This is a genomic window from Bradyrhizobium sp. WSM3983, assembly GCF_000473045.1.
Lineage (GTDB): Bacteria > Pseudomonadota > Alphaproteobacteria > Rhizobiales > Xanthobacteraceae > Bradyrhizobium.
In genome coordinates this window covers 57,672-114,528 of sequence record NZ_AXAY01000008.1, presented here as the reverse complement: position 1 = coordinate 114,528, position 56,857 = coordinate 57,672, and the positions used below count along the sequence as shown (strand labels likewise).

52 protein-coding genes (2 of these 52 only partly in view) are annotated in these 56,857 nt (G+C 63.9%); 31 read left to right on the top strand and 21 right to left on the bottom strand.

The genetic code is table 11. The annotated features are described in order from the left end of the window. Nucleotides 1–2,599: the 5' portion of a [protein-PII] uridylyltransferase gene (locus tag YUA_RS0114985; protein WP_027531442.1), read on the bottom strand. It extends 191 nt beyond the left edge of the window; 2,599 of the gene's 2,790 nt are visible here — the first part of the coding sequence; the start codon lies at nt 2,597–2,599; the stop codon falls past the left edge of the window. Between the two features lie 242 nt (nt 2,600–2,841). Here YUA_RS0114985 and YUA_RS0114980 point away from each other — a divergent pair, with 242 nt between their 5' ends. Both YUA_RS0114980 and YUA_RS0114975 read left to right on the top strand, forming a co-directional pair. Next, a complete protein-coding gene (locus tag YUA_RS0114980) occupies nt 2,842–3,351 on the top strand; it encodes an OsmC family protein (RefSeq protein ID WP_027531441.1) in 510 nt (169 codons plus the stop codon). Nucleotides 3,352–3,484: 133 nt separating this feature from the next. Then, nucleotides 3,485–4,288, top strand: coding sequence for a hypothetical protein (locus YUA_RS0114975; RefSeq protein ID WP_027531440.1), 804 nt, complete (start codon nt 3,485–3,487; stop codon nt 4,286–4,288). A 92-nt stretch (nt 4,289–4,380) separates the two neighbouring features. Here the strand turns inward: YUA_RS0114975 and mutS are convergent, their stop codons facing one another. After that, nucleotides 4,381–7,119: a DNA mismatch repair protein MutS gene (gene mutS / locus YUA_RS0114970; RefSeq protein WP_027531439.1), complete on the bottom strand. Its 2,739-nt coding sequence runs from the start codon at nt 7,117–7,119 to the stop codon at nt 4,381–4,383. Nucleotides 7,120–7,334: 215 nt separating this feature from the next. On the opposite strand from mutS, the gene pcaF reads away from it, so the two are divergent. The 4 genes from pcaF (at nt 7,335) to YUA_RS0114950 (ending at nt 11,225) form a co-directional block, all read left to right on the top strand. Beyond that, complete coding sequence (gene pcaF, locus YUA_RS0114965; protein WP_027531438.1) at nt 7,335–8,543, top strand: 3-oxoadipyl-CoA thiolase; 1,209 nt, start codon at nt 7,335–7,337, stop codon at nt 8,541–8,543. Nucleotides 8,544–8,769: 226 nt separating this feature from the next. After that, nucleotides 8,770–9,471, top strand: a complete 702-nt coding sequence (gene pcaH, locus YUA_RS0114960) for a protocatechuate 3,4-dioxygenase subunit beta (RefSeq protein WP_027531437.1) — start codon at nt 8,770–8,772, stop codon at nt 9,469–9,471. Between the two features lies 1 nt (nt 9,472). Continuing rightward, on the top strand, nt 9,473–10,075 hold the full coding sequence (gene pcaG / locus YUA_RS0114955) for a protocatechuate 3,4-dioxygenase subunit alpha (RefSeq protein WP_027531436.1): 603 nt from the start codon (nt 9,473–9,475) through the stop codon (nt 10,073–10,075). 88 nt (nt 10,076–10,163) lie between these two features. Continuing rightward, complete coding sequence (locus tag YUA_RS0114950) at nt 10,164–11,225, top strand: phosphotransferase (RefSeq protein WP_027531435.1); 1,062 nt, start codon at nt 10,164–10,166, stop codon at nt 11,223–11,225. Nucleotides 11,226–11,433: 208 nt separating this feature from the next. Here YUA_RS0114950 and YUA_RS0114945 read toward each other — a convergent pair whose 3' ends face one another. Genes YUA_RS0114945 through YUA_RS0114935 form a run of 3 tightly spaced genes read right to left on the bottom strand, consistent with a single transcriptional unit; the run spans nt 11,434 to nt 14,645 of the window. Next, nucleotides 11,434–12,990 (bottom strand): MDR family MFS transporter, encoded by a 1,557-nt coding sequence (locus tag YUA_RS0114945; RefSeq protein ID WP_027531434.1) that lies wholly within the window; start codon nt 12,988–12,990, stop codon nt 11,434–11,436. Nucleotides 12,991–12,994: 4 nt separating this feature from the next. Then, nucleotides 12,995–14,170, bottom strand: a complete 1,176-nt coding sequence (locus tag YUA_RS0114940) for an HlyD family secretion protein (protein ID WP_027531433.1) — start codon at nt 14,168–14,170, stop codon at nt 12,995–12,997. Then, nucleotides 14,163–14,645, bottom strand: coding sequence for a MarR family winged helix-turn-helix transcriptional regulator (locus tag YUA_RS0114935; protein WP_027531432.1), 483 nt, complete (start codon nt 14,643–14,645; stop codon nt 14,163–14,165). The genes YUA_RS0114940 and YUA_RS0114935 overlap by 8 nt, the downstream gene beginning before the upstream one ends. 156 nt (nt 14,646–14,801) lie before the next feature. Here YUA_RS0114935 and YUA_RS0114930 point away from each other — a divergent pair, with 156 nt between their 5' ends. From YUA_RS0114930 to YUA_RS0114910, 5 genes are all read left to right on the top strand, one after another. Continuing rightward, nucleotides 14,802–15,296, top strand: coding sequence for a Fur family transcriptional regulator (locus tag YUA_RS0114930; RefSeq protein WP_027531431.1), 495 nt, complete (start codon nt 14,802–14,804; stop codon nt 15,294–15,296). A gap of 35 nt (nt 15,297–15,331) precedes the next feature. Further along, nucleotides 15,332–16,285 (top strand): DMT family transporter, encoded by a 954-nt coding sequence (locus tag YUA_RS0114925; RefSeq protein WP_027531430.1) that lies wholly within the window; start codon nt 15,332–15,334, stop codon nt 16,283–16,285. A gap of 12 nt (nt 16,286–16,297) precedes the next feature. Further along, nucleotides 16,298–17,581, top strand: a complete 1,284-nt coding sequence (gene ispG, locus YUA_RS0114920; RefSeq protein ID WP_027531429.1) for a flavodoxin-dependent (E)-4-hydroxy-3-methylbut-2-enyl-diphosphate synthase — start codon at nt 16,298–16,300, stop codon at nt 17,579–17,581. Nucleotides 17,582–17,822: 241 nt separating this feature from the next. Further along, on the top strand, nt 17,823–18,719 hold the full coding sequence (locus YUA_RS0114915; RefSeq protein WP_027531428.1) for a TauD/TfdA family dioxygenase: 897 nt from the start codon (nt 17,823–17,825) through the stop codon (nt 18,717–18,719). A 17-nt stretch (nt 18,720–18,736) separates the two neighbouring features. Beyond that, the gene (locus YUA_RS0114910; RefSeq protein WP_371259885.1) at nt 18,737–19,528 is read left to right on the top strand and encodes an N-acetylmuramoyl-L-alanine amidase; all 792 of its coding nucleotides are present in this window, start codon (nt 18,737–18,739) and stop codon (nt 19,526–19,528) included. A 10-nt stretch (nt 19,529–19,538) separates the two neighbouring features. On the opposite strand, the gene YUA_RS44010 is transcribed toward YUA_RS0114910, so the two are convergent. The 5 genes from YUA_RS44010 to YUA_RS0114885 are packed head-to-tail and all read right to left on the bottom strand — an operon-like array spanning nt 19,539 to nt 22,985. Then, on the bottom strand, nt 19,539–19,823 hold the full coding sequence (locus YUA_RS44010) for a type II toxin-antitoxin system RelE/ParE family toxin (protein ID WP_035971044.1): 285 nt from the start codon (nt 19,821–19,823) through the stop codon (nt 19,539–19,541). Beyond that, on the bottom strand, nt 19,820–20,050 hold the full coding sequence (locus YUA_RS0114900; protein WP_027531425.1) for an enkurin domain-containing protein: 231 nt from the start codon (nt 20,048–20,050) through the stop codon (nt 19,820–19,822). Before YUA_RS0114900 ends, YUA_RS44010 begins: the two co-directional genes overlap by 4 nt. 38 nt (nt 20,051–20,088) lie before the next feature. Then, entirely contained in the window at nt 20,089–21,699 is a 1,611-nt protein-coding gene (locus YUA_RS0114895; RefSeq protein ID WP_084292570.1) for a Na+/H+ antiporter, read from the bottom strand. 46 nt (nt 21,700–21,745) lie between these two features. Next, nucleotides 21,746–22,603 (bottom strand): class A beta-lactamase, encoded by an 858-nt coding sequence (bla, locus tag YUA_RS0114890; protein ID WP_027531423.1) that lies wholly within the window; start codon nt 22,601–22,603, stop codon nt 21,746–21,748. A 7-nt stretch (nt 22,604–22,610) separates the two neighbouring features. Beyond that, nucleotides 22,611–22,985 carry a nuclear transport factor 2 family protein gene (locus YUA_RS0114885; RefSeq protein WP_027531422.1) on the bottom strand — a complete coding sequence of 125 codons (375 nt, stop codon included), beginning with the start codon at nt 22,983–22,985 and terminating at the stop codon, nt 22,611–22,613. Nucleotides 22,986–23,080: 95 nt separating this feature from the next. Between YUA_RS0114885 and YUA_RS0114880 the strand changes: the two genes are divergently transcribed. Then, nucleotides 23,081–23,509, top strand: coding sequence for a GFA family protein (locus YUA_RS0114880; protein ID WP_027531421.1), 429 nt, complete (start codon nt 23,081–23,083; stop codon nt 23,507–23,509). 179 nt (nt 23,510–23,688) lie between these two features. Continuing rightward, nucleotides 23,689–25,503, top strand: coding sequence for a caspase family protein (locus YUA_RS0114875; RefSeq protein WP_027531420.1), 1,815 nt, complete (start codon nt 23,689–23,691; stop codon nt 25,501–25,503). Nucleotides 25,504–25,524: 21 nt separating this feature from the next. On the opposite strand, the gene YUA_RS0114870 is transcribed toward YUA_RS0114875, so the two are convergent. Further along, nucleotides 25,525–26,208, bottom strand: a complete 684-nt coding sequence (locus YUA_RS0114870) for a DUF1345 domain-containing protein (RefSeq protein ID WP_027531419.1) — start codon at nt 26,206–26,208, stop codon at nt 25,525–25,527. 121 nt (nt 26,209–26,329) lie between these two features. After that, nucleotides 26,330–27,253: a polyprenyl synthetase family protein gene (locus tag YUA_RS0114865; protein WP_027531418.1), complete on the bottom strand. Its 924-nt coding sequence runs from the start codon at nt 27,251–27,253 to the stop codon at nt 26,330–26,332. Nucleotides 27,254–27,414: 161 nt separating this feature from the next. Here YUA_RS0114865 and mtgA point away from each other — a divergent pair, with 161 nt between their 5' ends. From mtgA to YUA_RS0114850, 3 genes are all read left to right on the top strand, one after another. Next, entirely contained in the window at nt 27,415–28,089 is a 675-nt protein-coding gene (gene mtgA, locus YUA_RS0114860; RefSeq protein ID WP_027531417.1) for a monofunctional biosynthetic peptidoglycan transglycosylase, read from the top strand. Between the two features lie 161 nt (nt 28,090–28,250). After that, nucleotides 28,251–28,433, top strand: coding sequence for a 50S ribosomal protein L32 (gene rpmF, locus YUA_RS0114855; RefSeq protein ID WP_007598106.1), 183 nt, complete (start codon nt 28,251–28,253; stop codon nt 28,431–28,433). A 142-nt stretch (nt 28,434–28,575) separates the two neighbouring features. Further along, nucleotides 28,576–29,217 (top strand): hypothetical protein, encoded by a 642-nt coding sequence (locus YUA_RS0114850; protein WP_027531416.1) that lies wholly within the window; start codon nt 28,576–28,578, stop codon nt 29,215–29,217. A gap of 6 nt (nt 29,218–29,223) precedes the next feature. Here YUA_RS0114850 and YUA_RS0114845 read toward each other — a convergent pair whose 3' ends face one another. Beyond that, the gene (locus YUA_RS0114845) at nt 29,224–29,484 is read right to left on the bottom strand and encodes a hypothetical protein (RefSeq protein WP_027531415.1); all 261 of its coding nucleotides are present in this window, start codon (nt 29,482–29,484) and stop codon (nt 29,224–29,226) included. 222 nt (nt 29,485–29,706) lie between these two features. On the opposite strand from YUA_RS0114845, the gene YUA_RS0114840 reads away from it, so the two are divergent. Continuing rightward, nucleotides 29,707–31,401, top strand: coding sequence for a bifunctional diguanylate cyclase/phosphodiesterase (locus YUA_RS0114840; RefSeq protein WP_027531414.1), 1,695 nt, complete (start codon nt 29,707–29,709; stop codon nt 31,399–31,401). Between the two features lie 102 nt (nt 31,402–31,503). Here YUA_RS0114840 and YUA_RS0114835 read toward each other — a convergent pair whose 3' ends face one another. Continuing rightward, a complete protein-coding gene (locus YUA_RS0114835) occupies nt 31,504–31,872 on the bottom strand; it encodes an antibiotic biosynthesis monooxygenase (RefSeq protein WP_027531413.1) in 369 nt (122 codons plus the stop codon). Between the two features lie 97 nt (nt 31,873–31,969). Between YUA_RS0114835 and YUA_RS0114830 the strand changes: the two genes are divergently transcribed. Beyond that, a complete protein-coding gene (locus YUA_RS0114830; protein WP_027531412.1) occupies nt 31,970–32,434 on the top strand; it encodes a MarR family winged helix-turn-helix transcriptional regulator in 465 nt (154 codons plus the stop codon). Nucleotides 32,435–32,446: 12 nt separating this feature from the next. Here the strand turns inward: YUA_RS0114830 and YUA_RS0114825 are convergent, their stop codons facing one another. The 4 genes from YUA_RS0114825 to YUA_RS0114810 form a co-directional block, all read right to left on the bottom strand. After that, the gene (locus YUA_RS0114825; RefSeq protein ID WP_027531411.1) at nt 32,447–35,314 is read right to left on the bottom strand and encodes a PAS-domain containing protein; all 2,868 of its coding nucleotides are present in this window, start codon (nt 35,312–35,314) and stop codon (nt 32,447–32,449) included. Between the two features lie 175 nt (nt 35,315–35,489). Continuing rightward, a complete protein-coding gene (locus YUA_RS0114820) occupies nt 35,490–36,362 on the bottom strand; it encodes a hypothetical protein (RefSeq protein WP_027531410.1) in 873 nt (290 codons plus the stop codon). A 36-nt stretch (nt 36,363–36,398) separates the two neighbouring features. Then, the gene (locus YUA_RS0114815) at nt 36,399–37,379 is read right to left on the bottom strand and encodes an amino acid--[acyl-carrier-protein] ligase (protein ID WP_027531409.1); all 981 of its coding nucleotides are present in this window, start codon (nt 37,377–37,379) and stop codon (nt 36,399–36,401) included. Between the two features lie 40 nt (nt 37,380–37,419). Next, on the bottom strand, nt 37,420–38,637 hold the full coding sequence (locus YUA_RS0114810; RefSeq protein ID WP_027531408.1) for an acyl-CoA dehydrogenase family protein: 1,218 nt from the start codon (nt 38,635–38,637) through the stop codon (nt 37,420–37,422). Between the two features lie 356 nt (nt 38,638–38,993). On the opposite strand from YUA_RS0114810, the gene YUA_RS0114805 reads away from it, so the two are divergent. From YUA_RS0114805 to mtnA, 3 genes are all read left to right on the top strand, one after another. Next, nucleotides 38,994–39,266, top strand: coding sequence for a phosphopantetheine-binding protein (locus YUA_RS0114805; RefSeq protein ID WP_027531407.1), 273 nt, complete (start codon nt 38,994–38,996; stop codon nt 39,264–39,266). A gap of 258 nt (nt 39,267–39,524) precedes the next feature. Continuing rightward, nucleotides 39,525–40,400 carry an S-methyl-5'-thioadenosine phosphorylase gene (locus YUA_RS0114800; RefSeq protein ID WP_027531406.1) on the top strand — a complete coding sequence of 292 codons (876 nt, stop codon included), beginning with the start codon at nt 39,525–39,527 and terminating at the stop codon, nt 40,398–40,400. An 18-nt stretch (nt 40,401–40,418) separates the two neighbouring features. After that, entirely contained in the window at nt 40,419–41,528 is a 1,110-nt protein-coding gene (mtnA, locus tag YUA_RS0114795; RefSeq protein WP_027531405.1) for an S-methyl-5-thioribose-1-phosphate isomerase, read from the top strand. A 119-nt stretch (nt 41,529–41,647) separates the two neighbouring features. Here the strand turns inward: mtnA and YUA_RS0114790 are convergent, their stop codons facing one another. Next, nucleotides 41,648–42,283, bottom strand: a complete 636-nt coding sequence (locus YUA_RS0114790; RefSeq protein ID WP_027531404.1) for an HAD-IA family hydrolase — start codon at nt 42,281–42,283, stop codon at nt 41,648–41,650. Nucleotides 42,284–42,393: 110 nt separating this feature from the next. Here YUA_RS0114790 and YUA_RS0114785 point away from each other — a divergent pair, with 110 nt between their 5' ends. Further along, the gene (locus tag YUA_RS0114785; protein WP_027531403.1) at nt 42,394–43,152 is read left to right on the top strand and encodes a trypsin-like serine protease; all 759 of its coding nucleotides are present in this window, start codon (nt 42,394–42,396) and stop codon (nt 43,150–43,152) included. A 119-nt stretch (nt 43,153–43,271) separates the two neighbouring features. Continuing rightward, the gene (locus tag YUA_RS0114780; protein ID WP_027531402.1) at nt 43,272–44,774 is read left to right on the top strand and encodes an NAD(P)/FAD-dependent oxidoreductase; all 1,503 of its coding nucleotides are present in this window, start codon (nt 43,272–43,274) and stop codon (nt 44,772–44,774) included. 225 nt (nt 44,775–44,999) lie between these two features. On the opposite strand, the gene YUA_RS0114775 is transcribed toward YUA_RS0114780, so the two are convergent. Together YUA_RS0114775 and YUA_RS0114770 are read right to left on the bottom strand one after the other, a co-directional pair. Further along, nucleotides 45,000–45,926, bottom strand: a complete 927-nt coding sequence (locus YUA_RS0114775) for a response regulator (protein WP_035971058.1) — start codon at nt 45,924–45,926, stop codon at nt 45,000–45,002. Further along, complete coding sequence (locus tag YUA_RS0114770; RefSeq protein WP_027531400.1) at nt 45,910–49,278, bottom strand: ATP-binding protein; 3,369 nt, start codon at nt 49,276–49,278, stop codon at nt 45,910–45,912. Before YUA_RS0114770 ends, YUA_RS0114775 begins: the two co-directional genes overlap by 17 nt. A gap of 168 nt (nt 49,279–49,446) precedes the next feature. Here YUA_RS0114770 and urtA point away from each other — a divergent pair, with 168 nt between their 5' ends. The 8 genes from urtA to YUA_RS0114730 all read left to right on the top strand — a co-directional run. Next, a complete protein-coding gene (urtA, locus tag YUA_RS0114765; protein WP_027531399.1) occupies nt 49,447–50,706 on the top strand; it encodes an urea ABC transporter substrate-binding protein in 1,260 nt (419 codons plus the stop codon). A 133-nt stretch (nt 50,707–50,839) separates the two neighbouring features. Next, nucleotides 50,840–51,766 carry an urea ABC transporter permease subunit UrtB gene (gene urtB / locus YUA_RS0114760; RefSeq protein ID WP_027531398.1) on the top strand — a complete coding sequence of 309 codons (927 nt, stop codon included), beginning with the start codon at nt 50,840–50,842 and terminating at the stop codon, nt 51,764–51,766. An 18-nt stretch (nt 51,767–51,784) separates the two neighbouring features. Further along, a complete protein-coding gene (gene urtC / locus YUA_RS0114755) occupies nt 51,785–52,927 on the top strand; it encodes an urea ABC transporter permease subunit UrtC (protein ID WP_027531397.1) in 1,143 nt (380 codons plus the stop codon). A gap of 10 nt (nt 52,928–52,937) precedes the next feature. Further along, a complete protein-coding gene (gene urtD / locus YUA_RS0114750) occupies nt 52,938–53,693 on the top strand; it encodes an urea ABC transporter ATP-binding protein UrtD (RefSeq protein ID WP_027531396.1) in 756 nt (251 codons plus the stop codon). Nucleotides 53,694–53,885: 192 nt separating this feature from the next. Then, nucleotides 53,886–54,575, top strand: a complete 690-nt coding sequence (urtE, locus tag YUA_RS0114745; protein ID WP_027531395.1) for an urea ABC transporter ATP-binding subunit UrtE — start codon at nt 53,886–53,888, stop codon at nt 54,573–54,575. Nucleotides 54,576–54,602: 27 nt separating this feature from the next. Next, complete coding sequence (gene fmdA, locus YUA_RS0114740) at nt 54,603–55,832, top strand: formamidase (RefSeq protein WP_018316778.1); 1,230 nt, start codon at nt 54,603–54,605, stop codon at nt 55,830–55,832. Nucleotides 55,833–55,924: 92 nt separating this feature from the next. Beyond that, complete coding sequence (locus YUA_RS0114735) at nt 55,925–56,299, top strand: zinc ribbon domain-containing protein (RefSeq protein WP_027531394.1); 375 nt, start codon at nt 55,925–55,927, stop codon at nt 56,297–56,299. 44 nt (nt 56,300–56,343) lie between these two features. Beyond that, on the top strand, nt 56,344–56,857 hold the beginning of the coding sequence (locus YUA_RS0114730) for an aliphatic amidase (protein WP_027531393.1). The gene runs 527 nt beyond the window's last position; the window shows 514 of its 1,041 coding nt (coding positions 1–514); it begins with the start codon at nt 56,344–56,346; its stop codon lies off the right edge, out of view.

Sequence of the window (56,857 nt, the reverse complement as noted above, 5' to 3'; positions counted from 1 at the left end):
TGGTCAGCTCGTAGAGCAGGCCGGGGCGGTCGAGGCCGGACACCTCGATCACGGTGTAGCGGTCGGACCATTGGTTGTTGATGGTGACTTCCGGCTCGATCACGAAGGGGCGCGCCTTGCTGCGCACGGTGCGCCGCGCCACCACTTCGGGCAGGCGCAGCTTGCCTTCCAGCACGTCCTCGATCATCTCGCCGATGCGCGTGGCGCGCCGGCCCTCGTCCTCGTCGCGATCGTATTCTCTGGAGATCGAGATGGTATCCAGCGCGCGGCCGTCAGTCGTGGTGTAAATCTGGGCGTCGACGATGTTGGCGCCGGCCGAAGCGCAGGCGCCGGCGATGATCGACAGTAGCCAGGGATGATCAGCGGCGAAGATCGTCAGCTCCGTGACGCCGCGCACCTCGTCGAAGCCGACATTGATCGCGAGCTTGTGGCCGGCCTGCTCGCTGGAGCGGACGAAGCGGGCATGGCGAATTTTGCGCGGCAGCTCGACCTTGAGCCAGTAGGCCGGATAGTGCCGGCCGACATAGGCATCGAGCTCGTCCGCCGGCCACTCGGCGAAGGCGTGCCGGAATTCGGCGTAGGCGGCCGTGAGGCGCTTGCCGCGGTCGACCTCCGAGAAGCCGCCAGTCAGCACCGGTTCGGTCTCGTAATAAAGCGAGCGCAGCAGCTGCGCCTTCCAGCCGTTCCACACGCCCGGACCGACGCCGCGGATGTCGGCGGTGGTCAGGATGGTCAAGAGCTTCATCTGCTCGACCGACTGCACCACGGCGGCGAAATTCTCGATCGTCTTGCGGTCGGAGAGATCGCGCGACTGTGCGACCGTGGACATCGTCAGATGTTCCTCGATCAGCCAGGCCACGAGCTCGGTGTCGGTCGCGCTGAAGCCGAGCCGCGGGCAGAGCCGGCGCGCGACCTTGGCGCCCGCGATCGAATGATCCTCCGGCCGTCCCTTGGCGATGTCGTGCAGCAGCGTCGTGATGTAGATCACCGCGCGGTGCTCGGGCCGGATCTTGCGCATCAGGTCACTGGCGAGCGTGAACTCCTCGATGCCGCCGCGCTCGATGTCCTGGAGAAAGCCGACGCAGCGGATCAGATGCTCGTCGACGGTGTAGTGATGATACATGTTGAACTGCATCATCGAGACGATCTTGCCGAAGGCACGGATGAAGTGACCGAGCACGCCGGTCTCGTTCATCCGCCGCAGCACGATCTCGGCGTTGTCGGAGGTCAGGATCTCCATGAACAGCCGGTTGGCCTCGGGATTCTCGCGCATCTGCGCGTTGATCAGGCCGAGCGAACGCGTCACGTCGCGCATCGCATCCGGATGGAAGGCGAGGTTGTTCTTCTGCGCCAGGCGGAAGATACGGATCAGATTGACCGGATCGTGCTTGAAGACGTCGGGTGCGGCGACGTTGATGCGGTTATTGTCGACAATGAAGTCGTCGCTGTCAGGTACGCGCCGTTTCACAGGCGTGGGGCGAAGCCGCGCCATCATCCGGCTCAGCACCGGCGCGGGCTTGGCTTGCTGGTCCTCGAGCTTGGCGCAGAGGATGGCGGTGAGGTTGCCGACTTCCTTGGCGACCAGGAAGTAGTGCTTCATGAAGCGCTCGACGTCCTGCATGCCGGGGTGCGAGGTGTAGCCGAGCCGGACCGCGATCTCGCGCTGGAGATCGAAGGAGAGGCGCTCTTCGGCGCGGCCGGAGTAGAAATGCAGGTTGCAGCGCACCGACCAGAGGAAATCGGCGCAGCGCCGGAAAGTGCGGTATTCTTGCGCGTCGAACACGCCGCGCTCGGCCAGCTCGTCGGTATCGCGCACGCGATAGACGTATTTTGCGATCCAGAACAGCGTGTGCAGGTCGCGTAGCGCGCCCTTGCCGTCCTTGACGTTGGGCTCGACCAGATAGCGCGACTGGCCGCCACGGCGATGTCGTTCCTCGCGCTCGGCGAGTTTTGCGGTGACGAATTCCGACGCGGTGCCCTGCACCACTTCCTTGTCGAAGCGGGCGACCAGTTCGTCGTAGAGCGGCTGGTCGCCGGTGAGGAAGCGCGTCTCCAGGATCGCGGTGCGGATGGTCATGTCGCCGCGCGCCTGGCGGATCGATTCATCGACCGAGCGCGTGGCGTGACCGACCTTCAGCCCCATGTCCCAGAGGCAATAGAGGATGGCTTCGGCGACCTGCTCGCCCCACGCGGTCTGCTTGTAGGGCAGGATGAACAACAGATCGATGTCGGACTCGGGGGCCATCAGGCCGCGGCCATAGCCGCCGGTCGCGACCACCGCCATACGTTCCGCGCCGCTCGGGATCGGGGAGCGGTAGAGATGACGGGTCGCGGCCGAATAGAGGATGCGGATGATCTCGTCCTGCACGTGGCACAGCCGCTCGGCGCAGCGGCGGCCATGGCGGTCCTTCAGCAGGATTGCCTGCGCTGCGGCGCGCGCGGCAATCAGCTCGGCCTTGAGCAGTTGCGCCACGGCGGTGCGGAACGCGTCCTCGCGACCCTGATGCTTTTCCGCAAGCGCATCGACCGCGGCGGTGATCCGCGCGGTGTCGAAGCGATCATCCACCTGTGGCTTGTGCTCGGTCGCAACGCTGTCCATGTCTCACCGGATATAAGAGGTGACAGGCGCTGTCACGAGGCATTCCTGCAACGAGCCGTGGACAGGCTCGGCGCCCAGCCGCGAGGCCCGTCCCCGGAACCGGTCATAACGCTATGACTCTCATGGGTTTTTCAGATCGCTGGTCCGGCTGTTCATGGCTGCTCCCAGCAATCGTGGGCTGACATGAGACGGGGCGCCTTCTATACCGTTTGTTAGAAACGACATGCCGGGAGAGACCAGGAATGGACGCCGCAGAACTGCGCCAGGTACAGGCCCCGATCAAGGAGCGCTACAAGATCGATCCCACGGCCGCGATGATCACGCTGAAGGCCAAGGGTTCGACCGACGGCGAAGGCATCGCCTGCAAGGTCGAGACCGGCCGCGCCATCGCGATGGCTGGCCTCCATCCCGCCACCGGCGGCTCCGGCCTCGAGCTCTGTTCCGGCGACATGCTGCTCGAGGCGCTCGTCGCCTGCGCCGGCGTCACGCTGAAATCGGTTGCGACCGCGATCGAGGTGCCCTTGAAGACTGGTAACGTCTATGCCGAAGGCGATCTCGATTTCCGCGGCACGCTCGGCGTCGACAAGGAGACTCCGGTCGGCTTCGCCGAGATCCGTCTCCGCTTTGAGGTGGACACCGATGCGCCGCAGGACAAGCTCGATCTTCTGCTGAAACTCACCGAGCGCTACTGCGTGGTCTATCAGACCATCAAGAACGGCCCGAAGATTTCGGTGTCGATGCAGCGGATGTGACTTGCGTCGTCCCGGCGAAAGCCGGGACCCATACGCCGTGTCCCATCGATTGAAGCGTTGCCGCCCGACGACTTTCGCTCCCAACGCACAGTCGTGATTATGGGTCCCGGCCTCCGCCGGGACGACAGATTGTATGCCCGCCGAACTGTCCTACATCCTCTTCCTCCTGCTACGGATGGCGGTTGCGGCCGCCTTCGTGGTGTCGGCGTCTGTTATCACCGAGCGCTCCGGCCCGGTGATCGGTGCGCTGGTGGCGACGCTGCCGATCTCGGCAGGGCCTTCCTATGTCTTCCTCGCGATCGACCATGACGCTGCCTTCGTTGCGCAGGGGGCGCTGTCGAGCCTTCCGGTCAACGCGGCAACGATCTTCCTGGGGCTGACCTACGTCGTGTTGGCGCAGCGGCATAGCTTCGCCGCGAGTGTCGGAAGCGCGGTGGCGGTGTGGCTTGTGCTTGCATCCATCATCCGTCTGTTCGACTGGACTTTGACGGCCGGGCTCGCCGTTAACCTGGTCGCCTTTGGCATCTGCATTCCTCTGCTCGCACAGTACCGCCATGTGAAGATGCCGCTGGTGACGCGCCGCTGGTACGACATTCCGTTCCGCGCCTCGCTGGTGGCAACGCTCGTTGCGATCGTGGTCTCGACCTCAGGCTGGGTCGGCCCGCGCGTCTCCGGCGTGATTGCGCTCTATCCGATCGTGTTCACCAGCATGATGGTGATCCTGCATCCGCGCATCGGCGGCCCGCCGACCGCCGCGGTGCTCGCCAACTCCGCCTGGGGCCTGCTCGGCTTCGGCATGGCGATCGCGGTGTTGCATGTCGGCGCCGCCAATTTCGGTTCCGCGATCGGCCTCAGCCTCGCGCTTGCGACCTGCATCGTTTGGAATCTGACGTTGTGGTGGAACGGGCGAAGGAAGCGGCTGGCGGTGGTTTCGTAGGGTGGATTAGCGAAAAGCGTAATCCACCGGCTTGCTTTCCGCGCGGACAGACTGCGGTGGGTTACGCTGCGCTAACCTACCCTACGGCACCGTTACTGCTTTGCCAGCTTGGCCTTCAGCGCATAGAGCGCATCCAGCGCCTCGCGCGGGGACATCTCGTCCGGGTGGAGCGTCTTCACGGCATCCATCAATAGCTCTGCTTCGGTCGGCGGCGCGGCTTCTGCGGCGGCCCGCGAGGGGACGGCGAACAGCGGCAGATCATCCACCAGCGCGCGCGCAGTCTGGCCGCGGTCCTGCGCCTCGAGCTTTGCCAGCACCGATTTCGCGCGCGTGATCACAGCTGGCGGCAGGCCGGCGAGCTTGGCCACCTGGATGCCGTAGGAGCGGTCGGCCGAGCCGGGCAACACCTCGTGCAGGAACACGACATTGCCCTGCCATTCCTTCGCCCGGACCGTCGCGTTGAACATCCGCGGCAGCTTTGCCGAGAGTGCGGTCAGCTCGTGATAGTGCGTCGCGAACAGCGTGCGGCAGCGGTTGCTTTCGTGCAGATGCTCGATCGCGGCCCAGGCGATCGAGAGACCGTCGAAGGTCGCGGTGCCGCGGCCGATCTCGTCGAGGATCACGAGCGCGCGCTCGCTGGCCTGGTTCAGGATCGCAGCCGTCTCGACCATCTCCACCATGAAGGTGGAGCGGCCGCGGGCGAGATCGTCGGCGGCGCCGACGCGCGAGAACAGCCGGTCGATGATGCCGATCCGCGCGCGCGTAGCCGGCACGAAGCTGCCGATCTGGGCGAGCAGTGCAATGAGGGCATTCTGGCGCAGGAAGGTCGACTTGCCCGCCATGTTCGGACCGGTGAGCAGCCAGAGCTGGCCGGATTTTTGCGCTGGCGCCGGCGAGAGATCGCAGGCATTGGCGATGAACGGCTCGCCATTGCGCTTCAAGGCCTGCTCGACCACGGGATGGCGGCCGGCTTCGATGGCAAAGCCGAGGGAGCCATCGACCTCGGGCCGCACATAGTTCTCGTCGACCGCGAGCTTGGCGAGCGATGTCGCAACATCGAGCAGCGCAAAGCCTTGCGCCGCGGCGCGCAGATCGTCGCTGATCTCGAGCGCCCTGGCGCAGAGCCGCTCGAAGATTTCGAGTTCGAGCCCGAGTGCACGGTCGCCGGCATTGGCGATTTTCGCTTCGATCTCGCCGAGCTCGGAGGTGGTGAAGCGTACCTGGCCCGCCAGTGTCTGGCGATGGATGAAGGTCGCGTTCAGTGGCGCCGACATCAGCTTGTCGCCGTGCTGCGCGGTCACCTCGACGAAATAGCCGAGCACGTTGTTGTGGCGAATCTTGAGGCCCTTGACGGAGGTCGCGTCGGCGTAGCGCGCCTGCATCGAGGCCACGACAAGACGCGAGGCATCACGCAGGTTCCGCGCCTCATCAAGGGCCGGTTCGTAACCGGCACGAACGAAGCCGCCATCGCGTTTGATCAACGGCAGCTGCTCGTCGAGCGCACGGGCAAATTCGGCTGCGAGCTCGCGCGAGGGACGCTTGAGCGCCGCCATGACGGCGGCGATCTCCTGCGGCGGCTGGTCGAGCTCGCCGAGGCGCGCCAGCACCTGGTCGGCGGCGACGATGCCATCGCGCAAGCCCGCGAGGTCGCGCGGGCCGCCACGGCCGACCGAGAGACGGGCGAGCGCGCGCGACATATCGGGTGCGCCGCGCAGGATGCTGCGGATGTCCTCGCGCGTGGCTGAGTCCGCGACGAAGGCGCTGACGGCGTCGAGCCGTCGTGCGATCGCGGGCGCGTCGGTCAAAGGCGCGGCGAGCCGTTGTGCCAGCAGGCGCGAGCCGGCCGACGTCACCGTGCAGTCGATGGCATCGAGCAGCGAGCCGCGGCGTTCGCCGGCAAGCGTTCGCGTCAGTTCGAGATTGGCCCGGGTGGCGGGATCGATCGCCATGGTCGCGCCCGAGGCTTCGCGCGCGGGCGGCGACAGCGGCGGGTGCTTGCCGACCTGGGTGCGGTCGACATAGGTGACGGCGGCGGCAGCAGCCGTGGCCTCCAGCCGCGAGAGCTGCGCCAGCCCGTCCATGGTCGCGACGGCGAAATAGTCGCACAGGCGCTTCTCGGCGGTGGCGCCATCGAAGACGTCGCGGGTCACCGGCGTCACCGCCGGCAGCTCGCGCAGGGTCTGTCCGAGCTCGTTGTCGCTATAAAGCCCGTCGGTGACGATGGCTTCGTTCGGGTTGATGCGCGCCAGCGTCGCGGCGAGCTCACCGCCCGAAACTTCCGTCACCGTGAATTCGGCAGTCGAAATGTCGATCCAGGCAAGCCCGAAACGGTCGCCGCCGGCCGACGAGCGCGCTCGCGCAATCGCCAGCAAATAATTGTTGGCGCGCGCATCGAGCAGCGTGTCCTCGGTCAACGTGCCCGGCGTGACCAGCCGGACAACGCCGCGGCGCACGACGCTCTTGTTGCCGCGCGCTTTCGCCGCGGCGGGATCCTCGGTCTGCTCGCACACGGCAACCCGGTGGCCGGCGCTGATCAGGCGATGCAGATAATCCTCGGAGCGCTCGACCGGCACGCCGCACATCGGGATGTCGTTGCCCTGATGCTTGCCGCGCTTGGTCAGCACGATACCGAGTGTCTTCGAGGCGATCTCGGCGTCCTCGAAGAACAGCTCGTAGAAATCGCCCATCCGGTAGAACAGCAGCAGGCCCTGATGCGCCGCCTTGATCTCCAGGTACTGTTCCATCATTGGCGTGACTCGCGCGGCGGCTTCCGCCTGCGGCGCGGGGGTGGGTTCAGGCTCTGGCGCTTGGATGGGCTGTTGCATTGTCATGGGCGGCGCAACCTACAAAATTTCGGCCCGTGCTCCTATCGCTTTGGCCGGGGAGAGGAGGTTTTCCACGTTGTCCGCACCGCGGCATGCGCTGGCGACGTGCGCACCCCGGGAATACGCAAGAAACCGTCAATTGACCTGCCGCGGGCGTCCTCCTAAAACTCCGCCGGCATTGAAGAATTCTGGCCGAACCGCGGCATTCAGGGAGAACAGCGATGCGTGACGTCTTTATCTGCGATGCCGTGCGGACCCCGATCGGCCGTTTCGGCGGCTCGCTTGCCAAGGTGCGCGCCGACGACCTCGCGGCAGCCCCGATCAAGGCGCTGATGGCCAAGCACCCCAATCTCGACTGGGCGCAGGTCGATGAAGTCTTCTTCGGCTGCGCCAACCAGGCCGGTGAGGACAACCGCAACGTCGCGCGCATGGCGCTGCTGCTCGCAGGGCTTCCGGATTCGGTTCCCGGCCAGACCCTGAACCGGCTCTGCGCCTCCGGCCTCGATGCTGTCGGTGCGGCAGGCCGCGCCATCCGGTCCGGCGAGATCGAGCTTGCGATTGCCGGCGGTGTCGAATCCATGACCCGCGCGCCCTTCGTGATGGGCAAGGCTCAGGAAGCCTTCTCGCGATCGGCCGAGATCTTCGACACCACCATCGGCTGGCGTTTCATCAATCCGCTGCTCAAGGCGCAGTATGGCGTCGATGCGATGCCAGAAACCGGCGAGAACGTCGCCGAGGAATTCCAGGTCTCGCGCGCAGACCAGGATGCCTTCGCCATCCGCTCGCAGCAACGCGCCGGTAAGGCGATCGCAGCCGGCTATTTCGCCGAAGAGATTCTCCCGATCACCATTCCCGGTGGCAAGGCCGGTCCGATCACGATCGACAAGGACGAGCATCCGCGTCCCGAGACTACGCTCGAAGCTCTCGCCAAGCTGAGGCCGATCGTGCGCAATCCCGGCACCGTGACCGCCGGCAATGCGTCCGGCGTCAATGACGGCGCCGCCGCGATGATCCTGGCCTCCGAAGCCGCGGTGAAAAAGCACGGCCTGACGCCCCGCGCCCGCATCCTCGGCCTCGCCTCGGCGGGCGTGCCGCCGCGGATCATGGGCATTGGACCTGTCCCCGCGACCCGCAAGCTGATGGAGCGGCTCGGCAAGAAGATCACCGATTTCGACCTGATCGAGCTCAACGAAGCCTTCGCGTCCCAGGGCATCGCCTGCATGCGCCAGCTCGGCGTCGCCGATGACGCCGATTTCGTCAACCCGCATGGCGGCGCCATCGCGCTCGGTCATCCCCTCGGCATGAGCGGCGCGCGCCTCGCGCTCACCGCCGTGCACGGCATGGAGAAGCGCGGCGGCAAGCTTGCCCTCGCCACCATGTGCGTCGGCGTCGGCCAGGGTGTGGCCGTTGCAATCGAGAAGCTGAATTGACGAGACGCGTAGCGTCTCGTCATCCCGGGGCGGTGCGCTTGCACCGAACTATGGTGCGCATTTGCGCACCTGAGGATCTCGAGATTCCGGGTTCAGCCCTGTCGGCTGCCCCGGAATGACCAGTTATGGAAGACCTTAAACCGGCTTCCCCTGGTTAGTTATGTTCTATAATGATTGGCGCAAATGTTGTCCGGCTGGCCCAAAATGGCCGGGGAGGAGTTTGCCAATGACATTCATCTATCCCGTCGATAGCAACAAGGCGCATCCGCAGCCGCTGTCGCCCGAATACAAGAGCTCGATCAAGCGCGCGCCGAACAAGCCCTTGATCCCGATGCGCCACACCTTGTCGGAACTGACCGGCCCGGTCTATGGCCACGAGACCGTGCGCGACGGCGACAATGACCTCACCACTCAGCACAAGGGCGAGCCGCTCGGCGAGCGCATCATCGTGCACGGCCATGTCCGCGACGAGGACGGCCGCGGCGTGCCGGACTCCCTGGTCGAGATCTGGCAGGCCAATGCCTGCGGCCGCTACGTCCATGTCCGCGATCAGCATCCGGCGCCGCTCGATCCCAACTTCACCGGCGCGGGCCGCACCGTGAGCGATGCCGCCGGCTATTACCGCTTCGTCAGCATCAAGCCGGGCGCCTATCCCTGGGGCAACCACCACAATGCCTGGCGCCCCGCCCACATCCATCTCTCGGTGTTCGGCCATTCCTTCGTCACGCGCCTGGTGACGCAGATGTATTTCCCGGGCGACCCACTGTTCCCGTTCGATCCGATCTTCAACTCGGTCCCGGACGAGAAGGCGCGGATGCGCATGGTCTCGTCATTCGACCTGGAGAATACCAAGCCCGAATGGGCGCTGTGCTATCGCTTCGACATCGTGCTGCGCGGCAAGAACGCCACCCCCATGGAGACCAAGTAACGTGCAGGATTCTGCGAAACCCAACGGTATCACCCCATCGCAGACGGTCGGTCCGTTCTTCAAATACGGCCTGACGCCGACCGGCGAATATTCCTGGAACGACGCGTTCACCAATTCGACGCTGACGCCCGACGTCTCCGGCGACCGCGTCCGCATCGAAGGCCGGGTGTTCGACGGCGACGGTGTCGTCGTGCCTGACGCCATGCTGGAGATCTGGCAGGCGGACGCGCAAGGGCGCTTCGCCGACCCGCAGGACAAGCGCGCACTGCCGAACGCCAGCTTTCGCGGCTTTGCCCGCTGCGGCACCGATAAGGACGGCAATTATTCCTTCGACACCATCAAGCCGGGCGTTGTGCCCGATCCCGATGGCAAGCCGCAGGCGCCGCATGTCGTTCTGGCGGTGTTCGCGCGCGGCATGCTGCGGCATCTCTACACCCGCATCTATTTCAGCGACGAGGCCGGCAACGGCGCGGATCCCGTGCTGGGATTGGTGCCGGCCGACCGCCACGCCACGCTGATCGCGGTGCGCGAGGCCGGCAAGCCGGTCTATCGCCTCGACCTGCGCCTGCAAGGCGACAACGAGACGGTGTTCTTCGACGTGTGAAGCCACCAGGCCGCCACGTCCGGCGGCCGATGCTGCTGGCGCTTCCCCAAGTGATCATGCAGAATGGCTGCAGCACTGGGGGGCGCTCATGACATCCTCACAACTGCCGGCGGTCGCTGAGCCCAGTTACCTCACAGCCGCGCTGCGCAAAGCCGGCGCGCTGGACGCCGGCGCCGTGCGCGAGGTGAAGGTGCTGCATGAGCGCGACACCGTGGTGTCACATATCGTCCGGATCGGCCTGCGCTATGTCGGGGAATCCGCTGGTGCCCCGCAATCGCTGATCCTGAAGATGGCGCATTCTGACTTCGCCAAGACACTTGCAGATCGCGGCGAGCACGAAGTGGGCTTTTACACGCAGCTCGTGCCGAACATGCCGCCAGGACTTGTGCCGCGCTGCTTCGATGGGCATTTCGACGAGGAAAGCGGGGCTTGGCATCTCCTGCTCGAAGACCTCACCGATAGCCATGAACTCGCGACGGTACCGACGCTGCCGCCGTCGTGCGATCAGGCGATGGCTATTGTGACGACGTTGGCGCGCATGCATGCGGCGTGGTGGAATCATGCGGGCCTCGGCGAGACCGTTGGCACCTGGGCAAGCATCGAGGACAGCGCGACACGCATGGAGGCCTTCGCCGGTCATTATGACCGCTTCGCCGATCAGCTCGGCGACCGCCTCAGCGAGGAGCGACGTATCCTCTACCGTCGTCTCATCGAGCAGTCGGCCCGGTTATCCCAGCGCTACCATTCGCGCCGCCACGTCACGATCACTCACGGCGATGCGCATACCTGGAATTTTCTGCTGCCGCGTGCCGGCGTCGCGAACACCGTACGCATCTTCGATTTTGACCTGTGGGGCATCAACGTGCCCACCAGCGACCTCGCCTACATGATGGCGATCCAATGGTATCCGGAGCGCCGGCAGGCGCTCGAGCGGGCGCTGCTCAACCGCTATCACGAGACGCTACTCGCGCATGGGGTAGCCGGTTATACGCGCGGCGCGCTCGACCAGGATTATCGCTTGTCGGTGCTCTGGCACATCACCAAGCCGGTCTGGCAATGGAGCATCAACATCCCGCCGGGCATTTGGTGGAACAATCTGGAGCGGGTGATGATGGCGGTCGAGGATCTGGGGTGCGAGGAGTTGTTGTAGCGGGATGGTGGGAATGAGGCGCGGCGGCCCGCTCCACATTCTCGGTGTCGTCCCGGCGAAGGCCGGGACCCATAACCACAGGGAGTGGTTGCAGGACGAGCTGGTAACTCCGAATCTTCGCAAAACTATTGCTGCGGCGTATGGGTCCCGGCCTTCGCCGGGACGACGGCGGAGATTGACGCTCTGGCTTAACTCCAACGACAGCAAACTACTCCATCACCGCATGTTCCGGCCCCGCCGCCTGCTTGCGCAGCGAGGCCTTGGTCGAGCCAATCATCAGCGCCAGCGGGATGGTGCAGAGGATGAAGATCATCACCAGCATATAGTCGTGCGCGAACGCGATGATCTGCGCCTGCACGCCGACCATACGGTCGGCCATGGCACGGCCGGCATCGGTGGAGAGGTTGATCATGCCGCGGACATCCGGCATCTGCAGCGCGTGGTTGAACGGGTTGATGTACTCGGACAGGATCGCATAGCTTTTGCGCGTGCCCTGCGTCAGCTGGGCAATCACGATCGAGATGCCGACCGAGCTTGCGACGTTTCGGAGCAGCGTCAGCATGGAGGTGCCGTCCGTGCGCAGATGATTCGGCAGCGTCAGGAATGCAACCGTAGAGAGCGGCACGAAGACGAGGCCGAAGCCGAAGCCCTGGATCACGCTGACGATGACGATCTCCGGCACCTGGGTCTGATCGGTCCAGCCGGTCATCTGGAACAGCGAGGCCGCCGTTAGCGACAGGCCACAGATGATCAGCGTGCGTGCCTCGATGTAACGCATGATGCGGCCGACCATCATCATGGCGAAAAAGGTGCCGAAGCCGCGGCTCGCGAGCAGGCCGCCGGCGGTCATGATGGGATAGCCGATCACGTTTTGCAGATAGGGTGAGGCCAGCGCCATGGTCGAGTACAGTACCAGGCCCATCACGGTCATGAAGATGCAGCCGGTGAGGAAGTTGCGATCCCGAAACAGCGCGAACTGGATGAACGGGCGCGAGGTCGTGAAGGAATGGGCGAAGAAATAGTAGAAGGCGATGCCTGAGATGATGAACTCGGTCACGATCTCGACCGACTCGAACCAGTCGAGCTGCTCGCCGCGGTCGAGCGCGAGCTGGAGTGCGCCGATCGCGATCGCAAGCGCAGCGAAGCCGAACCAGTCGAACTTCAGGCTGAGATTCTTGTCGGTCTCGTCCATGAAGATGCCAAGCCCGAGCACGGTGATCGCGCCGAACGGCAGGTTGACGAAGAACACCCAGTGCCAGGAATAGGTCTCCGTCAGCCAGGCGCCGAGTGAGGGCCCCATGATCGGGCCCATCATCACGCCCATGCCCCAGATCGACATCGCCGTGGCGCGTTCCTGGAGCGTGTAATAATCGAGCATTACCGACTGCGACAGCGGCACCAGGGCCGCGCCGAACACGCCCTGCAGCAGGCGGAACAGCACCATCTGGTTGATGTCCTGCGCCAGTCCACACAGCACTGATGCGAATGTGAAGCCGGCCGCGCAGATGATGAAGATGCGCTTGCGGCCGTAGCGATTGGAGATCCAGCCTACCGGTGCCGTCATGATCGCGGCGGCGACGATGTAGGAGGTCAGCACCCAGTTGATCTGGTCCTGCGAGGCCGACAGCGTGCCCTGCATGTAGGGCAGTGCGACGTTGGCGATCGTCGTGTCCAGCGCCTGCATGATGGTCGCCGTCATGGCGCAGATCGTCACCATGTTCCGGCGCAGGCCGGGGACCATCAGGCTGGCATTGGGGCCGGACATCGGATCAGTCCTTGTCCTGGTCTTTATCTTGGCTTGCGGTCGCCGACAGGCCGAGCAGGCCGGCGAGCGAACGCTGGTGGCCGGTGTCGATGGTGGCATAGACGCTCATGCCGGCCTTCAGCTTCTTCACGTATTTGTCGCTCTCGTCGAAATAAATCCGGACCGGCACTCGCTGCACCACCTTGACGAAGTTGCCGGTGGCGTTCTGCGGTGGCAGGATCGCGAATTGCGCGCCGGTGCCGGGCGAGAGCGAGCCGATCTTGCCCTTGAAGACGTGGTTCGGGAACGCGTCGACCTCGAGGGTGACGGGCTGTCCCTCAGTGACGTAAGTGAGGTCGCTCTCCTTCGGATTGGCGTCGACCCAGGGATGGGCGACGTCGATGATCGAGAACACCGGCGTGCCGGCGGTGACGTAGCGGCCGAGCTGGATCTGCTCGACCTGGGTCGCGATACCGCCCATCGATGCGCGCACCACGGCGTGGTCGAGATTGCGCTCGGCGTTCTCGAGCTTGGACTTGGCCTGGGCGTAGGGCGGGAATTTCTCCAGCGGCAGATCGGTGTCGCCGAGAAGCTGGGTCTTGGCGGTCGATATCTGCTGCTTGACGTATTGTGCGATCGAGCCCGACGTGACCAGCGCGTTCGAGGCGTTGTCGAGATCGAGCTGCGAGCCGTAGCTGTTCTTGACCAGTGCCTGCTTGCGCTCGACGTCGCGCTGCTTCAGGTCGACCCCCTTCTGGGCGAGATCGAGCATGTCGCCGTAGATCTTGATGTTGGCGCGAAGGTTGTCATAAGTCGTCTGCGCCTGCATCAGCTGCGCCTTGGCCTCGTCCACCGCGAGGCGGAACGGCACGGGATCGATCTCGAACAGTTCGTCGCCTTGCTTGACGAGCTGGCCCTCCTTGACGACGACCTTCTGGATCTTGCCGGAGATGTCGGGTGTCACCAGCACCTTCTGCGCGCCGATATAGGCGTCGTCGGTGCCGACATAGCGGCCGCCATTGAGATAGAGGGCCAGGCCGCCAATGACGGCCACGATAGGCAACACCACCATCAGCAGGAAGCGGCGATAGCGGCGCAGGCCGGCGATGAAGCGGCGGCGCGGGTTGGTGCCGGCCTTCTTGGTCGGCTTGCCGCTGTCGATCTTCTGCTCGGGCTGGAATTTGAGAACCTGATCAGCCATAGCGCTGCTCCTTACGCGCTTGTTCCGCTCCGGACGTCTGGATTGCGTTACGCACGTTTTCTTTGATGGTTTCGAGTTGGGTGAGGAGACGGTGGGCGTCCGCCGGGCTGATGCCGTCGAGCGCATTCGCCGTGAGTTCCGACTTCAGGCCGCTCATCTTGCCGAGCAGCGCACGGCCGGCCTTCTTGAGGTAGAGGCGCTTGACGCGGCGGTCCGAGGCGTCGTTGCGGCGCTCGATCCAGTCGCTGTCGCAGAGCTTGTCGATCAGCCGCGTCAGCGTAATCGGCTGCATCTCAAGGAGCTCGGCGAGTTCCGACTGTTTCATGCCCTCGCTGCGCTCGACCTTGGATAGCACTGCCCATTGCGCGCGGGTGATGCCGAAGCGCGCGGCCTCCTTGTCGGCATAGACGCGCAAGAGGCGGTAGAGCTCGCCGAGCGTGAACAGGAAGTTCTGGTCGACAGACCCGCGGGTCATAAGCTTGGTCTCCAATAAGCTTGTACATAATAAGCAAGCTTATGATTATTTCATGGCGGATTAACGCGATGCTGTCCCGCAGCAAAAGCATGGCTGACCGCCGCATCCTCGGTCGCGCTTTGGGTTCCGCGGCCGAAATGCTAGAAGGTGGGCCGAATGACCCTCGCAAAGCCGGCATTTCCGACGCCCGACCACGATCACGGCCGCTGCACTGCGGACGCGCTGGCGCATGCGGAAGCGGTTTGCGAGCAGCGGTCGCAGAAATTCACGCCGATACGCCGCCAGGTGCTGGGCGCACTGCTTTCCAGCCATCGCCCGCTCGGCGCCTATGAGGTGATCGACGAGCTCGCCAAGTCGATGCCACGGCCGGCGCCGATTACGGTTTACCGTGCTCTCGATTTTTTGATGGCCAACGGCCTCGTGCACCGCATCGAAAGCCGCAACGCCTATCTCGCCTGCGCCGCCCACGACCATGACGCGACCTCGGCGGTGGCGTTCCTGATCTGCGAGCGCTGCGGTCTCGTCGGTGAGATCCCGTCAGGGTCCTTTGCCAAGGAGCTCAACGCCGCAGCGCGCGCGTCCGGCTTCGCACCAAAGCTGTCCGTGGTGGAGATCACGGGCGTCTGCACCCATTGCCAGAAAAAATCTTGAAGCAACAACGGCGCAAAGCCGGATCTCAGGAAGACATGTCCTCACCTCAAGCCATATCGTCCGCCAGCCGCCCTCTTAGTGCTGGCGCCATCGCCCTGATGCTCATGCTGTGCCTGACCTGGGCCTTCAACCAGATCGCGGTGAAGCTGGTGCTGCCGGACATTCCGCCGATGCTGCAAGCGATGATCCGCTCGATGGGCGCGCTGCCGGTGTTGTTCATCATCGGCAGCTTACGTGGCGTCAAATTCTTCGAGCGTGACGGCACGTGGAAGCCTGGCCTGATCGCCGGGCTGATGTTCGGCATCGAGTTCGTGCTGATCTTCCAGGGCCTGCGCCTGACCTCGGCATCCCGCGCGGTCGTGTTCCTCTACACCGCTCCATTCTTTGTCGCTCTCGGCTCCTATCAGGTGCTCGGCGAGCGTCTCGGCAGCACGCAATGGCTGGGTCTGGCCGTGAGCTTTGCCGGCGTCGCGCTCGCGATCGGCGTGCCGCAGGCCAATGTGGACTCGCACGTTCTGCTCGGCGACCTCATGATCGTCGCGGGCGCATCGCTCTGGGCTGCGACCACGCTGGTCGCCAAGGGCACGCGGCTGCGCTTCGCAGCGCCAGAGAAGGCGCTCGGCTACCAGGTCGCGACCTCGATCCCGATCCTGGGTGCGGCCGCCTTGCTGTCCGGGGAATCCATCGCTCACACCCCGTCGCCGCTGTCATTCGCCTTGATGGCCTTCCAGGCGATCTGGGTGGTTGGAACCACGTTCACGCTTTGGTTCGCGCTGGTGAAGGCCTATTCGGCCAGCAAATTGTCGGCTTTTACCTTCATCACCCCTTTGTTTGGCGTGGTGGGTAGCTATTTCATCATGCATGACACCCTAAGCTTGGCCTTCGGGGCGGCAGCCGTCCTTGTAATTGCTGGGCTTTTTCTGGTTAACCGTCCCAGCCAATCCGCTGCGGCGCCGGCTGATGCATTGCTGAACGTCACCAAAACCTGATATTTGGACCCCATGAACAAGCTCGAAAACCCCCTCGATTCCGATATCGCAGGCCCGGCGCCGCGTCACCGGACCACCCAGGTCAAGGTTGGCGACGTCGCCGTCGGCGGCGGTGCGCCGATCGTCGTACAGTCGATGACCAACACCGACACCGCCGACATCAACGGCACCATCGCCCAGGTCGCAGCGCTCGCGCGCGCCGGCTCCGAGATGGTCCGCATCACCGTGGACCGCGAGGAAGCGGCTGCCGCCGTTCCGCACATCCGCGACGGCCTGGCCAAGCGTGGCATCACCACGCCACTGATCGGCGACTTTCACTATATCGGCCACAAGCTGCTCGCGGCCTATCCGGCCTGCGCCGAAGCGCTCGCCAAGTACCGCATCAATCCCGGCAATGTCGGCTTCAAGGACAAGCGCGACACCCAGTTTGCCGACATCATCGAGATCGCGAACAAGAACAACAAGCCGGTGCGCATCGGCGCCAATTGGGGCTCGCTCGACCAGGAGCTGCTGACCAAGCTGATGGACGAGAACGCCGCGTCCGCCAATCCGCGCGACGTGCGCGCGGTGACGCGCGAGGCGATGGTGCAGTCCGCGCTGCTCTCGGCCGCGCGTGCCGAAGAGCTCGGCATGCCCAAGGATCGCATCATCCTTTCCGCAAAGGTCTCGGCGGTGCAGGACCTCATCGCGGTCTATCAGGATCTCGCCAGCCGTTCCGACTATGCCATCCATCTCGGCCTGACCGAGGCCGGCATGGGCTCCAAGGGCATCGTGGCGTCTTCTGCCGCGCTCGGCATCCTGCTTCAGCAGGGCATCGGCGACACCATCCGCATCTCGCTGACGCCGGAGCCCGGCGGCGACCGTACCCGTGAGGTGCAGGTCGGTCAGGAACTGCTGCAGACCATGGGCTTCCGCACCTTCGTGCCGCTGGTTGCGGCGTGCCCCGGTTGCGGCCGGACCACCTCAACCACGTTCCAGGAGCTGGCAAGCTCGATTCAGGATTTCATCCGCGTCGAGATGCCGAATTGGAAGACGAAATATCCTGGCGTCGAAGAGCTCAACGTCGCTGTGATGGGCTGCATCGTGAACGGCCCCGGCGAATCCAAGCACGCCAATATCGGCATCTCGCTGCCCGGCACTGGCGAAGCGCCGGCCGCGCCGGTTTTCGTCGACGGCAAGAAGTTCCGCACGTTGCGCGGGCCCACCATCTCCGCCGACTTCAAGGCGCTGGTGATTGATTACATCGACCAGCGCTACGGCCAGGGCGCCAAGGTGCCCGCGCCCGCGGCGGAGTGATTTAGCTCCGCTGGCGCTCCACCCTCAGCTGTCGTCCCGGCGAAGGCCGGGACCCATAACCACTGGAATTTGTGGTTAAGGCGAGCTGTCACTCCGAGTCATCGCCAAACACCGTCCTGTGGCTATGGATCCCGGATCTGCGCTGCGCTTGTCCGGGACGACAGGTGTGGTTGCGGCGCAGATTGCGTATCTGTCATCGCGCGCTACGATGCTCCCAATCAAAACGATCGGGAGAACCCCCATGAGCTCACTCGCCGGCAAGCAAGGCCCGCGTTATCGCCACATGGCGGAAGACGGCGCGGTTTACGAGACCATCGCGGTCGAAAAGCTCACCCCCATCATCGGCGCGGAAATATCGGGTGTCGACATCGGCAAGCTCGTCTCCGACGATGCCCGCTCCAACCAGCAGATGGACGAGATCCACCGCGCGCTTGCCGAAAATCTCGTGATCTTCTTCCGCGACCAGACCATCACGCCGAAGCAGCATCTCGCTTTCGGCCGCAAGTTCGGCGAACTGCATTTCCATCCCGCTGCGCCGCACGAGGACGAAGATCCGGCGCTGATGAAGATCTACGCCGACAAGAACTCGCCGCGCGCCAATGGCGAGGGCTGGCACTCCGACGTGTCCTGCGATCTCGAGCCGCCGATGGGCTCGATCCTCTACATCAAGCAATGCCCGCTGCGCGGCGGCGACACGCTGTTCGCCAACATGTATGCGGCCTATGAAGCACTGTCCGATCGCATGAAGGCCTATCTCGACGGCCTGACCGCGCTGCATGATGGCGAGCCGATCTATCGCGGGCTCTATGCGAACTACGGCGTTGCCGACCGCCCCTCCTATCCGAACGCCGAGCACCCGGTGGTGCGCACTCATCCGGTCACGGGCAAGAAGGCGCTCTATGTCAATCGCGGCTTCACGCGCCACATCAACGGCATCCCGCGCGACGAGAGCGACGCGATGCTCGCCTATCTCTACCAGCACGCCGAGAACCCGCTGTTCCAGTGCCGCTTCCGCTGGACCGAGAACGCCATCGCATTCTGGGACAATCGCTGCACCCAGCACCGCGCCATGTGGGACTACTGGCCGCATACGCGCTCAGGCACACGCGTGACGGTGAAGGGGGAACGTCCGGTGTGAAGATATCGTGGCGCGTCATCGCCGCTATCGCTGTTTCGCTGATCCCGATTTTTGTTTCGTCAGCTGACCATGGCCAGGCAGCCGGAGCGCGGAAGGCCGGAAGGGCCAAGATCAAACCGCCTGCCTCGGAGACATGTGATCCGCGCAAATTCCGGATCATCCTCGATGTCGGACACACCTCGGAATCGCAAGGCGCGACCAGCGCGCGCAACGACGTGGAATTCGGCTTCAACTTGCATTTGACGCGGCTCATCGGAGAGCGCTTGAAGTCGGTGGGCTTTGCCGCGACCCGCGTGCTGGTAACCGAAGGCAAGGCGCGGGCAAGCCTGCTCAAGCGTGTCGGCATTGCCAACGCGATGCATGCCGATTTTTTCCTGTCGATCCACCACGATTCCGTGCCCGACAAGATGCTCGAGGAATGGGAATTCGAGGGCGCCAAGAGCCATTTCAGCGACCGCTTCAGCGGCCATTCACTGTTCGTGTCCGAGCGCAATCCGCACTTCGCCGCCAGCCTGGCCTTCGCCCGGCTGCTGGGCAGGCAGTTGAAGGATGGCGGGCTGCAATATGCGACACAATACAGCCTGCCGCTGATGGGGCGTTACCGGCATCCCCTGCTCGACAAAGATGTCGGCGTCTACCGCTATGACGGGCTCGTCGTGCTCTCGCAGACCCGGAGTGCTGCGGTGCTGCTGGAAGCCGGATCCATCATCAACCGTGACGAGGAGATGGCAATGAATTCGCCGGAGCGGCAGGAGCTGATTGCGACGGCCGTGGGGGCAGCGATGCGGGCGTATTGCGAGAAGCGGTAGGTTTACGACGCTAAGGCCGACGTTCCTGAGCTCCATGGCGCACGTGGAGAATCACGATCTCGGCGTCATCAGGATTGATTGTGTAAAAGACGAGATAAGGGTAGCGAACGGTTGGGAACATGCGGACGCCGGGTTCGTCGGTGAGATGGCCAGCCTCGGGAAAATCCTGGAGGAGGCTGGCGACGGCCTTGATGCGTTCGACCACCGCAGCTGCGGCGGTGCGATTGTGTTCGTGAATATGGGAGAATATGTCGTCGATGTCTGAAAGCGAGCTTTCGGACCAGCGCACTCTCATGCGCTGTAGCGATTGAAAACAGCGGCGACCGCGTCGTCGCTTGCCAGCCGCCCTTCACGCATATCCTTCAGGCCGCGACGCACGGCATTTCTTTCGTCATCGCTGAGCCGGTAGATGCCGAGATGTCTGTTTTCGATGTCGGTCACGGACCGCATCAGCTCTTCCTGAGCCTCCTCAGGCCAGGCCGACACGCGTTCCAGCAATATCTCAAGGGCTTGCTTGGTCATCCAGCAATAGTAGCAGATGGCGCGGCGACTTGCACGCCCTACAGCGGCGCTCCCTGATACTCCCGGTTCGCCAAACTCGCCTCCTCCAGATCCAGATCGCGCTCGATCCTCCGCCGCGTCTCGTCGGTGATCTGGCCGTCACGCAGGAGGTCATGGATGAACTTGCGCTCGGCGGCGATCAACTCGCGGGTCAGCGCGGTGCCCGCGGCGGAGACGTCGTGGTGGGCGGGATCGAGTGAGTCCGGAAGCTGGTTGACGCGGATCTCGTGGCGGGCGCGCAGCAGCCGCATCACTTCGTCCGACACCTCTTTCTCTTCCGTCAATGCATCCAGCGATTTCATCGCAGCGTCGAGGGCTTGGCGGCGTGCCGCGATCTCGGCGTCATGCTCGGCGACATGCTCGTTGCGGCCGGCTTGCGCGATGCCGAGCCAGCGCACCACCGGCGGCAGCGTCAGGCCGACGCCGATCAGCGTGATGAAGATGACGCCAAAGGCGACGAACAGGATCAGGTCGCGATACGGGAAGGCATCGCCATCAGGCAACGTGAACGGCAGCGCCAGCGCAGCGGCCAGCGACACCGCGCCGCGCACACCGGTGAATGCGAGCGCGAACGGCCATTGCCAGGGCGGCGACGGATCGCGCGCGCGCAGGGACTTGCTGAGCATCCGCGGCAGATAGGTCGCGGGGTAGAGCCAGGCGAAACGCGCCAGAACGATGACGACCATCACCACGGCGGTGGCGATCATGATGTCGTCGAGCGGGAACGCCTTCGATTTCTCGTAGAGCGCGCGCATCTGGAAACCGGTGAGCAGGAACAGTAGGCCCTCGATCAGATAGATGATGAGGTCCCAGAAGAAGATGCCTTGCAGGCGCGTCGACGCCGAAATCAGCAGCGGCCCGTTCCAACTCACATAGAGGCCGCAAGCGACGGTGGCGATCACGCCGGAGCCGCCGACATGCTCGGGCAGCCAGTAGGACACATAGGGCGTGATCAGCGACAGCGTCAGCTCGACCTGCGGATCGCAGGACCATTTGCGGAAGCGGAGAGAGAGCCAGCCGACACCGATGCCGAAGGCGATCTCGCCGGCGACGATGAGGGCAAATTCACCGGCCGCCAGCGGCAGCGAGAAATGCCCGACCACGATTGCGGCCAGCGCGAAGCGGTAGAGGATCAGCGCGGTGGCGTCGTTGGCGAGCCCTTCGCCTTCGAGGATGACCAGGAGCCGGCGCGGCATGTTCAGCCGGCGCGCGATTGCGAGCGGCGCCACCACGTCGGGCGGCGCGACGATGGCGCCCAGCAGGAAGCCGATGCTCCAGGGCAGGCCGATCACGTAATGCGTCGCGGCCGCAACAAGCGCCGCGGTGAAGATCACGGCGCCGACCGCGAGCAGCACGATCGGACGCAGATTGTTCCTGAACTCGCGCCAGCTCATCGCGACGCTCGCCGAGTAGATCAGCGGCGGCAACACCATCAGCAGCACCAGTTCCGGCGGCAGTTCCACCGGCGGCATGCCAGGCACAAAAGCGAGGCCGACGCCGGAGAGCATCAGCAAAATGGCAGGCGCCATATTGAAGCGGCGGGCGACCAGCGCGGTGCCCGCCAGTACGGTGAGCAGGATGAGGAAGGTCTGAAATTTCGCTGCGATCATGGCCTGTCTTGGCCCGGAAGCGGCCAAGAGGTCAATGCAAAGCGGCTTACACCAGTCGTTCGGCCACCATGCGCCCGATGCGCGCGAACGCCGCCTCGATCTGCGCCGTATTCGGCGTGCCGCCCTGGGTATAGGCCGCGATCAGGATCGGCGCATCGGGTTTGGGCCAGGCGACTGCGATATCGCCCGACGCGTCCTTGCCGTTGTTGCCGGTCTTGTCGCCGATCTTCCAGCCTGCTGGCAGGCCACCGCGCAGCCGGTTCGCGCCAGTCTTGCAGCCCACCATCCATTCGGCGAGTTGGGCCCGTGAGGCCGGCGATAACGCTTCGCCCGTCACCAGCCGCTTGAGGTTGCCGGCCATCGCCGCCGGCGTCGTGGTGTCATGGGGATCGCCGGGCGGCGAGCGGTTCAGCTCGGGCTCGTTATGGTTGAGCCGCGAAATGGTGTCGCCGATCGATCGCCAGAACGCCGTGAGTGCGGCGGGGCCGCCGATCCGCGCGAGCAGCAGATTGGCGCAGGTGTTGTCGCTGAGCTCGACGATTGCCTTGCACATGTCCGCGACCGACATCGCGCCGGCCGACAGGTTTTGCTTCGCGACCGGAGCATACTCCAGCAGATCGGCCTTGCCATAGGGGATCATCGCGGCCAGCTTCTCCTCGCCGCGATCGACCCGCGCCAGCACGCAGGCCGCGAGCGAAGCCTTGAATGTGGAGCACATCACGAAGCGCTCGTCGGCCCGCCAGGTAAGCTTTGCGCCGGTGGCGAGATTCTCCGCATAGACCCCGATCCGTCCGCCGCTCTCGCGCTCATAGGATTCGAGCTCAGGCGGCGCATCCGCGGCGAGAGCCGGAGAAGCGGCTATCCAGCACAGCGAGGCGAGCAGGGAACGGCGGTCGAGAAGCATGGGGCCCTCACTCCTTCAGATCGTACCGATACGATTTCGACACGATCTGCCAGCCGTCAGCGAGCTTCATCGCCACCAGATAATCCGTGAAGAAGCGCGGCGGCAGCTGGCATTTGACCTTGATGAAGGCGGTCTTTTCGTCGGAGCGGTCGATGGTGACGATGAAATCCTCGCGCGGCTTGCCTTCCGCCTTGGCAGACGGGCGCTTGCGTACCCAGGCGAGCCAGTCCGATACGGTCAGGATCTTCAGCTCGCCCTTTTCCACCCAGCGCAGATCGGCGGATGGATGGAAGACGTCGCCGAGCTTTTCAGCGTCTCCCTCGTAGAGCCCGTCGAAATAGGATTGTACGACGGCTTCGACGCTCGAACGATTCTGGCTCATGGGGCATCCCTTTGAACGATGGCGTGCCGCGAACTTAGTGGTACGCATCGAATTGCGCTATGGGTGTCTTCCGCCATTTGTGCGAGGGCCCCGTCATGACTGGATCAGAAAAATCGAACGCTCGCATCCTTGCCGGCGAATGCTATTGCCGCGCCGTTCGCTACGAGGTGACGGACGCGTTTTCCTATGCGCTGAACTGCCACTGCTCGAACTGCCGCCGGACCACCGGTTCCGCCTTCAAGCCGTTCGCCGGCGTCGAATACAGCAAGCTCCGCCTCGTCAGTGGCGAGGACCAGCGGATGATCTACGGGGACGACACCACCCATGACGCGCACTGCGCCTGCTGCGGCTCGCTGCTTTATTCCCGGGTCCGTGATGGAAAATGGGTCCATGTCGCCATGGGAACCCTGGTCGATGCCCCCACGATTCGCCCCAGCGCCCATATTTTCGTCGGCTCCAAGGCGCCGTGGCACGAGATCACGGACAATCTCCCGCAGTACCGGGGGCATGTCGGGGATGCCTAGGGCAAACCGGCTCGCACGCATTTGGCGGCGAACCGCCAACGCACTGGCGCGACTAACAAAAGGGGGCCTCGGCCTGTCGCCTTCGCTGTCTTCGTGACGTCTATCACAAGCACGGGCGGCGGATCTTGCTAAGGCTGTCCTGAGGGTATGAACTGCTCCGCATTTTTGGAAGTCGTGTCATGCGCAATTTGTTCAGACTTTGCCCGTTGGTCCTCGCTGCTGCGCTGATGTTCGGCGCCGGGCCTGCCTTCGCCGGGAAGCGCGTCGCGCTGGTGCTGGCCAACTCGGCGTATCAGCACGCGCCCTCGCTCGCCAATCCTGTCAGCGATGGTTCGGTGATGGCGAAGACGCTGAAGGACGCCGGTTTCGATGTCGTCGATTCCCGCCACGATCTGACCGCGCTCGACACGCGGCGCGTGCTGCGCGACTTCGCCGATTCGACCCGCGATGCCGACATCGCCGTGGTCTACTATGCTGGCCACGGCATCGAGGTCGAAGGCTCCAATTATCTGATCCCGGTGGATGCCAAGCTCGAGCGCGACACCGACGTCTATGACGAGGCGCTCTCGCTCGATCGCGTTCTGGTCGCGGTCGAGCCTGCGAGGCAGCTTCGCCTGGTGATCCTGGACGCCTGCCGAGACAACCCGTTCGGCAGGACCATGAAGCGCACGCTCGCCTCGCGTGGCATCGGCCGTGGTCTGGCCCAGGTCGAGCCGACCAGCTCCAACACGCTGATCGCCTATTCGGCCAAGGCCGGCTTCACGGCGCAGGACGGCGACGGCGCCAACAGCCCGTTCACCATCGCCCTGTCGAAGCATCTGACGACGCCGGGTCTCGATGTCCGCCGCGCCTTCGGCTTCGTGCGCGACGACGTGCTCAAGTCGACCGGCAACAAGCAGGAGCCGTTCGTCTACGGTTCGCTCGGCGGCGAAGACGTGCCGCTGGTGCCGGTCAAGGCCGTGCCCGTGACTGCGACGGCGCCCGCATCCGCGGTGAATCCGCAGGCCGATATGCGCCGCGACTACGAGCTCGCGCTCCAGGTCGGCAACAAGCCGGCGTGGGAAGCCTTCCTGGCCCAGCATCCGGACGGGTTCTATGCGAACCTTGCCAAGCTCCAGCTCGACAAGATCCAGGCCGAGCAGGTTCATGCCGCCGCGATCGATAAGGCGAAGCAGGCCGAGGCCGAACGCGACCGTCTCGCCGCCCTTGGTGCGCAGAAAGATGCGCAGGCCAAGGCTGCGGCCGACGCAAAGGCGGCCGAGCAGGCCCAGCTTGCCGCGCAGAAGGCCAAGGAGCAGGCGCAGCAGCAGGCTGCGGCTGCCGAGCAGCAGCGCGTCAATCTCGCTGCTGCCGCGCCGAGCGCTGCGCCCGCCAGCGCGGCGAGCCCCGCCGGCGCCAACGTTGCCTCGCTGACGCCGGCAAGCGCGCCGGCCGATCTCAGCCGCTCGGTGCAGACCGAGCTCGGTCGCGTCGGCTGCTTCTCCGGTCAGGCCGATGGCAGCTGGAATACGTCCTCGCAGCGGTCGCTGTCGCGGTTCAACCGCTATGCCGGCACCAAGCTTGACGTGAAGGTGGCGAGCACGGATGCGCTCGACACGGTCAAGTCAAAGCAGTCGCGCGTCTGCCCACTGGTCTGCGACCACGGCTTCAAGGCCGACGGCGACACGTGCACCAAGATCGTCTGTGGCGACGGCACTGTGCTGAACGACGACAATGAATGCGAGAAGCAGCGTACCGCAAAGCCGACCAAGCCCGCAACCGCCAAGCGCGACGACAGCGATGACCGTCCCGCACGGCAGCGTCGTCAGTCCGGTGGCGCGGCCGCTGGAGCGGCGGGCGGCATCGCTGCGGCCGGCGCGGGTCGCGCCTCGGGCGGCAGTGGTCAGATTTTTTGCAACGATCTTCTCTGCCGTCCGGTCCAGCGTGGCTGCCACCTCGTATATCGTGGCGGCGGCGGCCCTCACGTCGATGCCAATGCCGAGGTCTGCAACTGAGAGCGCTGCTTCTCGCGGGGATCATGTCGCGATTGCGCTCGCCGCGATATTCACCGTCAGTGCCAGCAGCGCCGTGTTGTAGATGAAGGACACGATGCCGTGCGCCGTGGCGGTGCGGCGGATGGTCTTGTCGGTGATGCCGACGTCGGAGACCTGCGCGGTCATGCCGATCACGAACGAGAAATAGACGAAGTCCCAATAGTCGGCGTGGTCTTCCTTGTCGCCACTGGGAAATTGCAAGCCGCCCGGCGGGGGGCGGTAGTAATCATGGGCGTAGTGCAGCGCGAAGGTCGTGTGCACCGCGGCCCAGGACAGTGCGATCGTGGTGATGGCGATGGTCAGCTCCGCAGCGCCGCGATGAGCACCGAGCTCCGAGACGATCGCTGCGATGCTCGCGAACGCGCCGATTGCCGTCACCAGCAGGATCACGAAGCGGCCATCGTCCTGCATCGCAGCCGCACGGCGGATGTGCTGGTGGTCGTTGCACAGCATCATGCTGTAGACCAGCATGAGATACACTGCGATCAGCGCATCCCAGCCGAGCACAAGCCGCGTCGTCAGCCGGAGCGAGCCCGGCACAAGCAGGCAGACGAGGATGCCTATACCAAGCGAGATGAAGGCCCGCGGCCGAGCGTAGATAAGCCGCATCGGCCGCGACATCTGGCGGAAGCGGACGAGGACGGGGTCTTCCTTGTCGGTGACCATGATGGTGACGGCTCTCTCGCTGTTGCAGCGGCGGCAGTCTGCTCCCCCTCACCCGGATTGCATCTTCGATACAATCCGACCTCTCCCCGCAACCGGGGAGGGGTGAAGATCGTGCTCTACGTCAGTTCTTGCGTTCGGCGACGAAGCGCGCGGCAGCCCGCAGCACGGCGGCGCGATCGCCGAAGATCGAGACGGCGCTGTCGGCGCGCGCGAGCAGATCACGCACGCGCTGCTTGGCGCCTTCGATGCCGAGCTGGGTGACGAAGGTGGTCTTGCCCAGCGCTGCGTCCTGGCCCGAGGGCTTGCCGAGCGCTGCCGCATCGCCTTCGACGTCGAGCAGATCGTCGGCGATCTGGAAGGCCTCACCAAGCGCACGGCCGTAATCGTCGAGCGCCTGATATTCTTTTTGCGAGGCCTGGCCGAGGATCGCACCGGCAATGCAGCCATAGCGCAGAAGCGCACCGGTCTTCATCTGCTGGAGGCGCGCGACGTCGACCGGCTCGCGGTCGCCGAAGCGGCCTTCGCCGGCGAGGTCGAGGATCTGGCCGCCGACCATGCCGCCAATGCCGGCGCAGCGCGCCAGCGCGCGCGTCAAGAGCAGCCGCACATTGGCGTCGCGATGGATCTCGTCGCGGGTGATGATGTCAAACGCGAGCGTCAGAAGGCCGTCGCCGGCGAGGATCGCGGTCGCGTCATCGGTCTGCCTGTGCAGGGTGGGACGGCCACGGCGCAGGTCCGAATTGTCCATCGCCGGCAGATCGTCATGGATGAGCGAATAGCAGTGGATGCATTCGAGCGCAGCGCCGGCGAGCAGCGCGGCTTCTCGGGGCACTCCGAATACGGCCGCGCTCTCGACCACAAGGAACGGCCGCAGGCGCTTGCCGCCATTCAGGCTCGAATAGCGCATTGCGTCCATCAGTCGCTTGGGGCGAGCTATCTCATCGTGCAGGATGTCGTCCGCCAGGAGGCGCCCGAGCACGGCTTCGGTGTCATCAGCGGTCGTGTCCAGACGTTTGGCGAAATCGGACGGGGACGTGCCGGTCATCAAGAAAGGCTCCAGAACTAAAATTCGGCGGGACAATCCTTTATGAGCCGGCCCCAGTCAATCGTTTGGAAGGCCTAAAAAGTGCTGGAAAAGGCCCGAATTATCACAGACTTAATGACGGCATCCGCGGCCACGTTTCATTTCGCGCCGGAAAGGTCGATTTGCGCATCGTTAAAATCCTGCTGCTGGTGCTCGCGGTCGTGGCTCTCGCGCCCTATGTGGTCGCGCCCTTCTATCGCAGCGGTCATCCGGTTTCGACGCTGATGGCCTGGCGCTCGCTGACGGGCGCGCCGATGCATCGGGAATGGATCGATCTGGCGGCGATGTCGCTGTATTTGCCGCGCTCGGTCGTGGCGGCCGAGGACGCCCATTTCTGCAAGCATCACGGCATCGACTGGGGCGCGCTGCGCGAGGCCATCGACGACGCCAAGGAGGACGGCACCCCATTCCGCGGCGCCTCCACCATCACACAGCAGGTCGCGAAAAACCTGTTCCTCTGGCAGGGGCGGGATTTTGTCCGCAAAGCGCTGGAGTTTCCGCTGGCGCTCTGGATCGATTTCGTCCTGCCCAAGCACCGGATCCTGGAAATTTACCTCAACATCGCCGAGCTCGGCCCGCAGGGCCAGTTTGGCGCGGAGACGGGCAGTGCCTATGCCTTCGGCAAGTCGGCAGCCAATCTTTCCCCCCGGGAAGCCGCTCTTTTGGCCTCGATCCTGCCGAATCCGGTCAGACGCAGCGCCAGGACCCCGGGACCGGGCGTCCGGCGCCTGGCCGGGACCTATGTAGCAAGGGGGCAGGCCTCCTCGCTTTTGACGTGCTGGCGGGAAAATCGCTGATTTCGGGCCCTTTTCGGGCGTATTTTCCGACCCAGAACCCTAGCTTTACGGCCGACCTTCCTCTATAAGCCCGGCCTTGATCGGCATTTCGCTCGCCCCGTTTGGGTGCTGAGCCGTCCTCGGACGATGCCCTGAAACACCAATCCCTAGAGGATATTGAAATGGCCGTTCCGAGAAGAAAAACCTCGCCGTCGCGCCGTGGCATGCGCCGCTCGGCAGACGCCATCAAGAAGCCGACCTATGTGGAAGACAAGGACTCCGGTGAGCTCCGTCGTCCGCACCATCTCGACCTCAAGACCGGCATGTACAAGGGCCGTCAGGTCCTGAAGAAGAAAGAGTCCTAAGTCCGGACTTTTTCTTGGGGCGGGCTGATTGGCCCGCCTGATTTCGGCCAACCCATGAGATATGACAGTGACGGCGGCGGAGCAGACGCTTCGCCGCCGCATTGTCCTGCCCGGACATCTTGATCGAGAAGGCGCTTTGCCGATGGTCGGTTTCCCGCTGCTTCTGATTCCGCTCGCGGTGTACAACATCATCGTCTTCCTGATGCCCAGCGTGTCTTTCTCGGACGTGCTGTTCAAGGTACCGATGATTACCGGCGAGATCTGGCCGGTCACGCTTGCCGATCTGCTGCTCGCGCTCGGCGTGTTGCTGCTGCTGCTCGAAGTGGTCAAGGGCGCGCGCCCCGGCGCGAAATTCCTGATGGACCATCTGCTGTCGCTGATCCTGTTCGGCGCGGCCGCGGCCGAATTCGTGATGTGGCCCAAATTCGGCAACTCGACTTATTTCCTGCTCGTGCTGCTTGCGATGACTGATTTCCTCGGCGGCATTGCCCAACGCGCACGCCGTCGCATCGCCTACGTCGCCGCAGAGACCGTAGCGGTGCCGCGCAAGTCGAAGCGTCAGGCCGAGGCGCCGCCACCAGCGACGGTGTTCGAGCCGAAGCTCGATCCCGTGCCCGCACCGCAGCCTGAACCGCCGCCCGCGCCCTCAGCGCAATCGGTTGCCGAATCCGTTTTGATGGATCACCCAGCGCCGAAGCCGGGCATCGCGCCGTCGCCGGAAATTCCCTCACCGCATTTGCAGCCGGGCAACGGCACGCCGTCCTCGCCCGAAGAGCCGCGCTGATCGGCGCTACGCCACCTGACGCGTGCGTGAGGTGACGCTGGGAAGTGGGCGCTTGCCGCCATAAGCCATGCGCGCGTCCTCGGAAGAGCCGCGGCGCAGCCGACTTGCCTGGGGCAGATGCTCGGCATTGGCGATCAACTGGGTGACGAAGCTCGGATCGGGTCGCGGCAATGGCGCCTTGGGCATCCACTGCAAAATCGGCGTTAAGGGCACCAGCGCCGTGCCAGTCCCGGTTTCCGCTTCGTCCGATCGATCAGTACTCAACATCGCAATCACCGTTGATCCGGCGGAGCCTGTCGCGTTTCGGGACGCCGGCGCCGGTGCGTGTCATGTACTCGCAAGGTCTATGCCGGCCGGGCCGGTTTGGTTCCGAGGCGGCTTCGCAACGTGGTTTCCAAATTGTTTATGAACTTTGCCTAGGGTCGGAGGCGAATCTGGCCGTATCCTGTGCCGGCTCAGGACTCCCCGCTGTCCCGAAACGAGGCGCTTTTGACCCCAGCATTGCCGCAAGCCTCCGAAATCCTGGCCGCTCTCGGTCAGGCCGTGTTCATCTGGGATCTCGCCAGCGACGCCATCGTCTGGGGCGAGCAGGCCGGCGTCATCTTCCCCGGTATTCCCGCCGAGCGCCTTGCGACCGGCGCCGAATTCGCCAAGTTGATCGAGCCCGCACAGACGCTGCGGAGCGCCGCGCTGGCGCAGACATCCGCCGTGCATGGCACCGACGGCACGCCCTACCGGGTCGAATATGGCGTGCGCATGAGCGCCTCCGATCCCGTGGTCTGGATCGAGGAGACCGGTCGCTGGTTCGCCGGTGCCGACGGCCGCCCGATGCGCGCGATCGGCTCCGTCCGCATCAACAATGAGCGGCACGCCCGTGAAGAGGAGCTGACGAAGCTTGCGCGGCTCGATCCGCTCACTGGCGAGCTCAACCGCTCTCACCTGATCGCAGCGCTGGCCGAGGCGATCGAGGAGACGACCCGCTTCCGCTCGACCGCTGCCTTCATGCTGGTCGGCATCGATCATCTTGCCCGCGTCAACGACGCCTTCGGCTTCGACGTCGCCGATGCCGTGATCCTCGACGTCGCCAAGCGCATTCGCGCGCGCTTGCGCGGTGGTGATGTTCTCGGCCGCTTCTCCGGCAACAAGTTCGGCCTGATCCTGAAGAACTGCACCGTTGACGACATGAACGTCGCCGCCGAGCGATTCCTTGCCGGCGTCCGTGACGAGGTGGTGCCGACCAAATCGGGGCCGGTCTCCGTTTCTGTCTCGATCGGCGCCGTCAGCCTGCCGCGCTATGCCCGCAACACCGATGAGGCGATCAACCGCGCCCACGAGACGCTGGATGGCGCCAAGCGCCGCCGCGCCGGCTCGTTCGCCGCATGGCGCCCGAACGCCGAGCGCGACGCGCAGCGCCGCGTCAACATTCGCGTCACCGACGAGATCGTCACCGCGCTGAACGAGCGCCGCATCAAGCTCGCTTACGAACCGGTGGTCTCGGTTGCCACGGGCGAGGGCGCGTTCCACGAATGCCTGGTGCGGATGGACCAGGGTGACGGTCAGGTGTTGCTCGCGCCCGACATCGTGCCGGTCGCCGAGCGGCTCGGCCTCATTCGGCTCGTCGATCACCGTGTGCTGGAGCTCGTGGTCGCCGAGCTCGCGGCGGCGCCCGACATCCGCCTCAGCCTCAACATCTCGCCCGATACCACGATGGATCCCGACTGGTGGGCCGGAATCGAATCGCTGATGCGCGCCCATCCAGGCGTCGCCGAGCGGCTGATCGTCGAGATCACCGAAACCGTCGCGATCCAGGACATCGACGATGTCCGCGGCTTCGTCACGCGGTTGAAGAATTTCGGCAGCCGCATTGCGATCGACGATTTCGGCGCCGGCTACACCTCGTTCCGCAATCTGCGCAAGCTCGGCGTGGACATCGTCAAGATCGATGGCGCCTTCGTGCAGAACATCACCCACTCCGCCGACGATCGCGCCTTCGTGCACACCCTGATCGACCTCGCCCGCCGCCTCGACATCAAGACCGTTGCCGAATGGGTGCAGGACGAGGACGCCGCCAACATGCTGCGCGACTGGGGCTGTGATTACATCCAGGGCCGCCTGATCGGCCTCGCCTCAGCCGAGCGCCCGTGGGGGGCGCCGCCGGACAGCGCGCTGCCCGCGGCGGGCTGAGAATTCGCAGGGTGGGCAAAGCGACTCGTCCGCCGTAGCTCGAAGAGCGAAGGCGGAAGCGTGCCCACCACGTCTGCTGCATTCGCAATGACGTTGTGGCAGCTACGCGACGCAAATGCCGGGCACCGCGACCTTCTGAAACAGATGCGGGCTTGCGACGGCGGATGCGGGATAGACGGCGATCTTCGCCCGGAATTCAGGATGCGTGAACGCCGCGCGGAAATGCGCGTTGGATTCCCAGACCGCATAATTGAGATAGGTCGGATTGTCGCCGACGGCACGGTGGAGCTGGGTCGAGATGAAGCCCGGCTGCCGCTTCATGAAAGCCGCATCGTCCTGCCAGCTCGTCAGGAAGCTCTGCTCGTCCGCGGCATGGAGCGTGAACAGATTGACCAGCACCACGGGGCCGGCGTCGAGCGCGATTTGGCGGTCAATCGGGAAGCTCGGGTCGAGCGGGCGTATATGGGGCATGGCATCACTCCGCGTGGGTTGGTATTTTCATGTCAATTCGACAATACATAACTTAGATAATTGACATGATAATGTCAATAGGAAATGATGGTTACAAATGAGCAAGACTAAGCGGACCCCCGCGGGCGAGGTCCTGACCGGCTTTATCCTCGACTTGTTCCGGGCCAACGGTCTGCTCCTGACCGCAGGCGATCGGCTGGTGGCCTCGCTCGGCCTCACCAGCGCGCGCTGGCAGATCCTGGGAGCGATCGTCGATGCCGAGCGGGCGGAGCCGGTGGCCTGGCTGGCGCGCAATCTCGGCGCCAACCGCCAGAATGTGCAGCGTATCGTCAACGACCTCGAGCGGGACGGTCTGGTCGCGTTCGAGACCAACCCGCATCATCGCCGGGCGCAACTCGTGGTGCTCACCGACAAGGGCAGGCAGGTCTACGATGCCGCCGGCCGCTTGCAGGTCCCGTGGGTTAACGGCCTGTCGGATGGATTGTCGGTGAAGGAGATCGAGACGGCCCACCGTGTGATCTGCTCCCTGCGCGATCGGCTTGAGGGAGTCGGCGAGAGTTGATTGCGTCGCGCCTCACGCCACGCGGCGTACCGCGTTCAGCGTCTCGATAGTAAGTCCCACCTCCGCCGCAGGGCAGGGCTTGCCGAAATAATAGCCCTGCACCGCGGTGCAGCCGCATTCGCGGACGAAGTCGAGCTGCTCGATCGTCTCGACGCCTTCAGCCGTGGTCGCGACGCCGAGCACGGAGCCCAGGCTCGCGATCGTACGGACGATGGCGACACTCTCCGGGCTTTCGCCGAGCGTGCCGACAAAGGAGCGGTCGATCTTGATGCGGTCGAACGGGAATTTGCGCAGATAGCTCAGCGAGGAATAGCCGATACCGAAATCGTCGAGGCTGACGCGCACGCCGAGGGCGCGGAGCTGGTGCAGGATCTCGATCGTCGCTTCGCTGTCATCGAGCAGCGCCGTCTCGGTGACCTCGAGCTCGAGCCGTTGCGGCGGCAGGCCGGCTTCTGCAAGCGCGCTGGTGACCATCGCCACCAGCCCACGCGAGCGGAACTGCACAGGCGACAAATTGACCGCGACCGTAACATCTGGCCATGACGCAGCCGTGGCGCAGGCCGTACGCAGCACCCATTCGCCGATCGGAACGATCAGCCCGTTCTCTTCGGCGATCGGAATGAATTCGGCCGGCGAGACAAAGCCGCGCGACGGATGTTTCCAGCGCAGCAGTGCCTCGAAGCCGGTCAGCTCGGTGGTATCGAGCCGTACCTGCGGCTGGAACACCAGGTGGAACTGGCTGGCTTCCAGCGCGCCGCGCAGATCGTGCTCCAGCGCGTGCCGGCTGCGCGCCTCTTCTTCCATCTCGGGCTCGAACAGCTGATAGGCGCCGCGCCCCTTGGCCTTGGCTCGGTACAGCGCGAGATCGGCGCATTTCATCAGCTGGTCGGCGTCGAGGCCGTGGTCGGGCGCGACCGCGATGCCGACGGAGACGCCGACATGGATCGATTGGCTTTCCAGCGGAGGTGGGTGGCCTATGATCTCGACCAGGCGTCGTGCCAGGCGCTCCGCCGATTGCGGCTGCGGTCCGCGCTGCAGCACGGCGAACTCGTCGCCACCGAGGCGGGCGACGGTGTCGTGCTCGCCGACATTCTCTTTCAGCCGCGCCGCGACCCAGCGCAACAGCCGGTCGCCGGCGGCGTGGCCGAGCCGGTCGTTGACGGTTTTGAAATTGTCGAGGTCGAAGCACAGCACGGCCATGGCGCCGCCGGCGATCGCGACCTGGTTCAGCCCCTCGCCCATCTTCTCGCGGAACAGCGTGCGGTTGGGCAGGTCGGTGAGCGAATCGTGTTGCGCCATGTGCGCGACCCGGGCCTGGGTCTTGCGACGCTCGGTGACGTCCTCATAGGTGACGACCCAGCCGCCATGCTCCATCCGCTTGTGGTTGAGCTTGATGATGCGGCCGTCGCTCAAATGGCGGTGCAGCGTGTGCTCGCCCTCGCGCAGCCGCTCGACATAGTCGGCATAGATCTTGGCGGCGGTTGTGTTCGGATGGATGCCGAGATCGCAGCTGTGCTCCATGATCTCGCGCATCGAGACGCCGGGCTTCACGATCTCAGGCGACAGGCCGTACATCTCGATGTAGCGACGGTTGCAGACGATCATGCTCAGGTTCGAATCGAGCATGCACAGGCCGTGGCTCATGTTGTTCAGCGCCGCGTCGAAGCGGCGATACTGCTCGCTCAGTTCCTCCACCGCGTGCTCGCGCTCGGTAATATCCTCGTAGGTGGCGACGAAGCCGCCCTCGGGCAGGGCGCAGTAGCGCACCGAGATCACAGTGTCGTTGGTCATGCGCCGGCGCATCGGCGAGGAATTGTTGTTGTCGATTCGCGCCCGGGCGGCCTCCAGGATCTGCTGCGGGCTGTATTCGGAGGCGAAGGCACCGTTCGCCATCGACCGCTCGATCAGCTCGGAGAGATGCGTGCCTGGCCTGCTCTCCTCCGGCGATAGCCGGTAGATCTTCTGGTAGGTGGAGTTGCAGACGCGAAGGCGCATGCCGCTGTCGTAGAAGGCGAGCCCGTGCGCCATGTTTTCGAGCGCGGCGTCCAGCATGAGGTTCTGCTGTTTCAGCATCTCTTCGTGCTGCAGACGTTCGGTGACGTCCTCATGCACGGTGACCCAGCCGCCGTCGGGCATGAACCGGGATACGGCCTGCACCTTGCGACCGTCATAGCACGTGACGAGAACGGTTTTCGGGCTCCTGGTCCGGACGTCGTTCATCCGGGCATCCAGGAACTTGCCCCCGGACATGTCCGCTCTGTTGCCGCGCGACAGCCAGTACTCGATGGCCGTGCTGTGCAAGACGCCCGGTCTTACGACCATGGGGTCGAGGTTGTAGAACTGCAGGAAGCGTTCATTGCAGACGACGGCGCGGCTGTCGGCATCATACATGATGAGGCCGTGCGACATGTGGGCGAGCGCGTGCTGGCTGCGCTCGGTCTGAAGTTGCAGCTCGGTTTCGAGCCGGGCGAGGCGGCTGACGTCGTCGCAGATCGTCATCCAGCCGCCGTCGGGAAGCGGCTTCAGTTCGAGCGTTATGACAAGGCCGCTTGCGAGTGTCTGCCGGGTCTGGAACGGCTTGCCGGCCGTAATCAATGCGATCCGCGAAGCGTAGAGGGCGTCGAGCTCACTCGCCGGGATGTTCCCGAGTGCCACGCTATGGGCGAGTACGTCGCGATAGCTTGTGCCGAGCCGCACGATTTCGGCCGACATGCCGAACATGGTGAGATAGCGCTGATTGACCAGCACGATCCGGTTGTCGGCGTCGTAGACGCAGACGCCCTGTTCCATGCCGTCGAGCGCAATCTGGCTCAGCGAGAGCAGGGCCTGCTGGCCCTGCTCGCGGCGTGCACCGAGCTCGTTGTCGGGGATCGATGTCATGGGATCAGCGGGATCTCGGCGGCAATAGGCCTAACGCAACGTAATTCAGCCACTGAGCGTAGCGAAGAGGCGGGAAAATTCCCTTAAGCGCCGTAGTTTACGGAGGGTGACTAGTGATGCGGACAGTGCAGGACGCGGACCCAGCAACAAATCCTTCGTCGGGACGACGTGATCCCTACGGCCCGTAAAGCACCAGTTCCGTATCAGTGAGGTCGGCCAGCCGCGGGCGGTGCGGGCCCTTGAAATATTTGCGGCGCCGCTCGGTATAAATACCGACAAGGCCGGGAATTGGTTCGTTGGAATCAACGATCACCGAGATCTTGCCGAGCCGCAGCAGCAGCCTGCCGATGCGGCCGGCGCAGGCGGCGTATTCGGCGGCGCTGCGGCAGTAGATCAGCTGCATCGCCGGCGGTGCGATGAAACCGCGGCGGATGCGCACCGGTTGCAGGATGAAGGGGAAGACGCCCTTCGGCGTGCGGCAGACCAGGCTGAGGCAATTGTAGCGCGCATGCCGCGTCAACAGCTCGGTCTCGGCCTCGGACAAGCCTTCGATCTGCTTGGCGTGCTGGGAGATCACCTCGATCTTGCTCCAGCGCGGGGCGCGCGACAGCGCCGGCACCGAGAAGAACAGGCCGCGGCAATAGGCGCGAAAGCCCTGCGTCTCGATGATCGGCCAGGTCCACACCGCCGGGCTGATGTTGAGATAGGTCACGTGCTTGTGCCGCTGGGCGATCTTGGTCAGCAGCGGTGCATAATTGCGGTAGGCCGGCTCGACATACCAGCTCGACAGATTGCAGTGGACGGTGGTTTCCTCGCCATCCTTCCGCGTCGTGTAGATCAGCAGCAGCACGCCGACCGGCACACCGTCATTGTCGAGCATGTAGCCGAAGCGGGGATAGCCCTCCGGCACCGGCCGGAAGGCCTGCCGGCGCAGGCCCTGGATCCAGTAGTTGCGCGAGCGGCCGACGAAGCCACGCGTCAGCAAGTCCGCGATGGCTTCGACATCGGACTCGGTGATCTCGCGGCATCGGACTTTGGTGTGAATCACGCTCGTCTTACCCGTGGTAATGGTCGGCCTCTTACCTTAGCGCCAGCCTTCGCCATGGGCATCGGCCGCGACTTGCAGCTGCATGCCCAGAAGGTCCCGCACATTGGCGGGCCAGGTGGAAAGGTCAGTACCGTGGGTGTGGAACATCGCGACGGCAAGCCGGTCCATGCCGAAGGCGACGCAGCCGGTATGGGCCGGTTCGCCATTGGCGTCCTGGATGCCCCAGGTCGTTCCGAAATGCTCGCGGTGATAGTTGAAGCTCATGCAGGCGGTCGGCTGTTCTTCCGAGCGCAGCGGGATCAGGAGCTCGAATTTGAGCTGCTGCTGCTTCTGGCTCACTGCCTTCATCTGGCCGACGCGGCCGAAGAAGGGGTCGCTGGCATAGTCGACGCGGAAGGTCAGGCCGAGGTCGGTCGCGATCGCCTGCGCGCGCACCATCCAGCGCTCGCGGAAATCGGCGACGTCATCGGGCGTGCCGATGCAGACATATTCACGCATCCGGAACGATTGCAGCCGGTCGAGATGCCTGGATGGCTCGCGACGGAAGCAGTCGGCGGCGACGTCGAAGCGCAGGCCGCCCCTCGGCAGCTGGCCGCGGCTCGCCGCGATCGGATAGACGGGATAGCAGGCCGCGGGCGACAGAACGAGATCGGCCGGCGACAGCGACGAGGTCCAGTCGCCGCCGGCATCGAAGCGGCTCACCGCGGCGTTGATCTCGCGCTCGGTGCCGTGCAGGCCGCAGACGCAGCCGAGCAGGTTCGGAAAGCTCTTGAGGTAACCGGACTTTTCCAGCTGGGCGCGGCTCATCACCGGCGGGAAGCGCATCACCTCGGTGCCGGCTTCGCGATTGCTGGTGATCAGCGCGGCGAGCTTCTCGACGACACCTTCATAGAGCGCGGTGCGTGCATAGACGCCGTCCGAACCCATCGGGTGGAACAGCTTGTTAGCGAGATGATCGAGCGGATCTGCGATCTGCGGCGCGGTCTCGGTCGAAACGGGGAGGACGGCAATGTTCATGGCTCGATGTCCTGCTATCTGAAAATGTTGTTGTTTGTTTTTAGTCACGAAGGCTCGTCGGCACGCCGCTCATCAGGGTCGAGGTCGCGGCGTTCGCAAGGATGCGGTCGTTGTTGATCATGATCGGCGACGACAGCACGTCGCGCAGATGGCGGCCCATCGTAAACTCGCCGTCGTTGCGGTAGCCGGACAGACCCGCGGTGCGCATCGCATGCATCACGGTCTCGACCGCGAGCTCGGAGGCCTGTACCTTCAACAGCGTGATCGAGGACTGGAAGTCGAGCGAGCCGAGCGCGCGCTCGTCATGCTCGGCGCGGGCAAAGCCGTCGAGATTGGCGGCAATCAGCGCGCGGAGCTTTGCCAGCGACATTTTCGCGGCGGTGAAGTGTGCGGCCGCCGGCGGCATCTGACCGCCGGAGGTGCGGGCCGCCTTGCGGACGAAAGCCTGCGCGCGCGTGACAGAGGCAGCGGCAATGCCGGCCCAAGTCGACGACCAGCACAGATGCGCAAACGGCGTCATGGTCTGGGCGTGGATCTTGTCATAGGCTTCCGGGAAGACACGGTCGGCGGGGCAATCGACCTTCAGCTCGAAGCCGGTCGAGCAGGTGCCGCGCATGCCGAGCGTTTCCCAGCCCTGCGTCTGCTTCAGCGAATAATCGTCCTTGGCGAGCGCCAGCAGCACCTGGTCGGAAGCAGCGGCCTCGGTGGCGCGGCGGGCGATGGTGACGAGACCGTCGGCTTGGGCGCCGTAGGAGATCACGGTGGCGTCGCGCACCAGCGAGACGGTGTCGCCGGCGTGGTCGACCGCGGCCGCGCTGGCGCGGATGTTACCGCCGTTCTGGCCTTCGGTGGTGGAGGAGGCGAGCAGCCACTGGTCGCGGGCGACCCGGCGCATCATGGTTTCCATCCAGGGAATGCCGTGGCCATGCCGGATAACGCAGGCGACCTTGGTCTGGTGCATCGCGTAGATCATCGCAGTCGAAGCGCAGGCGCGCCCGAGCGTGTAGCAGATGTCGGTGACGTCGTAGATCGAGGCACCGAAGCCGCCGAACTCGACCGGGATCATGACGCCGAGCAGCTTTTGGTCGCGCGCGGCGTCGAAGGCCTTGTGAGGAAAGCGGGCGTCGCGATCGACGCCGTCGGCGTCGGCCGCAGCCACGCTGGCGGTGCGCGTTGCGCGCTCGATCAAAGAGGGGCCGTGCTCGAGAAGGCTCGGTTGCGTCTCGTCGACAGTGAGAACCGCTTCACGCACGTTCATGCTCGTCCGCCTCCGGTTTGTCGTTCAAGATCGCCGGCATCATTTGCGATGCCGTGCAGCGACCCTCCGACCATCCTTGCTTGTGAGATGAGGCTACGGATTTAATTCAAATTCGTCGATGAAATAGAGGGTAAACGAACTCGAATTCCGGACGAACAGTTAAGGGCCGGTTGTTCGCATGGTGCGAATTTCCGCGACCGCGTTAGGGTTCTGGAAGAACCCCGAATTCCAGACAATCTGAGTCATCGTTTACTAAGAAACGCGAAGTAATGGTGACGCCCATTGCGGGATCGGCCCATCGTGCCCATCGTACCCGGCAACCGGCCGACCTTTTATAGACAGACGGGAATTTGCCGATGCAGGCCTTCGATACCGATTTGCGCAATCGCATCACCAAGCTGGTGAAGGGCATCCTCGCGCAGAACTCGCTCGCCTCCGATGTCACCCCGTCGACGAAACTCGTCGATGCCGGCCTGACCTCGATGGACATGGTCAATCTGATGCTGGGCGTCGAAGCCGAGTTCGACTTCACCATTCCGCAAACCGAGATCACGCCGGAGAATTTCCAGTCGGTCGAAACGCTGGAACGGATGGTCGCGACCCAGCTGCAGCCGGCGACCGCGGCGTAACCAAGCTATCGTCGTCCCGGCGAAGGCCGGGACCCATACCGCGGAATCTATCGATTGCGGGTGGTCGTAGTACCGAACGACGAACTTTCGCCAAACTCCTGTCTGGGGTTATGGGTCCCGGCCTTCGCCGGGACGACATCGGAGAGTGTGACGCGCGCCTTGCGCCGCCCCGCCACCACCCCCCAACCCCGTTCCAAAACCGCCGCAAAACTGGCATAGCTTAAACATGTCGCAGGTCGCGAATGGGGTGGAGCAGGCATGACGCAGGCGGTATTGGGCATCATCGGCGGCTCCGGCATCTACGATTTGCCGGGACTCGAGGGCGCGCATGAAGAGGTGATCAAGAGCCCCTGGGGCGAGTCGTCGGCGCCGGTACGACGTGGCACCATCGCAGGCCTGCCGATCGTGTTCCTGCCGCGCCATGACAAGGGCCACCGCCTGTCACCCTCCGACATCAACTACCGCGCCAATATCGACGTGCTGAAGCGGGCCGGCGTCACCGACCTGATCTCGCTGTCGGCTTGCGGTTCCTTCAAGGAAGAGATGCCGCCCGGCACCTTCGTTCTCGTCGACCAGTTCGTCGATCGCACCCACAAGCGCGAGAGCTCGTTTTTCGGCCATGGCTGCGTCGCGCATGTGTCGATGGCGCATCCGGTCTCGCCGCGGCTGCGGATTCACTTGGCCTCAGCTGCCGAGGCCGAGGGCATCGCGATTGCGCGCGGCGGCACCTATGTCTGCATGGAGGGGCCACAATTCTCCACTTATGCGGAGAGCATGACCTACAAGACGCTGGGCTATTCCGTGATCGGCATGACCAACATGCCCGAGGCGAAGCTCGCCCGCGAGGCCGAGATGTGCTACGCGACGGTCGCGATGGTGACGGACTTCGACTGCTGGCACCCCGACCACGACGCCGTCACCGTGCAGGATATCATCCGCGTGCTGACGTCCAACGCCGACAAGGCCAAGGCGCTGGTGGCGCGACTGGCCAAGGATTTTCCGCGTGAGCATGAACCGTGCCCGATCGGCTCGGATCGTGCGCTCGACACCGCACTGATCACCGCGCCCGAGGCGCGCGATCCCGAGCTTCTGAAGAAACTCGATGCGGTGGCCGGGCGCATCCTGCGCGGTTGAGACGAAAGGCAGATTGCCATGAAGGTCGACGGCAAGCATTTCCGCAGCATCTGGCGCGAGCGCGACGGCTGGTCGGTCGGCGCGATCGACCAGCGCCGGCTGCCGCATGAGTTCATCATTGCAAAGCTGACCTCGTGCGAGGACGCGGCGGTCGCGATCCGCGACATGCTGGTGCGCGGCGCGCCGCTGATCGGAGCGACGGCGGCTTACGGCATGGCGCTTGCGATGCGCGAGGATGCCTCTGATGCGGGCCTCAAGCGCGCCTACGAGACGCTGGTCGTGGCGCGGCCTACCGCGATCAATCTGAAGTGGGCGCTGGACGAGATGCGCGCGACGCTCGCTCCGATCGATCCGGTCGAACGTGCGGAAGCAGCCTACGCCCGCGCCGACGAGATCGCCGAGCAGGACGTCGAGATCAACCGCGCCATCGCCGCCAACGGTTTTGCACTGATCGAGACGATCGTTGCGAAGAAGAAGCCGGGCGAGACGGTCAACGTGCTGACCCATTGCAACGCCGGCTGGCTCGCCACCGTCGACTGGGGCACCGCGACTGCGCCGATCTATCTCGCGCATGAGCGCGGCATCAAGGTCCACGTCTGGGTCGACGAGACCCGCCCGCGCAATCAGGGCGCCTCGCTCACCGCCTGGGAGCTCGGTCACCATGGCGTGCCACACACCGTGATCCCCGATAATACCGGCGGGCATCTGATGCAGCATGGCATGGTCGATCTCGCCATCGTCGGTACCGACCGCGTCGCCGCCAATGGCGACGTCTGCAACAAGATAGGGACCTATCTGAAGGCGCTCGCGGCGCATGACAACAACGTGCCGTTCTACGTCGCGTTGCCGTCGCCGACGATCGATTTTGCCGTCAATGACGGCATTCGCGATATTCCGATCGAGCAGCGCAGCGGCACTGAGGTCACCGACATGACCGGCCGTACTGACGATGGACGATTGGAAACGGTGCGCATCGTGCCGGAGGGCTCCCCGGTCGCGAATTACGCGTTCGACGTAACCCCGGCGCGTCTCGTCACCGGCCTCATCACCGAGCGCGGCGTGTTGAAGCCCGACCGCGCTTCGCTCGCCGCGGCATTTCCCGAACGGATCGCCGCTGCCGCAGAGTAGTTCTATTCTCGTAGAGTGGGCAAAGGCGCATCGCGCCGTGCCCACCATCTTCATTCCGCGAAGCGCGAGCTTTGGTGGGCACGCTTCGCTTTGCCCACCCTACAGCCTGTCGAATCGGCCTACCCGAGCTTCAGCCCCGTCGCCGCCGCGAGCTCGGCGATCGCCTGCGCGCTACTCGTGACCTTGATCGTGTTCATGCCCATTTCGCGCGCGGGCTTCAGATTGACGCCGAGGTCGTCGAGATAAACGCAATTCTTCGGATCGACCTTCAGCGTCTCGACCATCAGCTGGTAAATGCGTGGGTCCGGCTTGCGCAGGCCGATCTTGGCGGATTCGATGACGTGGTCGAACAGCACCATCACCTCGGCGACGTAGAGCGAGCGCCCGGTCATGCTGCCGATGGCGTTGGCCGGCAAATTGTTGGTGATGCAGCCGGTCTTGAATTGCGCCTTGATGCGCTTCAGGGCCTCGACCATCTCGGGGCGCAGATCGCCCTGCAGCAATGGTAGCACGTCGCGTCCGCGCACCTCGGCGCCGAGTGCGAGTGATTCATCCGCGAATAAATGATCGAAGGTCTCGATATCGACCTCGGCGCGCTCGAACCTGGCCCAGGCGTTTTCCAGATGATTGGCAGCGTTCGTGCGCCGGATGATGTCGGTCGGCAGGCCGCGCTCGGTCTCGAACCGCGAAAACGCCTCGAACGGTGAGCTCGTCAACACGCCGCCAAAATCAAAGATCACAGCCTCGATCGCCACTATCCTGCCCTCGTCAATTACTTTCCAAGAGGGCTAGCATGCGCTATCGGCAAGGGCCAGTCCGAAGCAATCGCGCATCACCATCGATGCCGACGCCCGAGCGTGTTCCCATGAAGAAGCTTGCAACTCTGATCGTATCCGCGCTGCTGCTCGCCACGCCCGCTTATGCCATCGTCGGCGGCGGCACGCCGCAGTCGGATGGCGTCGCGCGCGCGGTCGTCACCATCGTCGGCTCGCGCGGCAATTTCTGCACCGGCAGCTTGATTGCTCCCAAACTGGTCTTGACGGTCGCGCACTGCGTGCAGCCCGGCGCCGACTACAAGATCGTCGATCGCGGTGCCGACGGTGCGCCGCAATTGCTGAATGTGCGTACTGTCGCGATCCATCCCAGCTTCAATATGCAGATGATGCAAGCGCATCGTGCCACCGCTGACGTGGCATTGCTGCAACTGGAAATTCCACTGAAGGGAAAATTGACGGTGCCGGTCGGCGCACCGAATATTCCAATCCAGGTCGGCAGCCGCTTCACCATCGCCGGCATCGGCGTCACCGTGCGCGGCGATGGCAAGAGTGGTGGCGCGACGCGGGTTGCTGCGCTCGTCGCCACGGGCCAGCCCGGCACGTTCCAGATCCGTCTGGTCGACCCCGTAACCAACGGTGTTCGCGACGGAATCGGCGCCTGCACCGGTGATTCCGGCGGCCCGGTGTTCGAGGACAAGCCCAACGGCGCCGTGCTTGTCGGCGTCATCAGCTGGTCGACGGGACCAAATGGCGCTGCCGGCTGCGGCGGATTGACCGGAGTCACGCCGCTGACGCTCTATCGCGACTGGATCTTGCAGACGGCGCGGAGCTGGGGCGCGGCGTTGTAGTTTGATCGCGACTTGATCTATGTCATTTTGCAGAGGAAGCGCGATGGGAGACCGTGCCCGTCGCGGAGGAAACGCGTCGCCATCAAGGCGACCTGAAAAGACAAGGCATAGAAGCAACAATGAATGTCGCTGTTCGCAGTCACGCCACCACAAAGCAGGCTTCAGAGCATTTTGATCTGTTGATCGTCGGCGCCGGCATCTCCGGCATCGGCAGCGCTTATCACGTCACAAAGCAGCTGCCGGGCATGAGCTACGTCATCCTGGAAACGCAGGCGACGTTCGGCGGTACCTGGAGCACGCATCGCTATCCCGGCATCCGCTCGGATAGCGACCTCCATACCTTCGGCTATAGTTTCAAGCCCTGGGTCGGGCCGCCGATCGCGACCGCGGACGAAATCCTCGCCTACATGAACGAGGTGATCGACGACAACGATATCGCCCGTCACATCCGCTACAAGCACAAGATCAATTCGGCGAGCTGGTCGAGCGAGCAGAATCTCTGGACCATCGAGGCGGTGACGACGGACACCGGCGAGGCAAAGACCTTCACGGCGAACTTCCTCTGGATGTGCCAGGGCTATTATCGCCATTCCGAAGGCTACACGCCGGAATGGAAGGGTATGGATCGCTTCCAGGGCAGCATCGTCCATCCGCAGACCTGGCCTGACGATATTGATCTCAAGGCCAAGAAGGTCGTCGTGATCGGCTCGGGCGCGACTGCCGCGACATTGGTGCCGAATATCGCGGACCAGTGCGCGCATGTCACCATGCTGCAGCGCTCGCCGACCTATTTCCGCCTGGGGCGCAACGCCATCGAGATCGCGGAGGAACTGCGCCGGCTCCAGGTCGACGAGGCCTGGATCCACGAGATCGTTCGCCGCAAGATCCTGTTCGAGCAGGATGCGTTCACAAGGCTCTGCCTGTCCAAGCCGGAACAGGTGAAGAAGGAACTGATCGGCCAGATCAGCGCGGTGCTCGGTCCGGACTACGACGTCGAGACGCATTTCACGCCAAGCTATCGGCCGTGGCGCCAGCGCATCGCCTTCGTGCCCGATGCCGATTTGTTCAAGGGCATCGCCAACGGCAAGGCGTCCGTGGTGACCGACGAGATCGAGTGCTTCGTCGATAACGGTATCCAGCTCAAATCCGGCACGCTGCTGGAGGCCGACGTTATTGTCACCGCGACCGGTTTCAATCTCTCGGCGCTCGGCGACATCGCCTTCGAGATCGATGGCAAGCCGCTCGCCTTCGGCGACACCGTCACCTATCGCGGCATGATGTTCACGGGCGTGCCGAACATGGTCTGGGTGTTCGGCTATTTCCGTGCGAGCTGGACGCTGCGTGTGGATCTCGTTGCGGACTTTGTCTGCCGGCTGCTCGGCCACATGAAGGCGAAGGGCAGCAAGAAGGTCGAGGTAAGCTTGCGCGCCGAAGACCACAACATGCCGATCCTGCCCTGGATCGATCCGGAAAACTTCAACCCCGGCTACATCCTGCGCAACATGGACCTGCTGCCCAAGCGCGGCGACAAGCCGGAATGGCAGCACAGCCAGGATTACTGGACCGAGAAAGACGAGATCCCGAAGACGGATCTGGATGACCAGGCGTTTGTTTACGGGTGAGATGCGGTGTAGCGGGTCGTTACGTCAAGTCGGCCGCCGCCACAATCTCTCGTGTCGTCCCGGCGGAGGCCGGGACCCATGCCGCGGAATCTATCGGTCGCGGATGGTCGTCGTACCGGACGACTGATCTTCGCCAAACTTCGCCCTGTGGTTATGGGTCCCGGCCTTCGCCGGGACGACGCTATTTATCAGGCGAGTGACGTCGCAACTCATTCGCAGCGTCGCTCATGAATTCCGCCTCGTCGCATTCGTCGCAATCGCAGCTGCCGCCGTTCGGTTCTCCACGCCGAGCTTGGCGTAAATCTGCTCCAGATGCTTGTCGACGGTGCGCGGGCTCAATCCCAAAATCTGCGCGATGTCGCGGTTGGTCTTGCCTTTGCTGAGCCAGGCCAGCACCTCGCCCTCCCTCGTGGTGAGGCCGAGCTCGCTGGTGAATTCGGGCGGCAGTGCGGTGCCGGACTCTTTCGACAGCCGCAGCAAAAACTCGTTCGGCGCGGTTTCGCCCATGTAGTAGAACCGGAGTTGCGGATTGTCGGGCAGGGAGGCGGCTTGCGATCTCGCGCTGCCCTTGCCCTTGGTCTGCTCCAGCCATTGCAGCAGTGACGGCGGCAGGACGAAGTCGTCGGCCTGTGCGCCGTGATGATCGGCCAGCAGTTTTTGCGCCTGCGGCGTCGCCCACAGGATGTGGCCCTGGCGGGTGACCGCGAACAGGAAGCGTCCGGAGACGTCGAGCGCGGTGCGCGCGCTCTGGGTCAGCCGCGCATTGCCGAGATGGACACGGATGCGCGCCAGCATCTCCTCGATCACGATCGGCTTGGTCACGTAGTCGACGCCGCCGGCTTCCAGCCCGCGCACGATGTGCTCGGTCTCGGCGAGGCCTGTCATGAAGATCACGGGAACATTGGCCAGGCCCGCGTCGCGCTTGAGCCTCCGGCATGTCTCGAAGCCGTCCAGCCCGGGCATCACGGCGTCGAGCAGCACGATGTCCGGCGTGATCTGGTCGACGATGCGCAACGCGCTCGTGCCATCGAGTGCGACCATCACCGTCATCCCGGCGCCGTCGAGCGCGTCGGTGAGCAGCCGCAGCGTTTCGGGGGAGTCGTCGACAACCAGCGCGACGTCGCGCTTTTTCGGCTCAATGCTCATAAGCATGCAGTGTTTTCAATGTGGTCATGTACTGATCGAGATCGAAGCGATCGACCAGCGATCGCATTTCGGCGACGAAGTCGGCGTGCTCCGGATGTTCGCTGCCGATCTCGTCCAGCTTCAATTGGATGGCTTTGACGTAGCCGATCTGGCCGAGCCCGATCAGCGCCTCGATGTGTCTCACCGGCGGCCGCGAGCCGCTCTCGGGCTGCCACAGCGGCACGACCTCATCGGAGCCGTACTGCCATTCGATCTTGAGCAATTGGCGAATGGTCTCCAACAGTCGCGGGATATCGATCGGCTTCATCAGATAGCCGTCGTGGAAGGGCTGTGCGAGCGGCGCACCGTGCGCCTCCAGCGCGCTCGCCGACACCATCAGGATGCGGGCCTGGTGATGGCCGTCGGCGCGCAGCTGTTCCGCGACCGTCCATCCGTCCATGCCCGGCATCGAGATATCGAGCAGGAACAGATCGGGCCGGCAATGCTGCGACAGCGCCAGACAGCCCGGTCCGTCGGGGGCGCTGAGCAGGATGAAGCCGAGCGGTGTCAGCACCTCGCGCAGGAGATCGCGATGCACGGGATCGTCGTCGGTGATGAGAATGGTCTTGCGCGCGCCGTGATAGCCGGAGATCGGTGCTTCCACCGGCGCGATGCGCCTGGGGTTGCTGACCTCCGATAGCAGCATCTTCACCTTGAAGGTGCTGCCGCGCCCAACCGTGCTGGCGACCTTGATGTCGCCGCCCATCACGCCGGCGAGCAGCCGGCTGATGGTGAGTCCGAGTCCCGTGCCCGTCTGCGGCTGCGACACCCCGAGCGCGCCGCGTTCGAAGGGCGCGAAGATGCGTTCGAGATCGTCGCCCTGGATGCCGGGACCGGTGTCGATCACCTCGAATTCGGCGACCGGGCTGCGGTAGTGGACGACGAACTGGACGCTGCCGGTCTGGGTGAACTTGATGGCATTGGACAACAGGTTGATCAGTACCTGACGCAGCCGCTTCTCGTCGGCATAGACCACCGTCGGCAATGTGGCCGGTCGCCTGAAGACGAAGTCGATGCCCTTGGCGCCGGCCTGGAGGCGGAACATGCCGACGAGCTGATCGAGGAATTCGCTCAAGCGGACTTCGTCGCGCGAGAGATACAGCCGTCCCGCTTCGATCTTGGAAATATCCAGAATGCCGTCGATCAGGCCGGAGAGGTGATCGGCGCTGCGCCGGACGACGCGGACCTGGTCGCGTGGCTTGGTGTTCAGCGTGGCGTCTTGCTCCAGGAGCTGCGCGTATCCGCTGATCGCATTCAGGGGCGAGCGTAGCTCGTGGCTCAGGCCCACCACGTAGCGGCTCTTGGCGAGATTGGCGGATTCGGCGACTTCCTTGGCACGCTGGAGCTCGGCATCGGTGCGATTGTGCGCCTCGATCTCCTGGATCAGGAGCGTCGTCTGTCGTCGCGTCTCGGCCTCCGCGGCGCGGCGGCTTTGCTGCGCCAGCACGAACAACCAGGCGACCACGCCGATGATGATGCTGAGCGAGAAGAACACCTTCCACAGCACGTTGGAAATGAGCGAGTTTTCGCCATGTACGCTCGCCGAGGTCTGCAGGAAGATCAGTCCGAGCACCAGTGCGACGAGACCGGCGGAGACGACGAAAACGCCGATATAGTGGCCGAACTGCGAGTTGATCCGCTGATAGATCGGCTGCGGCAGGATCTTGCTCAGCGCGTCCGAAAATTGCACCTGCGCCCGCGCATGTGGTTTGCAGAGGTCGTGGCAGCGTGCATCGAGCGAGCAGCACAAGGAGCAGATCGGGCCGGCGTAGGCGGGGCAGGACGTCATGTCCTCCGGCTCGAAGCTGTGCTCGCAGATGCAACACTGGATCGCCTCGATATTGGCCCAGCTCCTTTTCGGCTTGCGCGCGATGTAGAATTTTCCGTCCGTGAGCCAGGCGATGATCGGGGCGGTGACGAAGGCTACCGTGAGTGCGACGAAGGCGGCGAGTGCCTTCATGGTCGGGCCGAACAGGCCGTAGAACGCCGCGATCGATACGATGATCGCAAGCGTCATCGCGCCGACGCCGACCGGATTGATGTCGTAGAGATGCGCCCGCTTGAATTCCATCTGCGGCGGACGCAGGCCGAGCGGCTTGTTGACGACGAGATCGGACACCAGCGCGCCGACCCAGGCAATCGCAACGTTGGAGTACAGCGCGAGCGTCTGCTCCAGCGCCTTGTAGACGCCGATCTCCATCAGCAGCAGCGCCACCATCACGTTGAACACCAGCCAGACCACGCGTCCGGGATGGCTGTGCGTCAGGCGTGAGAAGAAATTCGACCATGCGATCGAGCCGGCATAGGCGTTGGTGACGTTGATCTTGATCTGCGACAGCACCACGAAGAAGCCGGTCAAGGCCAGCGCGAGGTCCGGGTCCGACAGCACGTAGCGAAAGGCCACGAGATACATATGCGCGGGCTCGGCGGCCTCTTCGGGCGGCACACCGTGGCTCAACGCAAAGAAGGCGAGGAACGAGCCGGCCAGCAGTTTCAGCGCGCCGAGCACGATCCAGCCCGGTCCCGCGCTCATCAGCGCGATCCACCACGACGTCCTGGAGGTGCGGCGGTCACGCGGCAGAAATCGCAGGAAGTCGACCTGCTCGCCGATTTGCGCCACCAGCGAGAACACGACGGAGGACGCGACACCGAACAGCAACAGATCGAAATGGCCACCGAGGTCGCCGTGCTCGCCGGCGAATTTGTGCCATTCCGTGAACGAGTGCGGGCTGGCCCATGCGATCGCGGCAAAGGGCAGGATGTGCAGGACGATCCAGAGCGGCTGCGTCCAGAGCTGGAAGCGGCTGATCAGCGTGATGCCGTAGGTCACGAGCGGGATAATCGCGACGGCGCTGATGAGGTAGCCGATCGGGCGGGGGATGCCTAAGCACATCTCCAGCGCGGTCGCCAGGATCACCGCCTCGACCGCAAAAAAGATGAAGGTGAAGGAGGCGTAGATCAGCGAGGTGACGGTCGAGCCGATATAGCCGAAGCCGGCGCCTCGGGTGAGGAGGTCAATGTCGATGCCGCTTTTGGCTGCATAATAGGCAATCGGCACGCCGCAGCAGAAGATGATGGTCGAGACCACGAGAATCGCTGCGGCTGCGTTGGTGACGCCGTAATTGAGGGTGATGGTGCCGCCGATCGCCTCCAGCACCAGGAAGGAAATTGCACCGATGGCAGTATTGGCGACGCGGGCGGCGGACCAGCGCCGCGCGCTCTTGGCGGTGAAGCGCAGCGCGTAGTCTTCCAGCGTCTGGTTGGCGACCCATTGATTGTACTGGCGCCTGACGCGGTCTATTCGCTGCCGCCCTGCCACTCGAACCCCACTCCCGAACTCGTTCAATCCCTCGCAAATCCCGTACCAAAAGCCTACGTCGGTATTTTGCGGTGCAGTATACGCGATCTTGCGTATGCTTGCGGTGCACAAATTCGAGCCATCCTCACGGCACCAATCGCGTGTCCTCGAACAAACAGTGGGGTGCTCATGTCAGACGAAGCAAACAAGGGCCTGTTGTCGCCGCTCCGGCGCAAACTATTGATGGGAATGGCGGCCGTGCCGGCCATTACGATGCTGCCGCGGACGTCATTTGCGCAGGCGCCTGCGACCTCGGCGATCAACACCACCGGCCTCGCGGTCACCGACACCGAGGTGACGGTTGGCATCCTGCATTCGGCGACCGGCACCATGGCCATCTCCGAAACCGGCTCGATCGAGGCCGAAAAGCTCGCCATCGAGCAGATCAACGCTGCCGGCGGAGTCCTCGGTCGCAAGATCAAGTTCATCCAGGAGGACGGCGCCAGCGACTGGCCGACCTTTGCGGAGAAAGCCAAGAAGCTGCTCGTCAACGACAAGGTCGCGGCGATCATGGGCTGCTGGACCTCGGCCTCGCGCAAGGCGGTTCTGCCGGTCGTCGAGCAGTACAACGGCATGCTCTACTACCCGACCTTCTATGAAGGTCTCGAGCAGTCCAAGAACGTGATCTACACCGGCCAGGAGGCGACCCAGCAGATTCTCGCCGGCCTGAACTGGATCGCCAAGGAGAAGGGCGCCAAGTCGTTCTTCTTCATCGGCTCCGACTACATCTGGCCGCGCACCTCGAACAAGATTGCGCGCAAGCACGTCGAGAACGTACTGAAGGGCAAGGTCGTCGGCGAGGAATACTATCCGCTCGGCAACACCCAGTTCAATTCGGTCATCAACAAGATCAAGCTGACCAAGCCCGACGTGATCTTCACCGACGTCGTCGGTGGCTCCAACGTCGCCTTCTACAAGCAGCTCAAGGCGGCCGGCATCGATCTCTCGAAGCAGGCATTGCTGACGATCTCGGTGACCGAAGACGAAATCGACGGCATCGGCGGCGAGAACATTGCGGGCGCCTATGCCTGCATGAAGTACTTCCAGTCGCTCGACAATCCGAACAACAAGGCCTTCGTGCCCGCGTTCAAGAAGATGTGGGGCGAAAAGACCGTCATTGGAGACGTCACCCAGGCGGCCTATCTCGGCCCGTGGCTGTGGAAGTTGACGGTCGAGAAAGCCGGCTCCTTCGACGTCGACAAGATCGCGGCGGCTTCGCCCGGCGTCGAGTTCAAGGGCGCACCGGAAGGCTATGTGCGTATCCACGAAAATCATCATCTCTGGTCGAAGACCCGGGTGGGCCGCGCCAAGCTCGATGGCCAGTTCGAGCTGATCTACGAGACCGCCGATCTCGTCGAGCCGGATCCGTTCCCGAAGGGTTATCAGTAAGAGACGCGGCGACTACCGCGGTTTCCCTCAAGTTCAAGCCGCTCCCTGGCGTGGATTGCAAGTCCATGCTCAAGACCCCCGCGTCGCGAATCTGCTCGCGACGCGGGACCCTATTCCCCGACGGAGGACATCGATGTTCGGCGACTATTCGATTGGTGACCTTGGCTCCATCTTCGTCATGCAGGGTTTTGCGGGACTGATCCTGTTCTCGGTCTACGTGCTGATGGCGCTCGGACTTGCGATCATCTTCGGCCAGATGGGCGTCATCAACATGGCTCATGGCGAGTTCATGATCTTGGGGGCCTATGTCACCTGGATGACCTCGAATTTCTTCCAGTCCTATTTGCCGGGCCTGTTCAGCGGCTATTTCTTCCTCGCGATGATCCTGGCGTTCATCGCATCCGGCGCATTAGGGATGCTGGTGGAATGGGTGCTGATACGGCATCTCTACAAGCGTCCGCTCGACACGCTGCTCGCAACCTGGGGACTCAGCCTGATGTTGCAGCAGGCTTATCGCTCCGTGTTCGGCGCACGCGAAGTCGGCGTCGAGCTGCCGCAATGGATGCTCGGCTCGCTGCACGTCACCGATAGCATCGAAGTGCCGATCAACGGCGTGTTCGTGATGTGCCTCACCGTCCTGATCACGATCTCCGTCGCCTATGTGATGTACAAGTCGCGCTGGGGCCGCCAGGTTCGCGCCGTCGTGCAGAATCGCATCATGGCCGGCGCCGTCGGCATCAACACCGAAAAGGTCGACCGTTACACCTTCGGTCTCGGCTGCGGCATCGCCGGCGTCGCCGGCAGCGCCTTCACCATGATCGGCTCGACCGGGCCGACCTCGGGACAGCTCTACATCGTCGACACGTTCCTCGTGGTCGTGTTCGGCGGCGCCGCGAGCCTGGTCGGCACCATCGCCTCGGCCTTCTCGATCTCGCAGACGCAATCCACCCTCGAGTTCTTCATGTCGGGCTCGATGGCCAAGGTGCTGACGCTGCTCGCCGTTGTCGGAATCCTGATGCTGCGGCCGCAAGGGCTGTTCGCCCTCAAGGTCCGCAAGTGAGAAATAGAGGCTGATGCAATGACCGACAATCGGTTCTTCAATCGATCGGAGCTCATCGGAATTCTGGTGCTCGCGGTCTTCCTGGTGGTGGTGCTGCCGCTCACGCTCGATGTCTTCAGGCTCAATCTCGTCGCGAAATATCTGACCTATGCCTTCGTCGCGCTGGGGCTGGTGATCTGCTGGGGTTATGGCGGCATTCTCAGCCTCGGCCAGGGCGTGTTCTTTGGGCTCGGCGGCTACTGCATGGCGATGTTCCTCAAGCTCGAGGCATCGAGCGTGGAGAACACCAAGATCCAGTCGACGCCGGGAATTCCCGATTTCATGGACTGGAATCAGATCACCGCGCTGCCGCTGTTCTGGAAGCCCTTCAACAGCCTCACCTTCACGATCGCCGCCATTATCCTGGTACCCGGCATCTTTGCCCTGATCATCGGCACCGCGATGTTCAAGCGCCGGGTCGGCGGCACCTATTTCGCGATCATCACCCAGGCGGTCGCGGCCATCCTCACCATTCTGATTGTGGGCCAGCAGGGCTACACCGGCGGCATCAACGGCATGACCGACCTGCGGACGCTGAAGGGGTGGGACATCCGGCCCGATCACGCCAAGGTCGTGCTGTATTTCTTCGAGGTCGGATGCCTGTTCGTCTGCATCATGATCGCGCAGTTCATCCGGCACTCCAAGCTAGGACGCATCTTGGTGGCGATGCGCGAGAAGGAGGACCGGGTCCGCTTCTCCGGCTACAGCGTCGCGAACTTCAAGATTTTCGCCTTCTGTATCGCCGCCGTGTTCGCCGCGATTGGCGGCGCCATGTTCGCGCTCAATGTCGGCTTCATGTCGCCGTCCTTCGTCGGCATCGTGCCCTCGATCGAGATGGTGATCTACACCGCGGTCGGCGGCCGGCTTTCGATCCTCGGCGCGATCTACGGGACGCTGCTGGTCAATTTCGCCAAGACCAGCCTGTCGGAAACCTTTCCCGAATTGTGGCTGTTTGGCCTTGGCGGTTTGTTCATCGCCGTGGTCCTCGCATTCCCGAACGGCCTTGCCGGGATCTGGGCCGACTATGTGCAGCCGCGCATCGATCGCCTGATCCCGTCGCGCAAATCAAAACCTGAAGGCTGGACCGACAGCTCGGTCGCCAACGGCGCCCCGGCCGAGTGAGGAGATCATCATGCTCGTAGGTCACCAGCCCAAGGAATTCCTGCTCGCGGTCGAAGCCCTGACTGTGTCGTTCGACGGCTTCAAGGCGGTCAACGATCTCTCCTTCTACGTCGACGAGAACGAGATCCGCGTCATTATTGGCCCGAACGGCGCCGGCAAGACCACGGTGCTCGACCTGATCTGCGGCAAGACCAAAGCGACGTCGGGTTCGATCCAGTTTCGCGGCAAGGAGCTGACGCGAATGAAGGAAAACGAGATCGTCAAGACCGGGGTCGGGCGCAAGTTCCAGAACCCGTCGATCTACGACGATCTCACGGTGTTCGAGAATCTGGAGATTTCCTATCCGCGCGGGCGCTCGGTGTTCGGCGCGCTGACCTTCACCCGCGATGCCGCAGTGCGCGATCGCGTGCATGAAGTCGCCGAAATGATCTTCCTGAAGGATCGGCTGAACATGAGCGCCGATCTGCTCAGCCACGGCCAGAAGCAGTGGCTCGAGATCGGCATGCTGCTGATCCAGGATCCGGACCTCCTGATGCTCGACGAGCCCGTCGCCGGAATGAGCGTGTCCGAGCGAACCAAGACCGCCGAGCTGCTCAATCGTATCATCAAGAACCGGTCGGTGCTGGTGATCGAGCACGACATGAAGTTCGTCGAAGACATCGCGCACAAGGTCACCGTGCTGCACCAGGGCCAGATCCTCTCGGAGGGGACCATGGAGAAAGTGCAGAACGATCCCAAGGTCATTGAAGTCTATTTGGGGCACTGAGGGATGGTTAGCAAAGGGCAAATGCAGTCGGCGCACTCGGTTCACCTCTCCCAATGGGAGAGGTCGAATTGCACAGCAATTCGGGGGAGGGGCTTCGCTCTCGCGTGGGACCTGCATCCCCTCACCCGCGCCTTCGGCGCGACCTCTCCCCGGCGGGGAGAGGTGAACGAACACCGAGCCTAGGAGTCGACGATGCTGGCTATTTCGGATCTCCACGTCGCCTACGGCCAGAGCGAGGTGCTGCACGGGCTCAACGTCAAGGTCGCGCCCAACGAGATCGTTGCGATCATGGGCCGCAACGGCATGGGCAAGACCACGCTGATGAAGTCGCTGATGGGCATCCTCCCAGCCAAGAGCGGCTCGGTGACCATGGACGGCGCCGAACTCGGCGGCCTGCCGAGTTATGAGCGCGTGGCCAAGGGCCTCGCTTATGTGCCGCAGGGCCGCATGATCTTCTCCACCATGACGGTGAAGGAGAACATCGAGACCGGGCTCGTCGTCTCCGGCGGTTCCGAGGTGCCTGGCGATATCTACGAGCTGTTTCCGGTGCTGCTGGAGATGAAGGGGCGTCGCGGGGGCAATCTCTCCGGCGGGCAACAACAACAATTGGCGATTGCGCGTGCGCTCGCGACCAAGCCGAAGGTGCTGCTGCTGGATGAGCCGACCGAAGGCATCCAGCCGTCGATCATCAAGGACATGGCGCGGACGCTGAAACGCATCCGCGACGAAAAGGGCCTCTCGATCGTCGTCTCCGAGCAGGTCCTGAGCTTTGCCCTCGATATCGCCGACCGCGTGCTGGTGATCGAGAACGGCGCGATCGTTCGAGATGACCCGCGCGACAGCGTCGATGCCGCGCAGGTCTCGAAATATTTGTCTGTCTAACCAACCGTAGCAAAGGGGAGCATCTCGATGCCAGAGACACTGATCAAGGTCGATCTCACCAAGTCGGCTTACGAAAATGACATGGTGCACAACCGCTGGCACCCCGACATCCCGATTGTGGCCTGGGTCAATCCCGGCGACGATTTCATCATCGAGACCTATGACTGGACCGGCGGCTTCATCAAGAACAACGATTCCGCCGACGACGTGCGCGACATCGATCTCTCGATCGTGCACTTCCTCTCCGGTCCGATCGGCGTCAAGGGCGCCGAGCCCGGCGATCTTCTCGTCGTCGACCTGCTCGACGTCGGCCCGATGAAGGAGAGCCTCTGGGGCTTCAACGGCTTCTTCTCCAAGCAGAATGGCGGCGGCTTCCTCACCGACCATTTCCCGCTGGCGCAAAAGTCGATCTGGGACATCAAAGGTCTCTACACCTCGTCGCGCCACGTGCCCGGCGTGAATTTCGCCGGTCTCATCCATCCCGGCCTGATCGGCTGTCTGCCCGATCCGAAGATGCTGGAGACCTGGAACAAGCGCGAGGCCGAGCTGATCTCGACCAACCCGACCCGCGTGCCTGGCCTCGCCAACCCGCCGTTTGCGGCGACCGCCCATGGCGGCCGCGCCAAGGGAGACGTCAAGGCCAAGATCGGCGCCGAGGGCGCGCGCACCGTGCCGCCGCGCGAGCATGGTGGCAATTGCGACATCAAGGATCTCTCGCGCGGCTCAAAAATCTATTTCCCGGTCTACGTGCCCGGCGCCGGTCTCTCGATGGGCGATCTGCACTTCAGCCAGGGCGACGGCGAGATCACGTTCTGCGGCGCGATCGAGATGGCCGGCTGGCTGCATCTGAAGGTCGAGGTAATCAAGGACGGCATGTCGAAATACGGCATCAAGAACCCGATCTTCAAGCCGTCGCCGATCACGCCGAACTACAAGGACTATCTGATCTTCGAAGGAATCTCGGTCGACGAGGCCGGCAAGCAGCATTATCTCGACGTCCACATCGCCTATCGCCAGGCGTGCTTGAACGCGATCGAGTACCTGAAGAAGTTCGGCTACTCCGGCGCCCAGGCCTATTCGATCCTCGGCACCGCGCCGTGCCAGGGTCACATCTCCGGCGTGGTCGACGTGCCCAATGCCTGCGCCACGCTGTGGCTGCCGACCGAGATCTTCGACTTCGACGTGATGCCGTCGGCTGCGGGCCCCATCAAGCACATCACGGGCGATATCCAGATGCCGATCTCGCCGGACAAATAGTCCCTGCGCGACCGGATGCGGGACGGCGCCACTTGGACGCCCCGCGTCCGCCGCCCGAAATGGCGAACACGCAAGAGTGTAGGGATGATGCGATGCCGGTCTATGAATATCTCTGTGACGACTGCGGTCCGTTCAAGGACCTGCGCCCGATGGCGGAATGTGACGATCCGCAATCCTGTCCGCATTGCGAGACGATGGCACCGCGGGTGATCCTGACCGCGCCGAACTTCTTCTGCATGCCGGCAGAGACGCGCAAGGCACACGCCGTCAACGAACGCAGCACGCACGCGCCGCAGACGCTCGCGCAATACAAGGCCTCGCACGGTCCAGGTTGCGGCTGTTGCTCGTCAGGCAAGACCATCAAGGACAAGGGCGCGTCGGACAAGAAGCCCGCGCGGCTGGTGACCAAGACCAGGAGCGGCGCCAGGGGCTTTCCGACGGCACGGCCCTGGATGATCAGCCACTAACGCACGCGATGATCTCAAACGAATAAAAGACAGGAGCGCTCAACATGCTTCACGGCGATATTTCCAGCAGCAACGACACCGTCGGCGTCGCGGTGGTCAACTACAAGATGCCCCGCCTGCACACCAAGGCCGAGGTTCTCGACAACGCCCGCAAGATCGCGGACATGCTGGTGGGCATGAAGGCCGGCCTGCCGGGCATGGATCTGGTGATCTTCCCGGAATATTCCACGCAGGGCATCATGTACGACTCCAAGGAGATGTACGAGACCGCCTCCGCAGTGCCCGGTGAGGAGACCGCGATTTTTGCCGAGGCCTGTCGCAAGGCGAAAGTGTGGGGCGTGTTCTCGCTCACCGGCGAGCGGCACGAGGAGCATCCACACAAGGCGCCCTACAACACCCTGATCCTGATGAACGACAAGGGCGAGATCGTGCAGAAGTATCGCAAGATCATGCCGTGGGTGCCGATCGAGGGCTGGTATCCCGGCAACTGCACCTATGTCTCCGAGGGTCCGAAAGGGATGAAGGTCAGCCTGATCATCTGCGATGACGGCAATTTCC

Excerpts from the sequence above, each read along its gene's own strand:
- YUA_RS0114945 (WP_027531434.1), bottom strand. The coding sequence starts at position 12,990 with ATGTCCGGCCCCAATGCCAGCCTGATGGTCCCCGGCCTGCGCCGGAAC.
- mtnA (WP_027531405.1), top strand. The coding sequence starts at position 40,419 with ATGAAGGTCGACGGCAAGCATTTCCGCAGCATCTGGCGCGAGCGCGAC.
- urtE (WP_027531395.1), top strand. The coding sequence starts at position 53,886 with ATGCTGGCTATTTCGGATCTCCACGTCGCCTACGGCCAGAGCGAGGTG.
- YUA_RS0114900 (WP_027531425.1), bottom strand. The coding sequence starts at position 20,050 with ATGACCAAGCAAGCCCTTGAGATATTGCTGGAACGCGTGTCGGCCTGG.
- YUA_RS0114950 (WP_027531435.1), top strand. The coding sequence starts at position 10,164 with ATGACATCCTCACAACTGCCGGCGGTCGCTGAGCCCAGTTACCTCACA.
- YUA_RS0114815 (WP_027531409.1), bottom strand. The coding sequence starts at position 37,379 with ATGAACATTGCCGTCCTCCCCGTTTCGACCGAGACCGCGCCGCAGATC.
- pcaF (WP_027531438.1), top strand. The coding sequence starts at position 7,335 with ATGCGTGACGTCTTTATCTGCGATGCCGTGCGGACCCCGATCGGCCGT.
- pcaH (WP_027531437.1), top strand. The coding sequence starts at position 8,770 with ATGACATTCATCTATCCCGTCGATAGCAACAAGGCGCATCCGCAGCCG.
- YUA_RS0114885 (WP_027531422.1), bottom strand. The coding sequence starts at position 22,985 with ATGAGCCAGAATCGTTCGAGCGTCGAAGCCGTCGTACAATCCTATTTC.
- urtB (WP_027531398.1), top strand. The coding sequence starts at position 50,840 with ATGTTCGGCGACTATTCGATTGGTGACCTTGGCTCCATCTTCGTCATG.
- YUA_RS0114865 (WP_027531418.1), bottom strand. The coding sequence starts at position 27,253 with ATGACCGGCACGTCCCCGTCCGATTTCGCCAAACGTCTGGACACGACC.
- YUA_RS44010 (WP_035971044.1), bottom strand. The coding sequence starts at position 19,823 with ATGAGAGTGCGCTGGTCCGAAAGCTCGCTTTCAGACATCGACGACATA.
- YUA_RS0114925 (WP_027531430.1), top strand. The coding sequence starts at position 15,332 with ATGTCCTCACCTCAAGCCATATCGTCCGCCAGCCGCCCTCTTAGTGCT.
- YUA_RS0114800 (WP_027531406.1), top strand. The coding sequence starts at position 39,525 with ATGACGCAGGCGGTATTGGGCATCATCGGCGGCTCCGGCATCTACGAT.
- fmdA (WP_018316778.1), top strand. The coding sequence starts at position 54,603 with ATGCCAGAGACACTGATCAAGGTCGATCTCACCAAGTCGGCTTACGAA.
- YUA_RS0114975 (WP_027531440.1), top strand. The coding sequence starts at position 3,485 with ATGCCCGCCGAACTGTCCTACATCCTCTTCCTCCTGCTACGGATGGCG.
- urtA (WP_027531399.1), top strand. The coding sequence starts at position 49,447 with ATGTCAGACGAAGCAAACAAGGGCCTGTTGTCGCCGCTCCGGCGCAAA.
- urtD (WP_027531396.1), top strand. The coding sequence starts at position 52,938 with ATGCTCGTAGGTCACCAGCCCAAGGAATTCCTGCTCGCGGTCGAAGCC.
- YUA_RS0114930 (WP_027531431.1), top strand. The coding sequence starts at position 14,802 with ATGACCCTCGCAAAGCCGGCATTTCCGACGCCCGACCACGATCACGGC.
- YUA_RS0114915 (WP_027531428.1), top strand. The coding sequence starts at position 17,823 with ATGAGCTCACTCGCCGGCAAGCAAGGCCCGCGTTATCGCCACATGGCG.
- YUA_RS0114870 (WP_027531419.1), bottom strand. The coding sequence starts at position 26,208 with ATGGTCACCGACAAGGAAGACCCCGTCCTCGTCCGCTTCCGCCAGATG.
- bla (WP_027531423.1), bottom strand. The coding sequence starts at position 22,603 with ATGCTTCTCGACCGCCGTTCCCTGCTCGCCTCGCTGTGCTGGATAGCC.
- YUA_RS0114735 (WP_027531394.1), top strand. The coding sequence starts at position 55,925 with ATGCCGGTCTATGAATATCTCTGTGACGACTGCGGTCCGTTCAAGGAC.
- rpmF (WP_007598106.1), top strand. The coding sequence starts at position 28,251 with ATGGCCGTTCCGAGAAGAAAAACCTCGCCGTCGCGCCGTGGCATGCGC.
- YUA_RS0114825 (WP_027531411.1), bottom strand. The coding sequence starts at position 35,314 with ATGACATCGATCCCCGACAACGAGCTCGGTGCACGCCGCGAGCAGGGC.
- YUA_RS0114940 (WP_027531433.1), bottom strand. The coding sequence starts at position 14,170 with ATGGCTGATCAGGTTCTCAAATTCCAGCCCGAGCAGAAGATCGACAGC.
- YUA_RS0114880 (WP_027531421.1), top strand. The coding sequence starts at position 23,081 with ATGACTGGATCAGAAAAATCGAACGCTCGCATCCTTGCCGGCGAATGC.
- YUA_RS0114835 (WP_027531413.1), bottom strand. The coding sequence starts at position 31,872 with ATGCCCCATATACGCCCGCTCGACCCGAGCTTCCCGATTGACCGCCAA.
- YUA_RS0114980 (WP_027531441.1), top strand. The coding sequence starts at position 2,842 with ATGGACGCCGCAGAACTGCGCCAGGTACAGGCCCCGATCAAGGAGCGC.
- YUA_RS0114775 (WP_035971058.1), bottom strand. The coding sequence starts at position 45,926 with ATGCTTATGAGCATTGAGCCGAAAAAGCGCGACGTCGCGCTGGTTGTC.
- YUA_RS0114805 (WP_027531407.1), top strand. The coding sequence starts at position 38,994 with ATGCAGGCCTTCGATACCGATTTGCGCAATCGCATCACCAAGCTGGTG.
- YUA_RS0114830 (WP_027531412.1), top strand. The coding sequence starts at position 31,970 with ATGAGCAAGACTAAGCGGACCCCCGCGGGCGAGGTCCTGACCGGCTTT.
- ispG (WP_027531429.1), top strand. The coding sequence starts at position 16,298 with ATGAACAAGCTCGAAAACCCCCTCGATTCCGATATCGCAGGCCCGGCG.
- YUA_RS0114850 (WP_027531416.1), top strand. The coding sequence starts at position 28,576 with ATGGTCGGTTTCCCGCTGCTTCTGATTCCGCTCGCGGTGTACAACATC.
- YUA_RS0114845 (WP_027531415.1), bottom strand. The coding sequence starts at position 29,484 with ATGTTGAGTACTGATCGATCGGACGAAGCGGAAACCGGGACTGGCACG.
- urtC (WP_027531397.1), top strand. The coding sequence starts at position 51,785 with ATGACCGACAATCGGTTCTTCAATCGATCGGAGCTCATCGGAATTCTG.
- YUA_RS0114810 (WP_027531408.1), bottom strand. The coding sequence starts at position 38,637 with ATGAACGTGCGTGAAGCGGTTCTCACTGTCGACGAGACGCAACCGAGC.
- YUA_RS0114935 (WP_027531432.1), bottom strand. The coding sequence starts at position 14,645 with ATGACCCGCGGGTCTGTCGACCAGAACTTCCTGTTCACGCTCGGCGAG.
- YUA_RS0114895 (WP_084292570.1), bottom strand. The coding sequence starts at position 21,699 with ATGATCGCAGCGAAATTTCAGACCTTCCTCATCCTGCTCACCGTACTG.
- YUA_RS0114785 (WP_027531403.1), top strand. The coding sequence starts at position 42,394 with ATGAAGAAGCTTGCAACTCTGATCGTATCCGCGCTGCTGCTCGCCACG.
- mutS (WP_027531439.1), bottom strand. The coding sequence starts at position 7,119 with ATGACAATGCAACAGCCCATCCAAGCGCCAGAGCCTGAACCCACCCCC.
- YUA_RS0114875 (WP_027531420.1), top strand. The coding sequence starts at position 23,689 with ATGCGCAATTTGTTCAGACTTTGCCCGTTGGTCCTCGCTGCTGCGCTG.
- YUA_RS0114780 (WP_027531402.1), top strand. The coding sequence starts at position 43,272 with ATGAATGTCGCTGTTCGCAGTCACGCCACCACAAAGCAGGCTTCAGAG.